Raw genomic sequence first — 56,457 nt, 5'->3', positions numbered from 1 at the left:
TCTCGCCCGGATACACGGTGGGCTACCTCGAGCAGGAACCCAAACTCGACGACTCGAAAACCGTCCGCGAGGTGGTCGAAGAGGGATGCGCCTCGACGGTCGCCCTGCTGAAGGAGTACGAGGAGATCAACATGAAGCTCTGCGAGCCGATGGACGACGATACGATGGCCCGTCTGATCGAACGTCAGGGCGAACTCTACGAGCAGATCGACCATGTCAACGGCTGGGAGTTGGACAGCGTGCTGGAGCGTGCGATGGATGCGCTGCGCTGCCCCGATCCGGATCAGTCGGTGAAGGTGCTCTCGGGTGGTGAGCGCCGCCGCGTGGCGCTGTGCCGCCTGCTGCTGCAGCAGCCCGACGTGCTGCTTCTGGACGAGCCCACGAACCACCTCGATGCCGAGTCGATCGACTGGCTGGAGCAACACCTGCGCCAGTACAAGGGTACGGTGATCGCCGTGACGCACGACCGTTACTTCCTGGACAACGTCGCCGGCTGGATCCTCGAACTGGACCGCGGCGAGGGCATTCCCTGGAAAGGCAACTACTCGGGATGGCTCGAGCAGAAGACCAAGCGCATGGCCATGGAGGAGAAGCAGGAGTCGAAGCGCCGCAAGACGCTCGAACGCGAGCTGGAGTGGGTGCGCATGTCTCCGTCGGGCCGCCACGCCAAGTCGAAGGCGCGTCTGTCGGCCTACGACAAACTGATGAACGAGGATACGAAGCAGAAGGAGGAGAAGCTCGAGATCTTCATCCCGAACGGCCCGCGTCTGGGCGACGTGGTGATCGAGGCGCACGATGTCTCGAAGGCCTTCGGCAACCGCGTGTTGTACGAGCATCTGGAGTTCTCGCTGCCGCCCGCCGGCATCGTCGGCGTCATCGGCCCCAACGGAACGGGCAAGACCACGCTCTTCCGCATGATCATGGGCCTCGAACAGCCGACGAGCGGTTCGTTCCGCGTGGGCCCCACGGTCAAACTGGCCTACGTCGATCAGCAGCACAAGTCGATCGACCCGGAGAAGACGGTCTTCGAGGTGATCTCGGGCGGTGCGGACCTCATCACGCTGGGCAACCGGCAGGTCAACGCCCGCGCCTATGTCGCGCGGTTCAACTTCTCGGGCGCCGATCAGGAGAAGAAGTGCGGCATGCTCTCGGGCGGCGAACGCAACCGTCTTCACCTGGCCCTGGCGCTCAAGGAGGAGGGCAATGTTCTGCTGCTCGACGAGCCGACGAACGACATCGACGTCAATACGCTGCGGGCGCTGGAGGAGGGTCTCGAAAACTTCGCCGGGTGTGCGGTCGTCATCTCGCACGACCGTTGGTTCCTGGACCGCATCGCCACGCACATCCTCTCGTTCGAGGGCGACTCGAAGGTGGTCTTCTACCAGGGCACCTACTCTGAATACGAGGCCTGGAAACGGGCCCAGGGCGGCGATACGGAGCCCCACCGTGTGAAGTACAAGAAACTCATGGCCTGATAAAATGCGCATCGCAGCCTTTTTCCTGCTCTGCCTGGGGCTTTTCTCATGCGGGATGCCGGCCAATCGTCCGGTCGATGTGTTTGTCTGGGACCAACTCCTTGCCCACGAAGATCCGAACCAGGTGGAACCGGTCGGAAAGTGCGATGTCGACGGATTCCTCGCCGAAATGGAACGGTTCCCCTGGCACGATCAGGCGGACGAGGCGCTGAAGATCAGAAAAAACTCCCCTACCCTGTCGGTGACGGATTTGAAGTCTGACCGTTCGTTTTTCATTTCGCCTGCCGTTGACGACAAGGGCCGGTTGGGCTATTTCGTCGGATATGTCTATCCCGGAGAGGAGGGAACGCGGGCACGGCGCTACGTGAACATGTATGAGGTGGAACAAATGGAGGCGATCCGCGAAATGGTCGTCCTGTTCTTCCGACGCGATGAGGTGGCATTGAAGCGCCTGCTCGGGAAGTTCCCCAAATACATGGATGCCCGGGATAACACCGATTGGGAAAAATACCTGAAAATGAAACAAAAATTCATATAGTATAGTATGTCACAACAGAAACCTTCCATACCCAAGGGTACGCGCGACTTCTCCCCGGCGGAGATGATGCGCCGCCAGTATATCTTCGACACCGTGAAGCGGGTCTTCCGTACCTACGGATTCGCTCCGCTGGAGACCCCGGCCATGGAGAACCTCTCGACGCTGCTGGGCAAATACGGCGACGAGGGCGACAAGCTCCTCTTCAAGATCCTCAATTCGGGCGACTACGCCGCGGGGCTGACGGACGACGAGGTGCGTCAGGCCTCGAAGATCTGCGAGAAGGGATTGCGCTACGACCTGACGGTCCCCTTCGCCCGCTACGTCGTGCAGCATCAGGGCGAGTTGACCTTCCCCTTCAAGCGTTACCAGATTCAGCCCGTCTGGCGAGCCGATCGTCCCCAGAAGGGCCGCTATCGCGAGTTCTACCAGTGCGACGTCGATGTAATCGGCACGCGTTCGCTGTTGTGCGAGGTCGAACTGGTGGAGATCGTCGAGCGGGTCTTCAAGGCGCTGGGCATCCGCGTGGCGCTGAAGATGAACAACCGCAAGATCCTCTACGGCATTGCCGAGGCCATCGGCCATGCCGACAAGATGATGGATATCACGGTAGCCATTGACAAGCTCGAAAAGATCGGGCTGGAGAACGTCAAGGCCGAACTCCTCGAACGCGGTCTGGAGCAGACGGCGGTCGACCGACTTCAGCCGATTCTCGAACTGAGCGGCGACAATCACCAGAAGCTCAGTCAGCTGCGTGAGGTGCTGGCTGCGTCGGAGACCGGTCTGAAGGGCATCGAAGAGATGGAGACCATCTTCGGACATGTCGAGCGGCTGGGGATCGACCTCCAGGTGGAGCTCGACCTTTCGCTGGCACGCGGTTTGAACTACTATACGGGAGCCATCTTCGAGGTCAAGGCGCTGGATTTTGCCATCGGTTCGATCTGCGGAGGCGGCCGCTACGACGATCTGACCGGTATTTTCGGTCTGCCCAATCTCTCGGGCGTGGGCATCTCGTTCGGCGCCGACCGCATCTACGACGTGATGACCGGGCTCGGACTCTTCCCCGAAGAGGTGAACTGCACAACCCGGGTGCTTTTCACGAATCTCGGAACGGCGGAACAGGCCGCCGTGCTGCCGCTGTTGCGCACGCTGCGCGGTGAGGGGATCTCGGCCGAAATCTATCCCGAAGCCGGAAAGATGAAGAAGCAGATGGAGTATGCCAACCGCCGCGCAATCCCCTATGTGGTGATCGTCGGATCACAGGAGATCGAGGCCGGAGCCGCTACGGTCAAGGATATGCGTTCGGGCGAGCAGCGGCAGGTGCCCTTCGCGGAACTCGTGCAAGCGTTGTCCTGACAGGCTGATTCGGGGCTCCGCATGCGGGGCCCCTTCCTTTTAGATAAGTAAGTACGGAATCATGCGAAAAATTTGGATCATTCTGCTGTGTCTTTGCGGTGTGTCGACGCTGTCGGCCCAGGAGACACTCTCGGAGCAGGAGCTGCGGCAGGAAAATCTGCAGCAGTTTCAGAAACTGGCACAGGTCTACCGCTACCTCATGGGGCTCTATGTCGATGACGTGGAGATGAAGCCCGTGGTCGAGGGGGCCATTCGGGGCATGCTCGAGGAGCTGGATCCCCACTCGGCCTATCTCGATGCGGAGGAGATGCGCGGTGTCACGGAGAGTTTCGAAGGCGAATTCAGCGGCATCGGTGTGGAGTTCAATGTCCTGCGTGACACGATCATCGTCGTGAATACGATCGCCGGAGGTCCGGCCGAGCGGGTCGGCGTGCGCGCCAACGACCGCATCGTGCGTATCGACACGTTGCAGGCCGTGGGCATGACCCGCACGGAGGTCCCCAAACACCTGCGCGGCAAGACCGGTACGAAGGTCGAAATCGATGTCGTCCGTCACGGTACGCCCGGGCAGCTCCACTTTGTAATCGTACGCGACAGGATTCCGCTCAATACCGTCGATGCCGCCTACCGCGTCGGCGACGACATCGGATACATCAAAGTCAACCGTTTCGGGCATACCACCATGGATGAATTCCGCGAGGGGTACCGGAAGATGGGCCGTCCGCAGAAGATGATCCTCGATCTGCGCGGAAACGGGGGCGGTCTGCTCGAACAGGCCATCGAAATGGCCGGATTCTTCCTGCCGCGCGGCGCCACGATCGTCTCCACCGAGGGACGGGCCATTCCCGCTTCGTCGTTCCGGGCACAGGCAAACGGCGAAGACCTGACGGGCGGTCTGGTGGTGCTGATCGACGAATCGTCGGCCTCGGCCTCGGAGATTGTCTCCGGAGCCATTCAGGACTGGGACCGCGGCGTCATCATCGGTCGCCCGAGCTTCGGAAAGGGGCTCGTGCAGCGGCAGATCGGACTCTCGGACGGCTCGGCCGTGCGCATCACCGTGGCCCGTTACCATACCCCCTCGGGTCGCGTCATCCAGCGCCCCTACGAAAACGGAAAACGCCGCGAATATTACCTCGACCATCTGCGCCGTTACGACGACGCGGTGCGGGATTCGCTCGACGCCCGGGCTCCGGAATTCCGTACGCTCCGCACCGGCCGCATCGTTTACGGCGGTGGCGGAATCCGTCCCGACATCCTCGTCGAGGCCGATACGACCGGCTATTCGGACTATTATGCCGAATTGATTCGCCGGGGTGTTGTGGCCGAATTCGTTAACGACTGGCTCGACCGTTCGCGCGATTCGCTCTCGCGTGCTTTCCCGACGTTCGAAAGTCTGGATGCCGGGTTTGAACCCTCCGGTGAGCTTCTCGGAAAACTTGCTGATTTGGGCGCCAAACGAGGCGTAAATTTCGATAAGAAGGGATTCGAAATCTCCAGCCGGTTGATGGGAGTGCAGTTGAAAGCGCTTGCCGCTCAGCGACTTTTCGGCATGGAGGCCTATTTCCGCGTGATCAATCCCCGCCTGAGCCCCGCCTATCGGCAGGCCGTAGCCCTTCTCCAGGCGTGGGATCAACGGGGCAAACCCTTGCTCGATCTCAAAAAATAGAGGCGGAAGTTTGGTGCTTTGTAAACTTTTTCGTATATTCGTATATACGAATCCGACGAGCAAGACCGTCGGAGCTAACTAAAAACAAAGTCCCATGTTAACCCCAACCCAACCGCGACGCGAAAACGAGGATTATGGAGATCAGATTCTCTCCAAGGCCGTTAAGGCCGGCCGTCGCACCTATTTCTTCGATGTCAGGGCTACACGCGGCGACGATTGGTTCCTGACCATTACCGAAAGCCGTAAGATTACGGCACCCGACGGTTCGTCCTCCTACGACCGTCACAAGATCTTCCTCTACAAGGAGGATTTTACCAAATTTTCGGAAGGTCTCGGTGAGGTCGTCGACTTCATTCGCCGTAGCAAAGGGATTCCCGAACCGGCGAAATGAGTCCCGTGGCCCCACGGAACAGAGGCTCTTCGGCCAATGGGCCGAAGAGTCTCTGTTTTTGCCGAAGCGCCGGGTGCGTATGACCCCTTCCTTTTGTTTTGTCCATATTTTTCGTATCTTTGCCTCCCGATGAATCCGGCCCCGGGCGACGTTCGCCCGCCGGAGGGTGGCCGGCATGGCACAGCCGCGTGGTCCGCTTCCGCAGGTCCGGATGATAAACGGTTAAACTGCCATTATGAAATTTTCTCGTATATGAAATTTTCTCGTAACCTCATTCTTGCCCTCAAGGGGTGTGCCATGGGAATGGCCGACGTGGTGCCCGGCGTCTCGGGCGGTACGATCGCCTTCATCTCGGGCATCTACGAAGAGCTCCTCAATTCGATCCGCAGCATCAATCTTACGGCCGTGAAGCTGCTGTTCCGGGGACGTTTCGGCGAATTCTGGCGCCACATCAACGGCGGCTTCCTGCTGTCCGTGCTGCTGGGTATCGCCGTGGCCATCTTCTCGCTGGCCCGGCTGATGATCTATCTGCTCGAATACCACCCGATCGCCATCTGGTCGTTCTTCTTCGGACTGATCATCGCCTCGGCCCTGCTCGTGGCCCGGCAGATCGGCCGCTGGAGCTGGCGGACCGTTCTTTCGTTCCTGGTCGGGGCCGCCGTGGCGTGGTGGATCACCGTCGCCTCGCCGACGCAGACCCCCGACGACTGGTGGTTCGTGATGCTCTCGGGCGCCATTGCCATCTGCGCCATGATCCTCCCGGGAATTTCCGGCGCCTTCGTCCTGCTGCTGCTGGGCAAATACCAGTTCATCATGGAGGCGGTCGCCAATCTGGATATTCCGATCATCGTGATCTTTGTGGTCGGGGCCCTGGCCGGCATTCTGGCCTTCTCGCACCTGCTCTCATGGCTGCTCAGGAACTGGCACGATCTGACGGTCGCCCTGCTGATGGGTTTCATGGTCGGATCGCTCAACAAGGTCTGGCCCTGGAAGCAGGTCGTTGAAACCTACGTCGACAGCCATGGCCAGGTGCAGCCGCTCATCGAGAGCAACATCTCGCCCGCGACCTTCGAGACCCTGTACGACAAGCCTGCCCTGCTCTCCGAAGCCATCATCCTCTGCATCGTGGGATTCCTCGTGATCTACGGCATCGAGGTACTGGCCCGCATCGTTGCCAAGAAAAACGAGAAATAATGAGACGTTTCGGACTGATCGGCCGCCCGCTGGGTCATTCGGCTTCGGCGGCCTACTTTACCGAAAAATTTGCCCGCGAGGGGCTCTCGGATCATGCGTATGCTCTGTATGAACTGCCTTCGATCGAGGCGCTGCCCGGTCTGCTGGAGCAGCATCCGGACCTTTGCGGACTCAACGTCACGATTCCCTACAAACGCGAGGTGATCCGCTATCTGAACGCCGTATCGCCCGAGGCACGGGCCATCGGGGCGGTGAACTGCATCCGCCGCACGCCGGATAAGGGCCTCGAGGGATTCAATACGGATATCATCGGGCTGCGCGAAGCGCTGAGCGAGTTGCTGGGGCTGGCCGAACCCGAGGAGGCGCTGATTCTCGGCACGGGCGGAGCGTCGCAGGCCGTGCAATATGCGTTGGCCGAGCGGGGAATCCCCTTTGCGCTGGTTTCGCGCGATGCGGCCAAGGGGAACTACACCTACGATAACCTGCCGTGTGAGGTGGTCGGGCGCAGCCGGCTGATTGTCAATGCATCGCCCGTAGGGACCTACCCCAACGTCGACGAGGCGCCGCGCATCCCCTACGCCTACATTACGCCGGAACACTACCTGCTGGATCTGGTCTACAATCCCGAGGTGACACGGTTCCTCGACTACGGACGGCAGCGCGGCGCGCACGTGCTGAACGGACGCACGATGTTCGTCGAACAGGCCGAGGCTTCGTGGCGGATCTGGAACGGACTGGAGGAGCGCTGATCAGCCCTGCTGCGACCCCGAAAGCGATTGCCGAAGGCACAAAGGCTTCATCCCGTCAGGGGTGAAGCCTTTTTTCATCACTTCGCAGTTCGCACTATCTGTGCTGCAGCAACATTTGGGCGCTCTCCAGATCCTCCTTGCGGACGACGACCTGCGCAGGCATAGTGCCGATGGGATAGATGGCCGACATGTATTCGTTGCGGATCGTCGACCAGATCCCCGCGCTGTCGAGCATCGACTTGGCAATCTCGGCTTCGGTAACGGTGTTGTATTCCGCCAATACAACCAACGAGTCGTCTTGCATAATCTTTCTTTTTTGGTTCGGTAGTTAAAGTTAAGCAATTTGTTGATAAAATACAAGAACAGCCCCGGGAATTCTCTGTAAATATCGTTATCTTTACAACGCTAAAATTTCCGGAAAATGTCCCAATTCGTACATCTTCACGTACATACGCAATACTCGATCCTCGACGGCCAGGCCAGCATCCCCAAGTTGGTCGACAAGGCCATCGCCGACGGTCAGCCCGGCATTGCCGTGACCGATCACGGCAACATGTTCGGCATCAAGGAGTTCTACAACTACGTCAAGAAGGTCAAGGGCAAATTCAAGGACAAGGCCGCGGAATGCGAAGCCCGTATCGCCGCCCTGCGCGACGGATCGGAGACGGTCGATGATCCCCAGGCCGAGATCGCCAAGTGCGAAAAACAGCTCGAGGAGCTGCACCGCAAGATGGCCTTCAAGCCCATCATCGGCTGCGAGGTCTACGTCGCCCGCCGCTCGCTCCACGACAAGGAGGGAAAGCCCGACCAGAGCGGTTATCACCTCATTCTGCTGGCCAAAAACCTCAAGGGGTATCACAACCTGATCAAGATCGTCTCGAAGGCCTGGACCGAGGGCTTCTACATGCGCCCCCGTACGGACCGCACCGAGATCGAGAAGTACCACGAGGGGCTGATCTGCTGTACGGCGTGTCTGGCCGGCGAGGTGCCGCGCGCCATCACGGCCAACGACATGGAGAAGGCCGAAGAGGCGATCCGCTGGTACAAGAACCTCTTCGGCGAGGACTACTACCTCGAGCTGCAGCTGCACAAGGCGACCGTCGAGCGGGCCAATCACGAGGCCTACCCCATGCAGTTGAATGTCAACAAACACCTGCGCGAGTTGGCCGCCAAATACAACGTGCGGATGATCTGCACGAACGATGTGCACTTCGTCGACGAGGACAACGCCGAGGCTCACGACCGGCTGATCTGCCTTTCGACGGGCAAGGACCTCGACGACCCGAAGCGCATGCTCTACTCCAAGCAGGAGTGGTTGAAGACGACGGCCGAGATGGCCTCGATCTTCGGCGAGTCGGATCCCGAGGCGATGGCCACGACGGTCGACATCTGCAACCAGGTCGAAACCTACTCGATTGACCATGCGCCGATCATGCCCAACTTCCAGATCCCGGCCGAATTCGGCACCGAGGAGGAGTATCGCAAACGCTTTACGGAGCAGGACCTCTACGACGAATTCACGCGCGACGAGAACGGCAATGTCGTCATGTCGGAGGAGGAGGGTCGCAAGAAGATCGAGAAGCTGGGCGGTTACGACAAGCTGTACCGCATCAAGTTCGAGGCCGACTACCTGACGAAACTCACCATGGAGGGTGCCCACCGCCGCTACGGCGAACATCTGACCGAGGAGCAGGAGGAGCGGCTGCGTTTCGAACTGCACGTCATGAAGACGATGGGTTTCCCGGGCTACTTCCTCATCGTGCAGGACTTCATCCGCGCCGCCCGCGAGGAGCTCGACGTCTCGGTGGGACCGGGGCGTGGCTCGGCCGCCGGTTCGGCCGTGGCCTACTGTCTGGGCATCACGCAGATCGACCCGATCGCCTATGACCTGCTGTTCGAGCGTTTCCTGAACCCGGACCGTATCTCGCTGCCCGATATCGACGTCGACTTCGATGACGACGGCCGCGGCCGCGTGTTGAACTGGGTAACCCAGAAATACGGCAAGGAGAAGGTCGCCCACATCATCACCTACGGTACGATGGCCACCAAACTCTCGATCAAGGATGTGGCCCGCGTGCAGAAACTCGTCCTCTCGGAGTCGGACCGTCTCTGCAAACTCGTCCCCGACAAAACACCCGAAGGCAAACCCGTCAAGAGCCTGGCCCAGGCCATCGAACTCGTCCCGGAGCTGAAGGCCGCCGAACAGTCGGACAACCCCGTGCTGCGCGATACGATCCGCTATGCCAAGATGCTCGAGGGGAACGTCCGCAATACGGGCGTGCACGCTTGTGGTACGATCATCTGCCGCGACGACATCACCGACTGGGTGCCCGTCTCGACGGCCGACGACAAGGAGACCGGTGAAAAGATGCTCGTCACGCAGTACGAAGGTTCGGTGATCGAGGATACGGGTCTGATCAAGATGGACTTCCTCGGTCTGAAGACCCTCTCGATCATCAAGGACGCCGTGGAGAACGTCTTCCAGACCAAAGGCAAGAAGATCGACATCGACGACTTCTCGATCATCAACGATCCGGCTACCTACAAGCTCTACTGCGAAGGCCGTACCGTTGGTACGTTCCAGTTCGAGTCCGCCGGCATGCAGAAGTACCTGCGCGAACTGCAGCCCTCGACCTTCGAGGATCTGATCGCCATGAACGCCCTCTACCGTCCCGGTCCGATGGACTATATCCCGGACTTCATCGCCCGCAAACACGGCCGGAGCCCGATCGTCTACGATATCCCGATCATGGAGAAATACCTGAAGGATACGTACGGCATCACGGTCTACCAGGAGCAGGTCATGCTGCTGTCGCGTCTGCTGGCCAACTTTACCCGCGGCGAATCCGACACGCTGCGCAAGGCCATGGGTAAGAAGCTCAAGGACAAGCTGGACCACCTAAAGCCCAAATTCATCGAAGGCGGCAAGAAGAACGGCCACGACGAGAAGGTGCTCGAAAAGATCTGGGCCGACTGGGAGAAGTTCGCCTCCTATGCCTTCAACAAGTCGCACGCCACGTGCTACTCGTGGGTGGCCTTCCAGACGGCCTATCTCAAGGCCAACTATCCGTCGGAGTACATGGCTGCGGTCCTGAGCCGAAACCTGACGAACATCGAGCAGTTGACGCTCTACATGAACGAGTGCAAGCGGATGGGAATCAGTGTGCTCGGTCCGGATATCAACGAGTCGGTGCAGGCCTTCTCGGCCAATCTGGCCGGCGACGTGCGCTTCGGTCTGGCCGCCGTGAAGGGGGTCGGCTCGGCCGCCGTGGAGAGCATCATCGTCGAACGCAAGGCCCGCGGCCCGTTCAAGGATATCTACGACTTCGTCGAGCGGGTCAACTATTCGCTCGTCAACCGCAAATGTCTCGAGAATCTGGCCTATGCCGGCGCCTTCGATTCGATCACGGACTTCGCCCGCGGCAAGTTCTTCGGCGTGGATACCCGCGATTCGAGCGGCGCCACCTTCATCGAACTGCTCATGCGTTACGGCCAGCGGTTCCAGAACGAGCAGAACAATGCTCAACAAAGCCTCTTCGGCGGTGGTGGTCATGTGGATATCCAGCGCCCGGTAACCCCGAGCTGCGCCGACTGGAGCCAGCTCGAAAAACTGGCCAAGGAGCGCGAAATGGTCGGACTCTACCTCTCGGCCCATCCGCTCGACGACTACAAGATCATTATCGACCACATGTGCAAGACCCAGCTTACGGAGCTCGAGAATCTCGATGCGCTCAAGGGGCAGGAGATTGCCGTGGCCGGCATGGTGATCAGCGTGCAGAACCTGATGACCAAGACCGGAAAGCCCTGGGGCCGCTTCAAGCTGGAGGACTACAACGGTTCACACGAATTCGCTCTCTTCGGCAAGGACTACGAGAACTTCCGCAAGTATCTCTTCCCGGATTATTTCCTCTTCATCCGCGGCAAGGTGCAGCCCCGCCCCTACAACGACAAGGAGCTGGAATTCAAGATCATCTCGATGGTTCAACTCTCGGAGGTGCGCGATACGATGATCAAGGAGATGTCGATCCAGCTGCCGATCGAGGAGGTCACCGAAACGCTGATCCGCGATCTGTCGGCCCGCATCCTCGAGGCAAAGGGCCAGACACGTCTGAAGGTGAACGTCTACGACCGGAATGCACAGGTCTCGCTGAGTCTCTTCTCGAAGAGCCACAAGGTGAGCCTCACGGCCGAACTGACCGACTATCTGGATGAAAATCAGATACATTATTCCATTGCATAACAACTTAAAAACACAAAAAAATGGCACTTGCAATCAACAAGGAGAATTTTGAAACACTCGTAGGCGGAGACAAACCCGTCGTAATCGACTTCTGGGCTGAGTGGTGCGGTCCGTGCCGCATGATCGCTCCCATCGTCGACGAACTGGCCGGCGAATACGAGGGCAAGGTCGTTATCGGCAAATGCGATGTCGAGCAGAACGACGATATTACGATGAAGTACGGCGTGCGGAACATCCCGACGATCATCTTCCTCAAGGGGGGCCAGGTCGTGGACAAACAGGTCGGCGCCTGCTCGAAGGATGCCCTCAAGGCCAAGATCGAAAAGCTGCTCTAAGCCGATGATTCACTGCGTGGATTACTGCGGCCTGCGGGCCGTGGAGTTCTCCAAGGGCGACTATGTGGCGCTGCTGATCCCCGAGATGGGAGCCAACCTCATCCGGCTGGCCGATACGCGCCGGGGCGTCGAGGTGCTGCATACTCCGACGGCGGAGGAGATCGAGACCTTCCGGCGTCGTCCGCAGGTCTACGGTTTGCCGATCCTCTTCCCGCCCAACCGCATCGCCGACGGACGGTTTACCTTCGACGGCCGCACTTACCGGCTCCCGATCACCAACGAAAAGGAGCACAACTTCCACCACGGATTTCTCAAGAGCCAACCGTTCCAGGTCTCGAAGGCCGTGGAGACCGACGATGAGGTGATGGTCGAATGCCGCTACTACTCGAATGCGGGTTGCGACGTGATTTTCCGCGATTTTCCGCATGAGTTCAAGTGCAAGATCATTTTCCACCTCTCGGCCCGCGGGTTGGAGCAGGAGGTGGTCTTCACGAACCGCAGCCGCGAGCGGATGCCCCTGGGTGTGGGATTCCACACGCCTCTGTGTATTCCGTTTGCCGGGGGCGAGAATGGCGACTACGTGATGCGGGTGGCCGTCGGCGAACAGGCTGAACTCGATGCGCGGAATCTTCCGACGGGCCGTAAACTGCCGCTCAACGCCCAGTTCGCACGGTTGCGTGAGGGCGGTCTGCGCGTGACGGGCTGCGAGCCGATTGAGGCGGGCTTCAAGCTGCGCGAGATCGAGGTCGATGGCAAACCCTACCGCGGAGCCCTGGTCGAGAATCTCCGCACGGGAGTTCGGGTCTTCTACGAGGTGGACGACCGGACGACCTACTGGACGATCTGGAACAACGGCGGGCAGGTGCCCTACTGCTGTCCCGAACCGCAGTCGTGGACGACCAACGCCCCGAATGCGGCCGATCCCGAGGCCGAAGGTTTCTGTGCGGTGGCTCCGGGCGAGTCGTGGAGCGCCAAATACCGGCTTTACGTGCGGCAGGTGGGCGAATAATTACGTTTTCAGGTGCGAAATATTCTGCCTGACAGCAGAATAAGATGCGTCATATAAAGCAAGGCGGGAGGTTGTTTTTCAACCTCCCGCGTCGCTTTAGAACGACTCCATGAATACGGTCTCGGAGAGTGGTTTGCGGAGTTTGTCGTGACGGTCGGGCGAGGCGGGTTCGCCGGCTCCGTAGCCGATGAGCAGGATATTCACCGGAACGACGTTATCCGGCAGGTGGAACTCCTCGCGCACGGCTTCGGGCTTGAACATGCAGATCCAAAGCGAGTCGAGTCCGAGCGAGGCGGCGCAAAGCATCATGTGGTCCGTGACGATCGAGGGTCGATGTCGGCGATCATCTTGCCGTCGTACTTGCGGGTCCACGCCTCGTCGGTCGCCGCACAGACGAGGATGGCCAGCGGAGCCCCGAAGTCCCGCGTGCAGCGGGCCAGGCGCTCCATCCCCTCCTTCGACTGGATGACAACGAGGCGCTGCGGCTGGCGATTGGCACCCGTCGGTGCGACGCGCCCCGCCTCGAGAATCTCCTGCAATTTTTCCGGCTCGACCTTCCGGTCCTGGTATTGACGGCAGGCATACCGTCTCTTGGCCAATGTGAGAAAATCCATCGTGTTCGGTTTTTTGTTCGAACAAAGGTACGAAAAATCACGCGGACGCGCAACAACTGCAAGTCCGGTCCGGTCGGCTGTGACGGAAGTTGTCAGTTGCGACTGACAAAGTGGCAGTCCCGCACGAGTGGCACACCCTTTGTGGATCTCCGGAGCAGAAAAAAACGAAAAAACAATACCTGTACTATGAAAAACGGAAAAATCGGAGTTACGACGGAAAACATCTTCCCCGTCATCAAGAAATTCCTCTATTCGGATCACGAGATCTTTCTGCGTGAGCTGATTTCCAACGCCGTGGATGCCACCCAGAAGCTGAAGACCCTCTCGGCCAAAGGCGAGATGAAGGGCGATCTGGGCGATCTGACGATCCACGTCTCGGTGGACCCGAAGGCCCGGACCCTTACGGTTACCGACCGCGGTATCGGCATGACGGCCGAGGAGCTGGACAAGTATATCAACCAGATTGCCTTCTCGGGTGCCGAGGAGTTTATGGCCAAATACAAGGACCAGGCCATTATCGGTCACTTCGGACTGGGCTTCTACTCGGCCTTCATGGTGGCTGACAAGGTCGAGATCTTCACCCGCTCGTGGCAGGAGGGGGCCAAGGCCGTGCACTGGAGCTGCAGCGGAACCCCCGAATTCGAGATGGAGGAGACCGACGAGGCGCGTGACCGCGGCACGACCATCGTGCTGCATCTCTCCGAGGATACGAAGGAGTATGCCGAGGAGTCGAAGGTCTCGGAACTGCTGAAGAAATACTGCCGCTTCCTGCCCGTGCCCATTGCCTTCGGCAAGGTCAAGGAGTGGAAGGAGGGCAAGTATGTCGATACGGACAAGGACAACATCATCAATGACGTCGACCCGCTCTGGACCCGCAAGCCGGCGGAGATCACCGAGGAGCAGTACAAGGAGTTTTATCGCGAGTTGTACCCGCTGAGTGACGAGCCCCTCTTCTCGATCCATCTGAACATCGACTACCCGTTCCACCTGACCGGTATTCTCTACTTCCCGAAAATCCACAACAACTTCGACATCCAGCGTAACAAGATCCAGCTGTACTGCAACCAGGTTTACGTGACGGATCAGGTCGAGGGAATCGTGCCGGAGTATCTGACGCTGCTGCACGGCGTGATCGACTCGCCGGACATTCCGCTGAACGTTTCGCGCAGCTATCTGCAGAGCGATTCGAACGTGAAGAAGATCTCGAGCTACATCACCCGCAAGGTGGCCGACCGTCTGCAGGAGCTCTTCAACACGATGCGCCCCGATTACGAGTCGAAGTGGGACGATCTGAAGATCTTCATCCAGTACGGCATTCTGACCGACGAGAAGTTTGCCGAAAAGGCCGAGAACTTCATGCTCTGGAAGAATGTCGAAGGCAAGTACTTCACGCCGAAGGAGTATCTCGAGAAGGTCAAGGAGAATCAGACCGACAAGAACAAGACAGTCGTCTTCCTGTACGTGGACGATCCCGAGGAGAAGTACACCTCGCTCGAGGCCGCCAAGGCCAAGGGCTACGACGTGCTGATCATGGACGGCCAGCTGGACAGCCACTACATCAACTGGTATGAGTCGAAGAACAAGGAGAGCCGTTTCGTACGGGTCGACAGCGACGTGATCGACAAGCTGATCCAGAAGGAGGACAGCATCAAGATGTCGCTTACGGAGGCTCAGCAGGAGTTGCTGACGCCGGTCTTCGAGAGCCAGATGCCCAAGGATGAGAAGATTCACTACAACATCTCGTTCGAGGCGATGGAGCCCGACGAGGCGCCGGTCGTCATCACACAGAACGAGTTCATGCGCCGTATGAAGGAGATGGCCCGCATGGGCGGTGGCGGCATGAGTCAGTTCTACGGCCAGATGCCCGACAACTTCACCATCGCGGTGAACGGCAACCACCCCATCGTGATCCGGATTCTCGAGGATGTCGAGAAGGCCTACGGCGACAAGCTGAAGACCACGACCAAGAAGATCGACGCTGCCATAGCCGAGGAGAAGCGTTTCGAGGAGGTCACCAAGGACAAGAAGGAGGCCGATCTGACGCCCGAGGAGAAATCCATGCGCGAGGAGCTGTCGAAGAAGGTTGTCACGCTGCGTGACGAGCGCAACCAGCGGCTGCGCGAGATCGGTGCCGGCAACAAGCTCGTCAAGCAGATCATCGACCTGGCCCTGTTGACCAACGGCATGCTGAAGGGCAAGAACCTGACCGACTTCATCCAGCGGTCGATCTCGCTCATCGAGAAGTAATCGGACGGAGTCCCCTGCGCGGGATTCGTTCCGGGAAACGGCAACGGGCCGGACTTTCCGTCGTGGAAGTCCGGCCCGTTTTTTTATATATGGAAGATGACGCGGGTCAGTTGTCCGCTTTCCCGCAGGCAAACTGTTCCAATTGTACCCAGTTCCCCGACTGGATCGCCGGGATAGCTCGGAGGATGCGTTCGTCCGACCACTCCCACCAGCGGATACGCAGCAGAAGTTCAATCACCTCGGAGGCGAAGCGTCTGCGAATGGGTCGAGCAGGGACGCCCCCGACAATCGTATATGGAGCCACGTCGCGGGTGATAACGGCTCGCGTTCCTATCACAGCTCCGTCACCGATCCGAACGCCGGCCAATATGGCAGCCTCGTAACCGATCCACACGTCGTTGCCGACGACAATATCTCCCTTGCAGTCCCAGGCTTCGGCAACCTGCGTCCGGTCGCCCTGCCACTCCTCGTAGAAGAGCGGGAAGGTGTAGGTGGAAAGCGACCGCAGCGTGTGGTTGGCACAGTTGAAAAGGAATTTTGCTCCACAGGCAATCGAACAGAAACGCCCGATGATGAGCCGCTCGTGGTGGACGGGATAATGGTAGAGAATATTGTTGGTGGCGAAAAGGCGCGGGTCGGATCTGAAATCGTTATAGATCGTATAGTCGCCGATTTCAATTTGCGGATCGTCGATGACGGCATTCAGATAGACAGTCTGCCGGTCGCCTGTCCGCGGATAGATTTTGTTCATCATGTTTTCAGTCTTTTAAAGCGTTATTCGTTCAGAATCAGATACAATCATCCGGTCGGAACCGTTGGGCAGTTCCGACACGACAGATAATCGGATTCAGATACAGCGCTTCATCGTGAAAACATCATTTTTTTCTGATCTTTACTCGGCTGGCTCCTCCGTCCAGTGCGGGCGGATCAGATCGAGGAACCACTCCGGGCAGCGGCACGGACGACGCGTATCGCTGTGGATAAAGCCCAGCTGCGTCATGCCCGTGTTGATCAGTTCGCCCTTCTCGTTGTAGATCTCGTAGAAGAAGTTGATGCGTGTCGAGGGGATCTCCCGAAGGATGATCCGCACCGTCAGCAGTTCGTCGAAATAGGCCGGTTTCCGGTACTTGGACTGCACTTCGAGGATCGGCATCATGATGCCGCGGCGCTCAACCTCGGCAAACGACATGCCCAGATGGCGCAACAGTTCGCTCCGCGCCGCCTCGTAGTAGCAGATGTAGTTCGAATGGTGGCAGATGGCCATCTGGTCGGTATGCTTGTACCAGACCCTGATTTTGCAATCGTGGCTCAGCATGATTATCGGATTTTTGGGTTTGTCACTTGTTTTCAGGAGAATCGTTCTCCGCAACAGGCCGATCCTGCCGGAGGCTCTTCGAAAGCGGATGTCCCAGCAGATGCTCGGCACCGGCAAGATCTCCCGATTCGAACCGTTGCCGGATGGCGGTCGAACTGACCCGTACGCCGTCGACCGTACACGGCCCTACGCGAATCACCCGCAGGCGTTCGCACACCTGCGGATCGTCACACGCCAGGCCGTCGTGGCCGAAGCGGTGGTTGAAGCCCGCCACAAGCGTTTCGGCGCCGAGGCGGCCGATCAGGTATCGGTCGACGAACTCCCGGCCCGTGAGGGCGCTGAACGTCCGGTCGAACGGTATGACGATCAGGTTGTCAACCCCCAACCCCTCCAGCAGGGCAATCTTTTCATCGAGGGTCGTCAGCAACCGGAGCCCTTCGGCTCGCCCCAGCGCGATGCGCGGATGCGGTTCGAAGGTCATCACGATGCTCTCACCTCCGGCAACACGGGCCTCGCCGACAAGTCGCTCGATCAGCGCCCGGTGGCCGAGATGCACACCGTCATACGACCCGACGGTGACCGCCGGATGGTCGAAATGCGGAAGATGTTCAAATCCGTAAAATACGCGCATTCTACGAATTGGCGTTGGCGTCGTTCTCCTTGACGAAGTAGGCGACCTTTTCGAGCAGCGTCGTGATGTCGTAATTCTCGACCACAATTCCTTGCGGGAAGTTCAACGGTGTGGAGGTGAAGTTCAGTACTCCCTTGATGCCGGCGTTGATGATCGGCAGAACGAGCGTCGGGGCCACCTTCGTGGGTGACGATACGATCACGATCGAGATGTCCTTGTCCTCGACCTCCTTCTCGAACGTATCCATGTGGTAACACGGAATGCCGTCGATGATCTTGCCCACCTTCTCGGGATCGACATCGAACGCCGTCGTGATCTTCAGCTTCAACCCCTTGCCGTTGAAGTACTTCGTGATGGCCTGACCCAGGTGGCCCATACCCAACACGGCGATATTCATCGGTGTGGGGCTGTCGAGGATGTTGCTGATGTATTCGATCAGCACCTGTACGTCATACCCCTTTTTCGTATCGCTCGAGAATCCGATCAGCATCAGATCGCGGCGCACCTGTACGGCCGTAATGCCGTGGATGCCCGCCAGAACATGCGAAAAGACGTGCGTGATTCCCTGTCGGTGGCACGAAAGCAGTGTCCGCCGGTACTCGCTCAACCGCTCGATGGTCTTCTCGGGAATCGTATTCGTCAGTGTTGCCATGACTATTCGATGGTTATCGTGAAATCATTGTGGTAGTTCACCCGCGTCCAGTTGTAATTGACGTGGTTGGCGCGACCGACCGGCCGGGTGAACAGATACGTGGTCTGCAGCGGCGTGTAGCGGTGATCCTCCAGGTCATACTCGATATCGCCGTACATGGCCGGCGCGAAGATCATCGCCGTGTCGTAACCGCGATAGGAGAACAGCGTCGGCAGCATGCCGAACGATCGCAGATAGGCGTCGTCGAAAGCCTTGACCACCTCCGAGTCGCGTTTGGCATGGTAGGTTGAGATGAAGACCACGCGATCCTTGAAGAAGATTGCCCGGTCGAGGTTGTTGTAACGGTTCCAGCGGGCATTGCCCAGGACGGTGAACTTCGGAGCCGTGCGTCCGCGCGAGGTGATGCTCGTGTCGGCCGAGGCCAGTCCGGCAAGAATGCGGTCCACATCCACCTCGTTGTCCGAAAGAATCACGAAGACGTTGTCCGCATCGTTCTCCAGCAGCGGAGTCAGATCGCTCGAGCCTTGGGCCCCCTGCTGATACCGATAATTATAGCGCTCGTAAGGCCGGTTGCCCAGCAGCGCAAGGATCTCGTGCTCGAACTCCCGGTCGACGGTCTGCGTATAGATCAACGTCACCCGTTTGTCGGCGGCCACCAGATCGCGCACCTTCTCGTACTTGCGGTCCGGATCGGGTGCCAGCTGGAAAAGCACGTCGCTGTTCATCCGTTCGATGTTGGCCAGCGGCGAAACGACCGGAATCTGGTGCTTCTCGGCATAACGGACCACCGGATAGAGTCCCTCTTCGTAGACGGGCCCCACAATCAGATGGGTGCGCCGGAATGCCTTGTCTTCGAGAATCGAAACGATACGGGCGCTGTCACGGGCCGTGTTGTAGAGATCAACATTGACCGAGATGCCCGACTTCTGCTTTACGCTGTCCAGACCCAGCAGAAAACCCTGGTAAAATTCTAGGTAGTTACCATTGGGCTCGCCGTTGATTGCCAACGGCAGAAGCACCGCCACATTGAGCGCTTCGCTGCGTCGCAACGCCCGGAACTCGATCGGTTCCACGTCGTCGAAGGGCGGCAGCGAATCACGACGCAGCGTATCCTCGGTTGCCGCGGGCTCTTTTTTATCCTCTCCCGGGACAACGATCATCGCTCCGGCCTTCAGATCGGCCGGCTTCAGTCCACCGTTGAGTGCACTCAACTGCTCTTCCGTGATCCCGAACCGGCGCGACAACGAATAGAAGGTCTCGCCGGCATGGACGATATGATACGACGTACCCGTTTCGGCCACGCTGTTCAACGACTTTTGGTAGGCCTCCCACTGCTGCTGGGTTCCGGCCGCCGTTTCCGAGCCGATCTGTTTGCGGCGGATCAGCACCCGTTCGCCGGGGCGCATGTGCAGCGGATCGAGGTTCGGATTGTCGGCCATCAGCGTCTTGACCGGAATCTCGTACTGACGCGACAGGACGAAGAGCGTCTCGCCCGGCGCGACCTGGTGGAAATTGAACGTCTTGCGCAGTTTGCGCTCCGACATGATCTCCGGCGCCTCGGCCACGTAGGGAATCTTGATGTTCTGATTGGTCTTCAGCCCGCGGACTATCGAGGGGTTGTTCTCCACGATCACCTGTTCGCCCACGCCGTAGGTCTTCGAGAGTCCATAGAGCGTCTCCCCGGCCTGCACCGTATGGATGTAGTATTTAGCCCCGTTGATGTAGACGATCGTCGTGGACTTCCCGCCCGCCAGGGCCGAAAGCCCCCACGCAATCATCAGCAGGGTGGCACAGAGTCGTTTCATCGTCTATTTGTTCTGCAGTTTGTCCCGCATGCGGATCTCGGTGATCACCTTTTTCGTATAGAGCGGGAAATCGCCGTTCATCATCCAGGCATAGTAGCTCGGCTCCATGCGGAAAACCTCCGCCACGGAGCGTCCCTTGTACTTGCCGAATCCGAAGATCTCCTCGCCTTTCTCGTTGTAGAGAATCCGCCCGGCATAGTCGGCCGATTCGCCCCGGCTGGAGAATTCGGCCAGTTTGTCGACGTCGTTCTCCAGATCCGGATAGCGGTCCAGCTGCGCCTTGAGCACCTCGTAGGTGGCCTTCGTGTCGGCCTCGGCCGAGTGGGCATCGTCCAGATCGCGGTCGCAGTAGAACTTGTAGGCTGCAACCAGCGTACGCTGCTCCTTCTTGTGGAAGATGTTCTGCACGTCGATGAACTTGCGGCGTTTGAAATCCACATCCACCCCGGCCCGCAGGAACTCCTCGACCAGCACCGGAAGATCGAACCGGTTCGAATTGAAACCGCCGAAATCACAGCCGCGGATGAACTGTTCGAGCGACTTGGCCACCTGGGCAAAGGTCGGACAATCCTTCACGTCGTCGTCCGTGATGCCGTGGACGGCCGTCGCCTCTTCGGGGATGTGCATCCCGGGGTTCAGCCGCCGGGTCTTCGTGATCTCCTCGCCGTCGGGCATCACCTTGATCATCGAGATCTCCACGATCCGATCCCGGGCCGTATCGACCCCGGTGGTCTCCAGATCGAAGAAAATGATCGGGCGCTTGAGATTCAACTTCATTTCGGAGGGCCTTATGCGTTGATCATCATCGGCATGAGCAGCATCAGCGTCGAGCTGGTCTGCTTGTCGTCATAGACCGGTTTGAAGACGCCGGCACGCGTCGAGTCGGCCAGTTCGATCACCACCGTCGGCGTGTCCATGTTCGAGAGGATCTCGACCAGGAACGTCGACTTGAAGCCGATCGAAATGGGCTGTCCGTCGTAGCTGCACGAAATCGTCTCGTTGGCCGATACCGAAAAGTCGATATCCTGTGCCGTGAGGTTGATCCTGTTGTCGGCGATATCCATGCGGATGAGGTTGGTCGTGGGGTTCGAGCAGACCGCAACGCGTTTGATACCGTTGACCAGCTCGATGCGGTCGACCAGCACCTTGTTGGGGTTGTTGGCCGGGATCACGGCGTTGTAGTTCGGGTAGTTGCCCTCGATCAGACGGCATACCAGCGTGTGGCTCTTGAGCGTGAACATGGCGTTCTTCGAATCGAAGGCCATATCAATGGCGTCGTCCTCCTTCAGCAACACCGACTTGAGCAGGTTGGCCGGTTTTTTGGGCAGGATGAATGAGGCCGTCACTTCGTTCTCGGTCTCCGATTCATACTTGACCAGTTTGTGGGCATCCGTTCCGACGAAGGTCAGCGTGCCGGGGGCCAGGCTGATGTAGATACCGTTCATCACGGGGCGAAGCTCATCGTCGGCCGTGGCAAAGATCGTCTTGTTGATGCCGTTGACCAGCATGTCGACATCCATGCGGAGCTCCTTGCGCTCGGCGCTCAGCTGCGGAACGGACGGGTAGCTCACGGCGCTGGCGCCCGGAATCGAGAGCGATCCGCTCTTCCAGTTGATCTTGATCTCCCAGTTCTTGTCGTTGACCTCGATCGTCAGCGGCAGTTCGGGGAACTCCTTCAGCGAATCGAGCATCAGTTTGGCCGGAGCGGCGATCGTGCCTTCGCTTTCGACGCTGTCGACCTCGATCTGGCCGACGAGCGTCGTCTCGAGATCCGACGTGGTCACCGTCAGTGTCGTACCGTTGAGCTCCATGAGGAAGTAGTCCAGAATGGGAAGCGTATTCTTGTTGCTGATCACTTTGCCGGTCGTTGCCAGAAGAGAGAGCAGCGCCGAACTTGATACGGAAAATTTCATAGTTGTATTTCTGTTATTAAAGAGATTCGTGTTGTCGTTATATTTTTATCGGGGGCGTCGGGCGTCGGTTCGTCCGGGTCAGTCCAGCGCCGCCAGTTTGTCGAGTGCCATGGCGATCATCCGTTTGACGAAGGGTTTGTAGTCGGTGTCGGCTTCGAGGGCGATGCGCTGTGCGATGATCGTGCAGATCGTGGCGGCGCGGTGACCCATCAGGGCCGAGAGTCCGGCCAGCGCCGACCCCTCCATCTCGAAATTGGTGATGCGGCGGCCCCGGAAGTCGAACGATTCGATCTTCTCGTTCAGGTGGATATCGTGGGGTTCGAGACGTACCCAGCGGCCCTGCGGGGCGTAGAAGCCCGGGGCGGCGATGGTGATCCCCTCACGCGTCGTATCGCGGAAATGCTCGAAAAGGGTCTTGTCGGCGTTGACGAAGTAGGGACGCGGCATCTTTTCGTACCAGCCCGTGTGGCGGACGAAAGCCTCCTCCAGCTCCAGATCGCAGACCGCATCGCGTCCCTTGTAGTAGCTCAGCAGGCCGTCGAAGCCGCATGACGTGCGTGAGAAGACGAACTCCCCGACGCGGATATCGGGCTGGATGGCGCCCGAGGTCCCGAGCCGCACGAGGGTCAGCTGCTGTTTTTCGGGCTTCTCCTGCCGCGTGGCGAAGTCGATGTTGGCCAGAGCATCGAGCTCCGTGACACAGATGTCGATGTTGCCGATGCCGATGCCCGTCGAAAGGACGGTCATGCGTTTTCCCCGGTAGGAACCCGTCACGGTACGGAATTCGCGGTTGGAGACTTCGCACTCCTTCGTGTCGAAATGCTCGGCCACGAGGGCCACCCGACCCGGATCACCGACCAGAATGACCGTCGGGGCCAGCTGCTCGGGACGCAGGTGGAGATGAAAAATCGAACCGTCGTCGTTGATAATCAATTCGGAAGCGGGGATAGTCCTCATATTTTGTTGGTTTTAAATTTTCATAATTGGCATAAAAGTAATATATTTACCTCGAATATCAAAACTTCACCGCGAATTTTCTTCTTGTAAAATACCTGTAAAACCATAGAAACATGACGCTCATCAAATCCATTTCGGGCATCCGCGGAACCATCGGAGGCCCTACGGGCGAGAATCTCACACCGCTCGATATCGTGAAGTTCACGACGGCCTACACTCGTCTGATCTCCCGCCGCAATCCCGGCAAACGGCTCACCATCGTCATCGGCCGCGACGCCCGTCTGTCGGGCGAACTGGTGATGGATTTGGTCGAAGGAACGCTGCTGGCCTGCGGCGCCGACGTCATCAACGTGGGGCTCTGCACCACACCCGGCACCGAAATGGCCGTCATCACGCGCAAGGCCGACGGAGGCATCATCCTCACCGCCTCGCACAACCCCCGCCAGTGGAACGCCCTCAAGCTGCTCAACGCCCACGGCGAATTCCTCTCGGCGGCCGAGGGGCAGGAGGTGCTCGAACTGGCCGAGGACGAGTCGTTCGAGTTCCCGCCGATCGACCGGATTGGACACCTCCTCGCACGCGAGGACTTCAACGACGAGCACATCCGCCAGGTGCTGGCCCTGCCGCTGGTCGATGTCGAGGCCGTGCGCAAACGCCGCTTCAAGGTGGTCATCGACGCCGTGAACTCCGTGGGCGGCATCGTCATGCCGAAGCTGCTGCGCGAATTGGGCTGCGAGGTGGTCGAGCTCAACTGCGAGCCCACGGGCGAATTTGCCCACAACCCTGAACCGCTGCCCGAGAACCTGACCGAAATTTCGAAGGTCATCGTCCGTGAGAAGGCCGATTTGGGCGTGGTGGTCGATCCCGACGTCGACCGGCTGGCCTTCGTTTCGGAGGACGGTTCGATGTTTGTCGAGGAGTATACGCTGGTGGCCGTGGCCGACTACATCCTCACGGAGCATCCGGGCGGCGTGACGGTTTCGAATCTCTCCTCGTCGCGGGCGCTGCGCGACGTGACGGAGCGTCACGGCGGCAAGTACTACGCTTCGGCCGTCGGCGAGGTCAACGTCACGACGAAGATGAAGGAGGTCGGAGCCGTCATCGGCGGCGAGGGCAACGGCGGAGTGATCTATCCCGAGCTTCACTACGGGCGTGACGCTCTGGTCGGTACGGCCCTCTTCCTCACGTGGCTCGCCAAGCGCGGAATGACCATGACCCAGCTGCGCGCCACTTACCCCTCCTACTACGCCTCGAAGAACAAGATCGAGCTGACGCCGGCCATCGACGTAGATAAAGTGCTGCGTGAGATAAAGGCCCGTTATGCCAGTGAGAAAGTGAACGATATCGACGGCGTGAAGATCGACTTCCCGAACAACTGGGTCCACCTGCGCAAGTCGAACACCGAGCCCATCATCCGTGTCTATACCGAGGCGCGGTCGATGAAGGAGGCCGACGAGCTGGCTCAGCGTTTCATCGCCGAAATCAAGCAGATCTGCAATTTACAGTAAGGAGATGGCAGGTCCGTCACGTCCGGGAAGGATGGCCGGGTCTGCCGCAAACAAGTCTGGAAGATGGATCAAGTAAAGGAGTATATCGAAGCCAACAGAGAGCGCTTCATCAATGAGTTGTTCGACCTGCTGCGCATCCCGTCGATCAGCGCCCAGTCGGAGCACAAGCCCGACATGCAGCGCTGTGCCGAGTTCCTGGCCGCGGCGCTGGTCAAGGCCGGAGCCGACCGTGCCGAGGTGATGCCCACGGCGGGCAATCCGGTCGTCTATGCCGAGAAGATCATCGACCCGAAGGCCAGGACCGTGCTGGTCTACGGCCACTACGACGTCATGCCGGTCGATCCGCGCGAGGAGTGGCACACCGACCCCTTCGAGCCGGTCATCCGCGACGGCCGCATCTGGGGTCGCGGCGCCGACGACGACAAGGGCCAGTTGTGGATGCACGCCAAGGCCTTCGAGGCGATGTGCGCCACCGGCACGCTGCCCTGCAACGTGAAGTTCATGCTCGAGGGCGAGGAGGAGATCGGTTCGGCCAGCCTCTACGACTTCTGCCGGCAGAACAAGCGGCTGCTCAAGGCCGACATCATCCTCGTCTCGGACACCTCGATGCTCTCGATGCAGACTCCGTCGATCACCTGCGGACTGCGCGGCCTGGCCTACATGGAGGTCGAGATCACGGGTCCGAACAAGGATCTGCACTCGGGGCTGTTCGGCGGTGCGGTGGCCAATCCGGCCAACGTGCTGACGCGGCTGGTAGCCAGTCTGATCGACGAACAGGGACGGGTGACGATCCCGGGCTTCTACGACGACGTGCGCGAGCTGACCCCCGCGGAGCGCCGCGCCTTCAACCGCGCGCCGTTCAACCTGGCGGCCTACAAGAAGTCGCTCGAGATCGGCGATGTCGAGGGCGAGGCCGGTTACACGACGCTCGAACGCACGGGTGTGCGTCCGTCGCTCGATGTCAACGGCATCTGGGGCGGCTACACGGGCGAGGGAACCAAGACCGTCATCCCGTCGAAGGCTTCGGCCAAGATCTCGATGCGGCTGGTCCCGAATCAGGACTACCGCAAGATCTCGAAGCTTTTCGAACGCCACTTCCGGCGGATTGCCCCCAAGAGCGTGAAGGTCGTCGTCCGGTCGCTCCACGGCGGCATGCCCTACGTCGCCCCGACCGACATGCCTGCCTACAAGGCTGCCGAGCGTGCCGTCACGGAGACCTTCGGCAAGAAGCCGCTACCCTTCTATTCCGGAGGGTCGATCCCGGTCATCAGCGGGTTCGAGTCGATTCTCGGCATCAAGTCGCTGCTCATCGGCTTCGGACTGGCCGAGGATGCCATCCACTCGCCCAACGAGAGCTACGGCCTCGAGCAGTTCGAGCGCGGCGTGGAGACCATTCCGCTCTTCTACAAGTATTTCGCCGAAAGCCGTTAGAGCGATGTACGAGGAGTATCTGGAGTTTGCCGTCGGGCTGGCCCGGCAGGCCGGAGCCATTCAGATGGAGAGTTTCCGGGGCGGCGATCTCGGGGTAGAGGCCAAGTCGAACCTCTACGACGTGGTGACGCGCGTCGACAAGGCCTGCGAGGCGCTCATCGCCCGCAGCATCACGGAGCGTTATCCCGACCACGCCCTGCTGGGCGAGGAGGGCGGTCTGCGCGGCCGGTTGGACCGACGGTTTCTGGGAGCTGGCTCTCCACGAGTGGGATGTAGCGGCCGGTGAGTTGATCGTCGCGGAGGCCGGAGGCGTGGTCGAATCGCTGCGCGACAACCGTGGCGTATCGATCGCGGCCGGCAATTCACACATGGTCGAGACCATGCGGAAATTCGTCCGATAGGCCTGCAGTCGTCGACGTGAGGATCGCCGATTCGGTCACAAACAGGGGGTGGAAAACATTTCCCGCCCCTTTTGCATATCTCTTATCTTGTGGCTTTAGAAACTGGGAAACATGTGCGGAATTGTCGGTTATGTCGGACGGCGCGAAGCCTGCCCGATTCTCCTCAAAGGTTTGCATCGCCTCGAATACCGTCTCGAAGGCGTATTACCACGAGGTGGCTTCGGCACTGCTCCGCCTGCCCGAGACGCTCGAAGAGGTGCTGAAGGTGGCGCCGCAGATTGCCGATCTCTCGAAGATCTTCACCTATGCCCGCAACTTCATCTACCTGGGGCGCGGATACAACTACCCCACGGCACTCGAAGGGGCGCTGAAGTTCAAGGAGATCTCCTACATCCACGCCGAGGGCTACCCCGCCGCCGAGATGAAGCACGGTCCCATCGCGCTGATCGACGCCGAGATGCCGACCGTGGCCATCGCAACGCCCGACCACACCTACGAGAAGACCGCTTCGAACATCGAGGAGATCAAAGCCCGCGGCGGCAAGATCATCGCCGTCTGTGCCCGTGGAGACCGGCAGGTGAGTCGTTCGTCCGACTACGTCATCGAGGTGCCGGTCATCACCGAGTGTCTCATGCCGGTGGTCGTCTCGGTACCGCTGCAGCTGCTGGCCTACTACATCGCCGTCTACAAGGGTCGCAATGTCAACCAAACCCGCAACCTGGCCAAGTCGGTGACCGTCGAGTAGGCGTTGGCGCGGGAACAAACCAAACATCGAAGCTCCCAAGAGGAAACAGTAACACGAAAGGCCGGATCATCGGGGAATGTTCTCCGCAACAGTTCAGCAAAACGGCGGATCAGGAAACTGCAAGACTTGGAACAACCAGTCAACTGATAGACTGATTACAAAAAAGGTGGAAGCGAAAACTTCCACCTTTTTTCATTGCCGGATTGCCGAATTCCGGGTTCTTGTCAGAGAGCGCCGGCTCCGGTTCCCTATTCGCCGGTCCCGTTCTCCTATTGCTGGAATCCGGCCTTCGTCAGGCTCCGGCTCCGTCCGGCTGCATTCCTCCGGGGAATCCGCCGGTCACATCTCTTCGTAGGCGTACTGGATGGCCCGGTTCAACTGCGCGATAAAGGGCTGCGTGCGGCGGAACTCCGCGACGACACGCGCCGCCAGATCCTCCGCATGCACAAACTCTTCGTCAACCTGCTTCACCAGGCAAAAGTCCTTCTGTTTGAGCAGATCCGCATGTTCCGAATCGGACGGAAAGCCCGTCGGGACCCGCTTGAGGCGGTTCGTCGGATCGAGCCGAAACCCACGGGCCGCGTGGATCGACTGCTGCATCTCGGCCCCATGGTCCAATACCTCTTCGCGGATCGACCGCAGCACAGCCGGTTCAAGGCAGACCGCACCCGACCCCAGCAGGTGGTTGCAACCCTTCCCCTCGTCCGTCACCGGTTCGAGCTGGAAGTAGTAACCCGCATAGCCAGACTTCTTGCCCTTCGGAGCGACAAAGGCGCCGATCCAGGTCTTGTAGGGACGCTTGTCGGGCGAGAAACGCGTATCGCGGGCGATGCGGTAGGTGCAGTCCTGCGGCCGCAGACCGCGCACCGAGTCGTCGAACGATGCGATGCCCTCGATGAGCTCCGCCGTGAAGTCGGCCCACAACCCCTTGACGTGCGTCCACTCCGCCCGGTGGGCATCGAACCACTCGCGGTCGTTGTTCTCATACAGCCGCCGCAGGAAATCCAGTATCTCCTCCGTCAGCATGCTACCAGGCAAAGAGCGGATAGTTGGCCATCAGCGCGTTGACCTCCTTGCGGACGGCGGCGATGTTGGCCTCGTTCTCCGGATCGTTCAGCACCCGGTCGATCAGCCCGACGATGTAGTCCATCTGATCCTCCTTCAGGCCGCGCGTGGTGATGGCCGGCGTACCGAAGCGCAATCCCGAGGTCTGGAACGGCGAGCGCGAATCGAACGGAACCATGTTCTTGTTGGTCGTGATGTCGGCCGCAACGAGGCACTTCTCGGCCAGCTTGCCCGTCAGATCGGGGAACTTCGTGCGCAGGTCGACCAGCATCAGGTGGTTGTCCGTACCGCCCGAGACGATCTTGTATCCACGCTTCATGAAGGCTTCGGCCATGGCGGCGGCATTCTTCTTGACCTGGAGCTGGTACTCCTTGTACTCGGGCTGCAGCGCTTCACCGAAAGCCACGGCCTTGGCTGCAATGACGTGCTCCAGCGGCCCGCCCTGGATGCCGGGGAAGACCGATGCATTGAGAATCTGCGACATCATCTTCACGGCGCCCTTCGGCGTGGTGAGCCCCCACGGATTCTCGAAATCCTTGCCCATGAGGATGATACCTCCGCGCGGACCGCGCAGCGTCTTGTGGGTCGTCGAGGTGACGATATGGGCGTATTTCACCGGGTTGTCCAACAGCCCGGCGGCGATCAGCCCCGCCGTGTGGGCCATGTCGACCATCAGCAGCGCGCCCACCTTGTCGGCGATCTCGCGCATGCGCTTGTAGTCCCACTCGCGCGAATAGGCCGAAGCGCCGCCCACGATCAGTTTCGGACGGCACTCCATGGCCAGCTGCTCCATGGCATCGTAGTCGATGCGGCCCGTAGCCTCGTCCAGCCGGTAGCCGACGGCCTTGAAGTACTTGCCCGACATGTTGACCGGCGAACCGTGCGAAAGGTGGCCACCGTGTGCGAGGTCCAGCCCCATAAAGGTGTCGCCCGGCTGCATGCAGGCGAAGAAGACCGCCATGTTGGCCTGGGCGCCCGAGTGCGGCTGAACGTTGGCCCACTCCGCACCGTAGAGTTCGCAAAGACGCTCGATGGCCAGCGACTCCACCTTGTCAACCACCTCGCAACCTCCGTAGTAACGTGCTCCGGGGTAACCTTCGGCATACTTGTTCGTGAGCACCGAGCCCATGGCCTCCATCACCTCATCGCTGACGAAGTTCTCCGAGGCGATCAGCTCGATGCCGTGCATCTGACGGCTCCGCTCTTCGGAAATCAGATCGAAAATCCGGGAATCTCTTTTCATGTTCTTTTATCAAGGGTTATTGAGTGATTTTTTTCAGTTCCACGACGCTGGCCACCCCTTCGCAAACGGGGATCTCCTGCCGCACGAGGCCGATGCCCGGGGCCATCCACTGAATCATGCGGCCCGCAACCTCCTGGTCACCCAGAGTCGTGAGGGTGCGGAACTCGAGGCGCACGGCGTCGAACTTTCCGGCCGGCGTGCGGATCGGTCCGCAGGAGGCAACGCGCACGCTGTCCGAACGCACGGAGAGGGTCGTGCGTTCGTCCCCGCGCGTTCCCGAGACCGAGAATCCGAAGCCCGGAAAGAGATCGCCCGGATTCATCTCGGCGGGCAAGGCCAGATTCCGGGTTCGAAAATCCACATCCCGCACCTGCAGCGTATCGAGCAGGGCCTGCATCTCTGCCGGGACTTCGATCTGCAGAACCGTCGAATCGGGATAGATCCGCCAGCGTTCGACGATCGGATTATTCTCTTTGGTGTAGGTCAGGGTAATTTCGCCGTTGTCGTCCGACGCGACAAGTTTGTCGAGCGTGCCTGTCCGTACACCGCCGATCGACTCTTCGTAGATCAGGCGCCGGCCGGCCGTGGTGCAGATCCACGGTTCAGCGGCCGACGCAACGGCGGCTGTGAGGATCATCAACGGCAGTATGAAGCGCTTCATCGGGCAGGCATGCTTTTCGGACAGTAAAGATAAGCAATTTTGACGAAATTCATCTCCCGAACGTGTCATTAAGAACGGGTTTCGGATATTTTTCCTATCTTTGCGCTGCAAAATTGGTTGATATTACCTTTAAAATAATACGATTATGAAATTGCTCGAAGGAAAAGTGGCCGTCATCACCGGTGCCGCACGCGGTATCGGCAAGGCCATCGCTCTGAAATTCGCTTCGGAAGGTGCCGACGTCGCCTTCACCGATCTGGTGATCGACGAGAACGGAAAGGCTACCGAGGCCGAAATCGCCGCCCTCGGCGTCAAGGCCAAAGGCTATGCCTCGAACGCCGCCAACTTCGAAGAGACCCATCAGGTCATCAAGCAGATCCTGGAGGACTTCGGCCGCATCGACATCCTGGTCAACAACGCCGGAATCACGAAGGACGGGCTGATGATGCGCATGTCCGAGGCGCAGTGGGATGCCGTGCTGACGGTCAACCTCAAGTCGGCATTCAACTTCATCCACGCCGTGATGCCGATCATGGCCCGTCAGAAGAGCGGCTCGATCATCAACATGTCGTCCGTCGTCGGCGTGAGCGGCAATGCCGGGCAGTGCAACTACTCCGCCTCGAAGGCCGGTATGATCGGTCTGGCCAAGTCGATCGCCAAGGAGATGGGGTCGCGCGGCATCCGTGCCAACTGCATCGCCCCGGGTTTCATCATGACCGACATGACCGACAAGCTCCCCGACTCGGTCAAGGAGGAGTGGTACAAGCAGATTCCGCTGCGTCGCGGCGGTACGCCCGAGGAGGTCGCCAAGGTGGCCCTGTTCCTCGCGTCGGATCTCTCGTCGTATGTCAGCGGCCAGGTGATCCACTGCTGCGGTGCCATGAACTGCTAAACCACCGGTGGAGGGGGGCTAACCCCTTTTTTTGGGGGCTAACCCTTTCTTACGGACTTTTTTCGGAGCGTTTCCTTGGAGGCGCTCCGTTTTTTGTGTCCGGATCCGAAGATCGGACAAATGGTTGCGTTTTTGTCCCACAGGTTGCCAATTTTACTCCAAAGGGTTGGCGCTGACAAATTTTTCGCTATATTTGGAGAATATAGGATGCGCCTCGGCAATGCAAAAAATCAGCAAGCTGTTTTTTGGCGTTGCGCTCGCCTTTCACTATATTTGTCCAATGCGGAAGCCGGCCGAGCGTCGTGCCGGGTTTCCGCCAGACCACTCAGTTGCAGTATGAAACGATTCGTGATCCTTTTGGCGGCCGTTGCGGCTCTGCATGGCGCCGTTTCGGCCCAGGAGGCCACCCTTCCGAGTCCCGATGCCAAGGCTATCGGCATGGGCGGCGTGATGATGACCACGCTCTCCAGTTCGCATGCCATCTACAACAACCCGGCGCTGGTCGCCTTCTCGATGACCTCTTCGCAGGTATCCTCTTCCTATTACGGGCAGGGGCAATTCGACTACTATGCCGTCTCGGGAAGCTGCCGCATCAACGTCTCCAATATCGTGCAGGCCGGCTGGCGGCAATATCTGCGCGAAAACGGCAACAACGACATGGCCGTCGATCTGGGATACACGCGGCGGATCAACGAACGGTGGGCCGTCGGTATCGTGGGACGCTATCTGCATCTGCGACGTCCCGACGCTTCGGCCGATGCCCTGGCCGCCGACGTGAGCGTCGCCTATCAACTGCCGCTGGAGATCGGCAGCTACTCCACGCTGCGGGCCGGCGCCAAACTGGCCAATCTCGGTGCGTATCTCTCCGATACCGACCACTCGCTGCCCGTCGATCTCACGGCCGGCGCAGCCCTCGATACGTTCCTCAGCGATGCCCACGAAATCACGGTCGGCGCCGATCTGGGCTACTATTTCTACCCGAAGGATGTCCGGGGCTACCAGATGTCACTCGGCGTGGAGTACAACCTCATGCAGCTCGTCCAGTTCCGGGGCGGCTATCACTACGGCGAACAGCGCTATTACTACCCCAGCTACTGGTCGGCCGGCGTCGGGGTGCGCATCCTGCATCTGCGTCTCGACTTCGCCTACCTTTTCGCCAAGAAGGAGACTCTGTTGCACAACACCTACAGTCTGAGTTTCGGCTTCGACTTCTGAGACGGTGCCGCCGGGCCGGTGATACAGGGAGGAGCGGATCCTGTGCCAGGATGAATGCTCAATCCTTCCGACGCCGAATATCCTCCAGCAAACCCTCGCAACCGTCCTCCAACAGGTTCAGCACCAGCTCGAACCCGTCGTGACCTTCGTAATAGGGGTCGGGAACGTAGCTCCAGTCGGGATGATGACGGCAGAAATCGGTCATGCGGTAGATCTTCTGCGCCGCGGCCCGCGACGGAGCCATCCGGTGAAGCGTTTCGTAATTCATGTCGTCCATGACGATGATCCGGTCGAAACGGTCGAAATCCTCCTCCCGAATCTGACGGGCCCGGTGGGTCAATGCATACCCCCGGCGGGCTGCGGCGCTGCGCATCCGAGGATCGGGCAGGTCACCCCGATGACCGCCGTACGTGCCGGCCGAATCCACTTCGATTGCATCCGCAAGCCCCGCCCGTTCGATCCGGTCCCGCAGAATGCCCTCGGCGGCCGGAGAGCGGCAAATGTTGCCCAAACAGACAAAAAGTACACGTGTTTTCATCGCCGCAAAGATAAAGTTTCGGCCGATGGTCTCCAAATCCGCCACCGGAATTTTCGGACAAAATTCCCGGAACGCATTTTGCAGTTGGCGTCCGGTTTGGAAAGGTGCTTTTGACCAGAAGATGGCCCGTTATGCCGGTCCGGGATCTTCCTCCTGCTGCTCCCGGCCGGCTGCAGACCCTTCGTCCGGGCCCCTTTGACAACCGATCCGACTGAAAAAATGACCATTAGAACAGTAATAGAAGCGTTGCACCCCTCGATGTTCAAGGATTTTGTCGTAACTTTGCCCCCGATTTATTGCAACGAAACCGAAAATACCCAGAACCTATGAAGATGAAAGGAATGGTGATGCTGGCAGCCGCAGTGCTGACCCTCTCGACGGTTTCCGCTCAGCAGCTGCCCCGCAAGGTGCAGAATGTCGAGATCCTCGACCTGAACGGCAAACCCGCCAAATTGCCCCACTTCGGAGAGAAAAACCTCATGATATTCTACGTCGATCCCGACCGGCACAAGCAGAACGAAGACTTTACCTATGAACTCGAACGCAACCACCGCGCCTCGGGTGACAACCTCTACGGATTCGGTATCATGAACCTCATGGATGCCCCCATGATCCCCAACGGCATGGCCCGCAGCATGGCCAAAAAACGCACCGAAAAGAACGGCGCCACGGTCCTGGCCGACGAAGGCCGCATCCTGAGCAAGGCCTGGGGCCTGGGCGACTGCAACAACCAGTTCGTACTGCTGATCGTCTCCAAGGAGGGTGAGCTGGTATTCATGCGCAAGGGCGTCCTCTCCGAAGCCGATAAAGAGGCCTTTTACCAAACCATCGAGAAGTATCGTTAACGCATGCTGCGCCGATCCGCCTTGCTGGCACTCCTGACCGTCTTCACGGGAGCCCTCAGCCCCGGGGTCGCACAGGAATCCGAATGGAGCCTCGCACAGGGAGACACCATTCGCTATACCTACACCCCGCTGCCGCAGGACACACCCCGAAAAAAGTCCTTCCTGAAACGGATCGTGGACTATTTCGGCGAATCGACCACCGACCGGACCTTCGAGAAAAAAATCGACTTCACCTTTGCCGGAGGCCCGAGCTATTCGAAAACAACCAGTCTCGGAATCGCAGCCCTCGCCGCGGGCCTCTATCGGCTGGACCGTACCGATTCGATCACTTCACCGTCGAACGTTTCCGTCTTCGCGAATGTGTCGATCACGGGGTTCTACTCCGTCGGTATGTTCGGTAACAACATCTTTTCCAAGAATAAACAGCGCCTGAGCTACAACGTTACTTTCGCTTCAGCGCCCCGCGATTTCTGGGGTATCGGATACGATAACGCGCTCCATAACGAGGTGAGCACCTACTCCGAAAAACGGATCATGATCGACGCCCGCTATCTGCACAAGGTGTTGCCGAACACCTTCGTCGGCGGACTGGTCAACTTCGACTACACGCGAGGCATCCGTTTCTCGAAACCCGAATACCTCGACGGCGAAAATTCGCAATATGTCGCTACGGGAATCGGAGCCCTAGTTGAATACGACAGCCGCGATTTCATTCCCAACCCCTTCAAAGGGGTCTATGTCAGCTTCCGGGAGACCTGTTTCCCCAAGGCGCTGGGCAATTGCGGCCGGGCACTCTGGCAGACAACCTTCACGGCCGATGCCTATCAGCGCGTGTGGAAAGACTGCATCCTGGCCGTTGATCTCTTCGCCGAATTCAACTCCGACGGCACCCCCTGGCCCATGCTCGCCCGACTGGGTGACAACCAGCGCATGCGCGGATACTACCTCGGCCGCTTCACGGACAACAACATGATTACCTTTCAGGTGGAACTCCGGCAGCGGATCTGGCGACGCATCGGAGGCGTCGTCTGGGGCGGAGCCGGCAACGTCTTCCATACGTTCCGCGATTTCCAGTGGAACCAGACGCTGCCCAACTACGGTCTCGGCCTGCGCTGGGAACTCAAAAAACGGGTCAACGTGCGACTCGACTACGGATTCGGCAAGGAGACGAACAGTTTCCTGCTGAGCATCAACGAAGCTTTTTAAGTGTAAGACGAACGGACTATGAGTGTTGAGAAGAATCGGAAAGAGGTGCATCGGATCGTCAAGACCCGCAGCCGTTTCACCACGCTGCTGACGGTCTACTTCTTCGTGGCGTTGATCATTCCCAACTGCGTGTTGATCAATACGGAAGAATACTCCATCTGGAGTGATGAAGCACTGATACTCCTGCCGCTCGGATTCTACATGATGTGGAGCGTGGCGCTCCGCCGCTCGGGAGTGATGATCTGGCTCGGATTCCCGTTCATCTTCTTCTGCGCCTTCCAGATCGTGCTGCTCTACCTGTTCGGCAACTCGATCATCGCCACGGACATGTTCACCAACGTCCTGACGACCAATCCCGGCGAGGCCAACGAGTTGCTGAGCAACATCTATCCGTCGGTCGTGCTGGTCTGCGTGATCTACATTCCGCTGCTCTGGCTGGCAGCACGCGAAATCGCCCACAAGCGCTACATCTCCCATACCTCCCGTATGAGCATCGGGTTGACCGGCGGCGCCCTCTTCTCGCTGGGTCTGCTGGCGCTCTGGCCCGCCTACCACGTCAGCGAATCGAAGCACGTCCTGCGCGACGAAATCTTCCCGCTGAATGTCATCTACAACCTCGGGTTGAGCGGCTCGGAGTTCCGCAAGTCGCACAACTTCGAAAAAAGTTCCGAGGGTTTCTCCTTCGAGGCCCGGCGTACGGCCCAGGCTCCCGGCCGCGAGGTCTACGTCTACATCATCGGGGAGGCGGCCCGCGCCATGAACTGGCAGTTGTATGGATATGAACGTGAGACTAATCCGCGCCTGTCGAAGCGCAACGACGTGGTGGTCTTCCGCGACATGCTCACCCAGAGCAACACCACCCACAAAAGCGTCCCCTTGATCCTCTCGTCGGTGGCCACCGACGAACATGAGGAGCTCTATCGCCGCAAGGGGCTTCCCGCCCTCTTCAACGAGATCGGATTCGACACCTGGTTCATCTCCAACCAGTCGCCTCAGGGTGCCATGATCGACAATCTGGCCCACGATGCCAACCATCTGATCTACATCCGCTCGCCGCGCCACGACATGCAACTGCTCGACGAGATGAGGCGGGTGCTCGAACGGACCGATGAACGGAAGATCCTCTTCATCCTCCATTGCTACGGCTCGCACTTCAGCTATCATCAGCGCTATCCGCGCGAATTCGCCCGCTTCCTGCCCGACGATGACGTCGCCATTGCTCTGAAGCACCGTCAGACGCTGGTCAATGCCTACGACAACTCGATCCTCTATACGGACTATTTCCTCGCCGAGACAATCGGATTCCTCGAATCGCTCGAAAATACCTCCTCGGCCCTGCTCTACTGTGCGGACCACGGTGAGGATCTGATCGACGATTCGCGCGAACGCTTCCTCCACGCCTCGCCCACCACCACGGCCTATCAACTCTGTGTGGCGTCGCTGGCCTGGTTCTCGGAGGAGTACTGCCGCACGTTCCCCGAAAAGGTCGAGGCGGCCCGAGCCAACGAAACCGCACCGGCCAATACCCATGCCCTCTTCCACACGATGGCCGACATGGCTTCGATCGAGGGCCGTTACCTCTCGACACAGGTTTCGCTTGTCAGTCCGGATTACGACCGGACAGCGCCACGCTTCTATCTGAACGACCACAACGAAGCGGTTCCCTATCCCAAGACGGGCCTCAAGGAGCTCGATTTCGAGGTCTTCCGTCGTTACGGCATCAAAATGTGACAGCGGGGCCCGAGGGGCACACGGACCCGGAGGGGGCGAGGGGCGATGAGAGGGCCCCAAAAGTGCCGAGAGACAAAAGCGTAATACCGGGGAGAAAGACCGTTGCCCGAGAGTCAAAGGGGCAAATGACCGGAAGACAAAAGCGGAATCAGCCGGAGGAAGAGATCGTTGCCCGAGAGTCAAAGGGGTAATGACCGGAGACCCCAAAGGCAATCGGCCTCCGAGGAGAGGGCTGCTGACGGCGGAGCAACTGACTCAAAGGAAACTCCCGAAGCGTGTCCGGAGGTACCAAAAGCGCCGGAATGTTCAAACAAAAAAGGCCGCGACTTCGAGCCGCGACCTTTTTCACAATCCGAAATGCGAATTATTTCGAAGCCTCTACGGATACCTTGCGGAACTCCTTCATCAGCTTCGAAAGCTCAAGAGCCGACTTGCGGGCACGCGTACCGGCAGCCTTGTTGTTCTTCTCAACCTGAGCGGCTGCATTGGCAGCAAATACTTCGAACTCGGCATTGATCTTTTCTACTAACTCTTTCATGGTTTTAGAATTTTAATTGTTTTAGAGTTTTTGGGTTGTTATCAACGCAAAGATATAAAAATATTCTAAACCCCAGCCTCTGAAGCCCGAAAAACGCGTTTTTTTCAAGGAAAAACAGCCTTTTGACAGGGGCCTGCCCCCGTTTTGACTCCCCGACAGCGCAAAAACGGCCGAATATTAGCCCGATCCGCCCGGAAAAACGGATCTTGTCCGGAATCTCCGGAAACGGACGCTCCGCAAAACCAGCCCTCCCCCAGGACAAAAGATACCTATAATCAGGGATTGACCGTCTCGGAATAATATCGTATTTTTGCAGCCGAAAAACTCTACGTGAAAAATGCGTCTTTCCGAATTGAAAAGCGGTGAATCCGCCACGATCGTCAAGGTCATGGGCCACGGCGGTTTCCGGCGCCGCATCATGGAGATGGGATTCGTCCGCGGCGAGCGGGTCGAGGTGATTCTCAATGCCCCGCTCAAGGATCCCATCGAATACCGGATCATGGGTTACGATATCTCGCTACGGCGCAGCGAAGCCGAAATGGTCGAAGTCCTCTCGGACAGTGAAGCCGACGAATACCTCGCCCGCCGGGCCGAGCGGATCCGCCAGGTGACCGGAGACGGCAATCCGAACGATCCCGCAACGGACAGCAATGACGACGAGTGCGCTTCGCGCGAAGAGGTGCTGGACCGCCAGAGCCGCACGATTACCGTGGCACTGGTCGGAAACCCCAACAGCGGCAAAACCTCGCTCTTCAACGCCATCTCGGGCGGTCACGAACACGTCGGAAACTACAGCGGCGTGACGGTCGGTGCCAAGATCGGACACTGCGAATACAAGGGTTACCACTTCGAGATCACCGATCTGCCCGGCACCTACGCCCTGTCGGCCTACACCCCCGAAGAGCGGTTCGTCCGTCACCACCTCGCCACGCAGACCCCCGACGTGGTGATCAACTCGGTCGTTGCCTCGAACATCGAGCGCAACCTCTACCTCACCACCGAACTGATCGACATCAACCCGCGGATGGTCGTGGCACTGAACATGTACGATGAGCTCAAAGCCAGCGGTTCGACGCTCGATTACGACAGTCTGGGCCGCATGCTGGGTGTACCGATGGTTCCGGTAGAGGCCCGCAACAACAAGGGCATCAACGATCTGCTCGATACGGTAATCAATGTTTACGAAAACCGGGACGAGCGCGTGCGCCACATTCATATCAACATGGGGCCGGTCATCGACGAGAGTCTGCGCAAGCTCAACAGCGACATGAGCCTCCACCGCGACGAACTGCCCAAGGCCTTCCCGCCCCGATACTGGGCCATGAAGATGCTCGAAAGCGACAAGCAGGCCGAGGAGTCGCTGCGCAGTTGCGAACGCTACCCGGTCTGGACCGAAATCCGTGACCGCGAGGCCAAGCGGATCTCCGAAGCGCTGGGCGAAGATGTCGAAACGGCCTTCGCCAACCAGAAATACGGCTTCATCCAGGGCGCCCTGAAGGAGACCTACACCCCCGGCAAACGCGAAGAGGTGACCGCAACGGCGCTGATCGACACCTTCGTCACCCACAAACTCTGGGGATTCCCGATCTTCTTTGCCCTGATGGGGCTGATGTTCTGGTGCACGTTCAGCATCGGAGCCTATCCCCAGTCGTGGATCGAAGCGCTGGTCGGTTGGATCGGCCGCGGCGTCAATGCACTGATGCCCGCCGGAGCGTTGCGTGACCTGATCGTCGACGGTATCATCGGCGGCGTCGGGTCGGTCATCGTCTTCCTCCCGAACATCATGATCCTCTACCTTTTCATCGCCTTCATGGAGGATTCGGGTTATCTGGCCCGCGCGGCCTTCATCATGGACCGCGTCATGCACCGCATCGGCGTTCACGGAAAATCGTTCATCCCGCTGATCATGGGATTCGGCTGCAACGTCCCCGCCATCATGGCCTGCCGGACCATCGAAAGCAAAAGCAGCCGGCTGATTACCATCCTGATAACGCCATTCATGTCCTGCAGTGCGCGAATTCCAATCTACATCCTCATGACCGGGGTCTTCTTCTCGGCCAACGCCGGCGCCGTCATGCTGGGACTCTATCTGCTGGGCATCGTCGTGGCAATCATCACCGCCCGGCTGATGCGACGCTTCCTCTTCCCCGTCGACGAGACGCCGTTCGTCATGGAGCTGCCCCCCTATCGTCTCCCGACCTGGAAGACCACCCTCTCGCACATGTGGGACAAGTGTGCGCAGTATCTCAAGAAGATGGGCGGCATGATCCTCATCGCATCGGTCATCGTCTGGGCCCTGAGCTATTACCCCCGTTCGGAAAAGGGGGGCAGCAGCGAAACCCATTACGAAAACTCCTATCTGGGACGCATCGGAAAGGGATGCGAACCGGTCTTCCGCCCGCTGGGATTCAATTGGAAGGCCAGCGTGGCGCTGCTCTCGGGACTCCCGGCCAAGGAGATCGTCGTCTCGACACTCAGCGTCCTCTATGCCGAACCGCAGACCGAGGCCGACGCTCCGTCGGCACAGACGCCCGGTGCGCAGCTTCCGCCGCAGACCATCGGCATCATCGGCGGTGCGGATGCCTCGACCCAGATCCTCGTCGAAGACGCTGCGGTCGGATCAACGGCCGGATCGACGGTCGACAATGCCGGCAAAACGGCGGATGCGTCCGACGAAGAGCAGCTGGATTCCCTTTCGCAACGGCTGCTTGAGAGCGGCGACTTCTCGACGGCGGCCGCCCTGGCCTTCCTGGTTTTCATCCTGCTCTACGTGCCGTGCATCGCCACCGTCGTGGCCATCGGCACCGAAGCCGGATGGAAATGGGCCGCCGCGTCGATCCTCTACAACACGGCCGTCGCCTGGGTGATGGCCTGGATCGTCTACCACATCGCACGGCTCTTCTGCTGACAGACCATGGAGAACGGTGTACAGGACTATATCGTCTGGGGAATTGTGGCGGCGGCCGTCGCTGCAGCGGTCGTCTGGTTCTGGCGGCTGCTGTGCGGCCGTCGAAGGGGCGGCTGCGCCTCCTGCAGCCAGACAAAATGCCCGCTCCGGGAGATCCGACGAAAATAAATTTGCGTATACACGCCTCTTGCGCTATATTTGCCGCCCGAAAACGGCGGAATCCCACAGCGAAGCCGACCTCCCGAGGAAGTCGGCTTCGCCGTTTGTCGGGTTTGCCCCCGCCGATAACCGTGTGTGAACGTAAATGTGATTTTATGACCGGACTCTTCTTCATTCTCCTCTTCTGGCTCATCGGAAATGCCCTGAGCCTCCTGACCGGCGGATACATCTCCGGAAACATCATCGGACTGATCCTCCTCTTCGTCTCGCTCTGCATGCACTGGGTCAAGGCCGAAACCATCCGCCCGGCGGCCCGCTTCCTGCTCGGAGCCATGGCCCTCTTTTTCGTCCCCTACGGCGTGGGCCTCATGGATTCGTACCGCGTCATTCTCGAAAACCTCTGGGCAATCCTCGTCTCGGGAATCATCTCGACGATCCTTGTGCTCTTCGTCACCGGAAAAACCTTCCAAAGCCTGAACCGCAGAGTCCGGCTGCGTCACATCAAACAACAACGCCACCATGCTTGATTTCCAGTTCCTCCGATCGGACCTCTTCCTGCTCACCCTCACCGTGGGTCTCTATTGCCTCGGAACGCTCATCTACCGGCGTTCGCACATGCCGCTGCTCCATCCCGTGCTGCTGACGTTCGTCTCCGTGATCGTCTTCCTGCGCTGCGCGGGCATCGACTACCCCCGGTATCAGGAGGCAACCGGCATCCTCAATTTCGCCCTCGGCCTGTCGGTCGTCGCTCTGGGCTACCTGCTCTACGAACAGCTGGAACGGCTCCGCAGCAGTCTGATGCCCGTAGCCGTGGCCACACTCGCCGGCTGTGTGGTCGGCGGGCTGAGCGTCGTCTACATCGCCGAGGCATTCGGCGTCGAACGCCAGATCCTGAACTCGCTCGCGCCCAAATCGGTCACCGTCCCCATTGCCGTATCGGTGGCCGGACCGCTGGGCGGAAACGTCTCGGTTACCTCCGTGGTGGTCTTCTGCGTCGGAATCTTCGGCAGCATCTTCGGCGAGTGGATTCTCCGCCACTGCGGCGTCCGGGATCCCGAAGCCCGCGGTTTCGCCCTTGGTGCCGCCGCACACGGAATCGGTACCGCACGGGCCATCGAAATCGGGGTCGTCGAAGGTGCCTTGAGCGGACTGGCCATGGCGCTGATGGGGCTGGCTACGGCCCTGCTCGTGCCGCTGATGGAGCGCTACCTCTATTGAAAGAGCCTCAGTTCGCAAAACAGATTCGCGTGAAACGCCTGCTGAGGTGCCTGCACGGCCCACGAAAGGCGTTTTCGCCGTTTTTGTTCCTATAATTTTTTAATATTCCCGCGAATTGCCTATCTTTGTCGACAGCATAATCCCAAATCTAACACAATATGGCAAAAGCAGTCAACATCGCCCGTTCACACCGCATGGACGGTATCGGAGAGTACTATTTCTCGCGTCGTCTGCGCGAAATAGCTGAGATTGAAGCGGCTACGGGCCGCCAGATCGTAAAACTGGCCATGGGAAGCCCCGACCTTCCGCCTCATCAGTCCGTCATCGACTGCCTGGCCAGGGAGGCCCAGCGCCCCGACGTACACAAGTACATGTCCTATCAGGGTGAACCCATTCTGCGTAAGGCTTTTGCCGACTGGTACAAGAAATGGTATCATGTCGATCTCGACTTCAAGTCGGAGGTCTACCCCCTGATCGGCTCGAAGGAGGGTATCATGCACATCTGCATGACGTTCCTCAATCCCGGCGACAAGGTCCTCGTCCCGAACCCCGGCTATCCGACCTACTCGGCCGGCGTGAAGCTCGCCGGAGGTGTCATGGTCCCCTACTCGCTCAACAAGGAGACGAACTTCTACCCCGATTTCGAGGCTATCGAAAAGGCCGGGCTCGACGGCGTGAAGATGATGCTCGTCAACTACCCCAACATGCCGACCGGACAGGTCGGTTCGATGGAACTCTTCCGCAAGATCATCGACTTCGGCGCCAAGCACAATATTCTGATCATCCACGACAACCCCTACAGCTTCATCCGCAACTCGGCCGGTCCGCTCTCGATCATGGCCGTCGAGGGGGCCAAGGAGGTTGCCCTGGAGCTCAACTCCCTGTCGAAGGGGCACTCGATGGCCGGATGGCGCGTCGGCGTGCTGGTCGGAAAGGCCGAGTGGATCAAGGATGTCATGACCTTCCGCAGCAACATGGACTCCGGTATGTTCTACCCCATTCAGGCGGCTGCCGCCACGGCGCTCGCCCTCGGTGAGGATTGGTACAAGCAGCTCAACGAGATTTACTACGGGCGTGAGCGTCAGGCCTACGAACTGCTCAACGCGCTGGGGTGCTCCTACCGCGAGCATCAGGCCGGTCTGTTCGTCTGGGCCGAACTCCCCGAGGATTACAAGGGCGACAGCTTCTCGTTCTCGGACGAGGTGATGGAGAAGACCGATGTCTTCCTCACACCGGGCGGTATCTTCGGTTCCGAAGGTCTGCGCTACATCCGCATCACGCTCTGCTGCCCCGAGGAGCTGCTCAAGAAGGCAACGGACAAGATCAAGGCCGCTTTCGGAAAATAGTCTCCGGCAAACGGACCAGGCAAAGCCGCAACTTCCTACGGGAGGCTGCGGCTTTTTTGTGGAAAAGAGCCGGGCGGCAGGGAGCGTTCGGAGGGTCGGGATCGGAGCCGGGTCCCGAACGGATGAATGGGGACTCCGCCGGAACGAGAACATGCCGGCAGCGACGCTTCGTCGGGGGACGAGCCCCGAACGGATGAATGCAGACTCTGCCGGGCATGAAAGCCACACGACGGCCGCACTCTGCCGGAGAAGAAAAACAGCCGTCTCTTTCCGGGAGACGGCTGTTGCGTGGCGGTGAACCGCAGCGTGCGGGGCGGTTTACTCGCGTACGATGCGGATCGAGAGGATGCGGTCTCCGCGGCGGATGTCGTCGATCACGTCCAGCCCCTCGACCACCTGTCCGAAGCAGGTGTGAACCCCGTCGAGGTGTTTCGTATTCTCGCGGTTCATGCAGATGAAGAACTGCGATCCGCCCGTGTCCTTCCCGGCGTGGGCCATCGACAGCACGCCCCGGTCGTGGCGCTGGCGCGGTGCCGAGGTCTCGCACTTGATCGTATAGCCCGGTCCTCCGGTTCCGTCTCCACGCGGGCAGCCGCCCTGGATCACGAAGTCCGGAATGACACGGTGGAACGTCAGTCCGTCGTAGAAGCCGTGTTCGGCCAGGTCGACGAAGTTGGCCACCGTACCCGGCGTCTCGTCGGCGTAGAGCTCGGCCTTCATCGTTCCCTTTTCGGTCTCAATAATGGCGTAGGTCTTCATGGGTATCTTCAGTTGTTCCGGTTTTTATTCGGTTACCTTGACTTTGGCGGCGGCAGCCTTCACCCGGTCGCGCAGCGCGTCAAGGTCGCTGCCAAGCGGTTCGTAGCCCACGACGACACCCATGCGGCGGTTGACACGCGCCGTCGGTTTGCCGAAAATACGGATGTCGGTACGCGGATTGTCGGCCAGTGCCTCCGCTACGCCCTCATAGTGCGGCGTCTGCGTGGCCACGGGCGAGAGGATCACGGCGCTGGCGCCCATCCGTTCGAAGGTGATCTCCGGGATCGGAAGCCCCAGCACGGCCCGCAGGTGGAGTTCGAACTCGTTGAGATTCTGCGTCCCGGCCAGCGTCACCATGCCCGTATCGTGCGGGCGCGGCGAGAGCTCCGAGAAGTAGACGCCATTCTCGTGGCTCAGGAAGAACTCCACGCCCCAAAGGCCGGCGCCGGTCAGTGCTCCCGTGACGGCGGCAGCCATACGCTGTGCTTCGGCCTGGTGTTCGGGGGCAATCTCAGGCGCCTGGAAACTCTCGCGGTAGTCGCCGCCCTTCTGCACGTGACCGATCGGCGGGCAGAAGAGCGTCGGGCCGTTCTTCTGCGTGACGGTCAGCAGCGTGATCTCGCTGTCGAAGCGGATGAACTCCTCGACGATCAGTTCGCGGATGTCGCCCCGCGAGCCCTCGCAACCGTAGTGCCAGGCAGCCTCCACCTCGTCGGCCGAACGGACCACCGACTGGCCCTTGCCCGACGACGACATCAGCGGCTTGACCACGCACGGGTAGCCGATCCGGTCGGCCGCCTCGCGAAGCTCCTGGAGCGTCCTGGCGTAGAAGTAGCGGGCCGTCTTCAGTCCCAGCTCCTTGGCAGCCAGGTCGCGGATCGCCTTGCGGTTCATCGTGAAGTTGACGGCACGGGCACTCGGGACGACCTGGATCCCCTCGCGCTCGAAGTCGTAGAGGCGTTCGGTGCGGATCGCCTCGATCTCCGGGACGATGATGTCCGGGCGGTGTTTGGCAACGGCGGCCGAAAGGGCCTCGCCATCCAGCATGTCGAAGACTTCGCAGGCATCGGCCACCTGCATGGCCGGTGCTCCGGCATACTTGTCGCACGCAACGACCGTCTGGCCCAGTCGCTGGGCCGCAATCACGAACTCCTTGCCCAGTTCGCCCGAGCCCAGAAGCAGTATCTTTTTCATCTGTGTGGTGGTTTTGGATTTTTCGACTACAAAGATAGAATTTTTTCCGTTGATACGGCACGCTGCGGGCGGCATTCGCTGAGAAAAGGCTATTCGGGTATCGGGCGCGAGCGCCGTTCAATCGTTATCACCACGTGCTGCCAGCGTTTGCGTGCGCTCTGCTGCTGGTGACACCCGTTGCACGTTCAAGTTCTTCACTCCCCTTGAGGAAGAGAACCGGAATTTCCCGATTTGGCTTGACTTTCATGGTTTTCTATGTTTTAACAGGTTGACAGTCCAGTCGTTTTGCGTCGGCTCCAACAGGATCCTCGGGGCGTGTGCAGCAGCTTGCCATGCAAAAAACAGGTGCGGAAGCGCGGTTGAGAATTGCTTTCACGTGTCGGTCGACGGCTGTCAAAAAGTGAAACGGCTGCTGAAACACAAATTGGCATCTACTTAATATTTAAGCAGATGCCAATTTCGCTTGTGGAGGTGGCGGGAGTCGAACCCGCGTCCAAACAGGGAACCCGAAAGCTTTCTACACGCTTAGTCGCCGTTTGATCCTTCTCCCCGTACCTGGCAGGCAACAACCCAGCACAGGGCCCAGTCCCTTGATCTTCGCACGCCGGTCGGGACCGCCGGTGCACTATCTCTAAATGAATGATACCCCGTATGGAAAGGCATTAAAGAGCGGAACACCTCTCCGGGATACTCGTCGCCAAGACGCCTTGGCCTCGGCGATTAAGCTAATTTTCCTTGAAAATTAGGCAGCGAGTGCGTAGCTGTTATTGCCATTTGTAGTTCGAGCGTCGGGATTTACGAGCCGCCACACAGCGCTCGGCGTGCTTACAATCAAACTCTGCCTGCTGTCAAAACCGGGCACCCCCGAATTTGTTTGCAGTCGGCTGTCGACCGTAGACGCGGCAAAGATAATACATTTTTCCCGTTTTTCACCCTCCGGCTCCCCCGTTCCGGAGATTTTTTCGTATCTTTGGCCTCGGTAAACCGAAAACTGTCATGGACAATTCCTATGTCGTTGAGCTCCGCGACGTGGCCATCTACCACGCCGACGACCCCTTCGGAAGCGTCTCCGAAAAGAAACTCCTCCGCCAGGGCGAAATGGTCCTCTCGGAGGTCAACCTCGCTATCCGTCCCGGCGAGTTCGTCTATCTGATCGGACGCGTCGGAAGCGGCAAAAGCTCGCTCCTGAAGACCCTCTATGCCGACATGCAGCTCCTTACGGGCGAAGGCCATATCGCCGGATTCGACCTGCGGAAGCTCCGCCGCCGCGACATCCCCTATCTGCGCCGCAAGATCGGAATCGTCTTCCAGGACTATCAGCTCCTTACGGACCGCAACGTCTTCATGAATCTCTACTACGTGATGAAGGCCACCGGCTGGAAGTACGAACACGAGATCCGCGAACGCATCGACAAGGTTCTCGGGCTGGTCGAGCTGGGCGCCAAAAGCTACAAGATGCCCTTCGAGCTCTCGGGCGGCGAACAGCAGCGCCTGGTCATCGCACGCGCCCTGCTGAACCGCCCGCAGGTGCTGCTGGCCGACGAACCCACCGGAAACCTTGACCCCGTGACGGCCGACGGCATCATGAAACTCTTCCGCCGGATCGCCGAGGACGGCTGCGCCGTGGTGATGTCCACCCACAACACCTCGCTGATCGAGAACTATCCCGCACGGGCCATCCTCTTCTCGCAGGGCAAGATCCGCGAGGTCGATCTCGAAGCCGAACTCGCCTGATTTTCCCGCCCGAAAGCCTCCCCGGCATATTGGATTATCCGAAAACTTTTCGTACATTTGTACGATATTTGAAAGTTTGAGATGAGTACCGAACCAGAAATCATTAAGAAACAGGAAGAAGAATATTCCGCATCCAACATTCAGGTCCTCGAAGGTCTGGAGGCCGTGCGGAAACGTCCCGCCATGTATATCGGCGATATCGGCGAAAAGGGTCTCCACCACCTCGTCTACGAGGTCGTAGACAACTCCATCGACGAGGCCCTGGCCGGCTACTGCGACAAAATCGACGTCACCATCAACGAGGACAACTCCATCACCGTCAAGGACAATGGCCGCGGTATCCCCACCGGATTCCACGAAAAGGAGGGCAAGTCCGCACTCGAAGTCGTACTGACCGTCCTGCATGCCGGAGGTAAGTTCGACAAGGGTAGCTACAAGGTCTCCGGAGGTCTGCACGGCGTCGGCGTATCCTGCGTCAATGCCCTCTCCACGCTGCTGATCGCCGAAGTCCACCGCGAAGGAAAGATCTTCCGCCAGACCTACTCCAAGGGGAAACCTACCTCCGAAGTCGAGATCATCGGCGAATGCTCCGACCGCGGAACGACCATCACCTTCAAGCCCGATGCCGAGATCTTCACCCATACCACCGAATACAAGTATGACATCCTCGCAAGCCGTCTCCGCGAGCTGGCGTTCCTGAACAAGGGAATCCATCTGAACCTCTATGACCGCCGTCCCGACGAGGAGGGTAAACTCCGTGAGGATCACTTCTATTCGGAGGAGGGTCTCAAAGAGTTCGTCAAGTACCTCGATGCCACGCGCGGCACCCCGATCATTGATCAGATCATCTATCTCGATACCGAGAAGAACGGTGTCCCGGTCGAGGTGGCCATGCAGTACAACGACTCCTTCTCGGAGAACGTCCACTCGTACGTCAACAACATCAACACCATCGAGGGCGGTACCCATCTGACCGGATTCCGCCGGGCCCTGACCCGAACGCTCAAGAAGTACGCCGAGGATTCGGGCATGCTCTCCAAGTTGAAGTTCGACATCAACGGCGACGACTTCCGCGAAGGTCTTACCGCGGTGGTTTCGGTCAAGGTGGCCGAGCCTCAGTTCGAAGGGCAGACCAAAACCAAACTCGGCAATGACGAGGTGGCTGCCGCCGTCGATCAGGCCATGGCTGCCGCTCTGGGCGATTATCTCGAAGAGAATCCCAAGGATGCCAAGGCCATCGTGCAGAAGGTGATTCTGGCCGCTACGGCCCGTCACGCCGCCCGTCACGCCCGCGAACTTGTTCAGCGCAAGACCGTCCTCTCGGGAGCGGGTCTGCCCGGAAAGCTGGCCGACTGTACGAGCCGCGACCGCTCGGAAGCCGAGATCTTCTTCGTCGAGGGTGACTCCGCAGGCGGTACCGCCAAGTCGGGCCGTGACCGTAACTTCCAGGCCATCATGCCGCTGCGAGGCAAGATCCTGAACATCGAAAAGGCCCAGGAGCACAAGATGTGGGAGAACGAGGAGATCAAGAACATGTTCCTCGCTCTGGGTGTCAAGATCGGAACCGAGGAGGACTCCAAGGCCCTGAACCTCGAAGGGCTGCGCTACAACAAGATCATCATCATGACCGATGCCGATGTCGACGGAAGCCACATCGCCACGCTGATGCTGACGTTCTTCTTCCGCAAGATGAAGGAGCTGATCGAAAACGGCCACGTATACATCGCCACCCCGCCCCTCTATCTGGTCAAGAAGGGCAAGCAGGAGCGTTACTGCTGGACCGAGAAGGAGCGCGACGAGATCACCGCCGAATTCGGCAAGGGAGCCCACGTACAGCGTTACAAAGGTCTCGGTGAGATGAACGCCCACCAGCTGTGGGAGACCACGATGAATCCCGACACACGCATCCTGCGCCAGGTCAACATCGAAAATGCCGCCGAGGCCGACCGCATCTTCTCGATGCTGATGGGTGACGACGTGCCGCCCCGCCGCGAATTCATCGAGAAGAACGCCCACTACGCCAATATCGACGCGTAAGCAAACTCCATGGAAAAGGACTGTCCGACGAGTACGGACAGCCCTTTTTCGATATAACGAAACAACAGCCAACCGATTAAAAACACCCGCGGTATGAAAGTTACGGTTATCGGTGTCGCCGGTGGTACCGGCTCGGGAAAATCAACCCTCGTCAAACGGCTTCAGGAGGCGTTCGTCGGGGACGATGTCGCCACGCTCTGCCACGACTACTACTACAAGGCCCATCCCGAACTTACCTACGAGGAGCGTACGAAGCTCAACTACGACCATCCCCAGGCCTTCGATACCGAGATGTTGGTCGAGCACATCAAGGCCCTGAAAAACAACGTTCCGATCGAACATCCCGTCTACTCGTTCGTCGAGCACGACCGCATGCCCGAAACCGTCTGCGTCAAACCCTCGAAGGTAATCATCGTCGACGGTATCTTGATCTTCGAAAACAAGGAACTGCGCGATCTGATGGACATCAAGGTCTATGTCGACACGGATGCCGACATCCGGCTGGCCCGGCGTATTCTGCGCGACGTCTGCGAACGCGGGCGTACAATGCAGTCCGTCATCACGCAATACACCTCCACGGTGAAGCCCATGCACGACGAGTTCGTCGAGCCTTCGAAGAAGTATGCCGACGTCATCATTCCCGAGGGTGGCTTCAACTCCGTGGCTGTCACCATGCTGATCCAGAGCATTCGTTCGCTCATCGAGCGCGGATAAATAGGTAACCTAAGAGCAGCCTTAAAATGATGAAGCTATGAAAAAACTTATTGTTCTTTTAATTTTCACTATTTCATTCAATTCGTTTGCTTTTGCTCAAAACAACAACGATGAAACTGAAAAAGCATTGCCAATGCAAAATGCGGAATTAATTCGTAAAGTTTGGTTTCTTGATATAGAAGGTGAAATGTATACCGATGTAGTAGTTTCAGTCAAATCCATTAGCCCAGATGGCTTTTTTAGCGACAAATACAGGGTTAAAGTAAAAGTAACAGACTCTAACGGTAAAACAGTGTGGAATAAGACTATGAAAAACGTTTATCTATATGTTTTTTCAGATGGACAAATTCAGATTGGAAGACCCAAATTCAGTCAACTTGTAATTTATTCAGGTAAGCGTGCCAACAAATATGAGAAAGGCATAATAAGAGAAAAAGAAGGCGTGTATAATTAGAATAACACCTAATCAAATAATAACACGAGCCCCGGCCCTTTTCGAGAGATCCGGGGCTCGTTGCATACCTTACCTCAAGTATTGCTTCGTTAGATGCCGGTTATCTTTTTGATCTCGTTCAGCTTGTTCAGCGCCTCCAGCGGCGTCAGCGCATTGATGTCAATCCCCTTGATCTGGTCGCGGATCTGCACCAGTACCGGATCGTCCAGCTGGAACATCGAAAGCTGCATGTTCTGCGGCACTCCACTCTCGGCTGCCTCCTTTACGGCCTGCGCCGATTTCCGCCCCCGATCCTTCAGGCTGCGGCTCGGGACAATCTCATTATTACCGTAGACCAGTTCGAGGTTGCGCAGGATCTCGTCGGCCCGCGCCACGACCGAAGCCGGCATGCCGGCCATGCGCGCCACGTGGATACCGAACGAGTGCTCCGTACCGCCGCGCTCGAGTTTGCGCAGGAAGACGATCTGGTTGCCCACCTCCTTTACGGCCACATGGTAGTTCTTCACCCGCGGGCACATCTGCTCCATTTCGTTCAGCTCGTGGTAGTGGGTCGCGAAGAGCGTCTTGGCACGGGCCGTCGGATGGTTGTGCAGGTACTCGACCATCGCCCAGGCGATCGAAATGCCGTCGTAGGTGCTCGTGCCGCGGCCGATCTCGTCCAGCAGCACGATGCTGCGGTCCGAGATGTTGTTCAGGATGCTGGCCGACTCCAACATCTCGACCATGAAGGTCGACTCGCCCTGCGAAATGTTGTCCGAGGCCCCGACACGCGTGAAGATCTTGTCCACAACGCCGATATGGGCCGATTGGGCCGGCACGAACGAGCCCATCTGCGCCATCAGGATGATCAGGGCCGTCTGGCGCAGCAGCGCCGACTTACCCGACATGTTGGGACCCGTGATCATCATGATCTGCTGCTTCTCATCGTCGAGCATCACGTCGTTGGGGATATACTCCTCTCCGACGGGCATCAGCGTCTCGATCACCGGGTGGCGGCCCTGGCGGATGTCGATCCGCTTGCCTTCGTCGAGCACCGGGCGCACGTAGCGCCGCTCGACGGCCAGCCGGGCAAACGACTGCAGGCAGTCGATCCGCGCCACGATGGCCGCATCGCGCAGCATCGGGCTCAACGAGTGGCAGATGAAGGCCATTAGCTCGGCATAGATCTGCTGTTCGAGCTGCAGCATCTTCTCCTCGGCACCGAGGATCTTCTCCTCGTACTCCTTCAGCTCCTCGGTAATGTAGCGTTCGGCGTTGGTCAGCGTCTGCTTGCGGATCCACGTCGAGGGCACCTTGTCCTTGTGGGCGTTGCGCACCTCGATGTAGTAGCCGAAGACGTTGTTGTAACTGATCTTCAGCGACGGGATTCCCGTCGCCTCGCTCTCCCGCTGCTGGATGTGGGCCAGGTAGTCCTTGCCGTGGAGGGCGATCCGGCGCAGGTCGTCCAGTTCGGGATTGACCCCGTCGGCAATGACGCCGCCCTTCTGGATCTGGTTGTTCTGCGGATCGGGATAGATCTCGTGCGCAATCCGGTCGCGGATCTCCGTCAGCAGGTCGATCTGCGAAGCCAGTGCATGGAGGCGTTCGTCGTCCGTCGATTCGAGGGCCGCCTTCAGCGTCTCGATTGCCGTGAGCGAGTTCTTCAGCTGCACCAGCTCGCGCGGCGTCACGCGCTGGGCCGAAATACGCCCCGCGATACGCTCCAGGTCGCCCACCAGCGACACCTGTTCCCGGACCGCGTCGGCCAGTTCGGTATCCTGCGTGAAGCGCTCGACCACATCCAGCCGGCGGTTGATCTGCTCGGGATCCTTGATCGGCATGGCGATCCACCGCTTCAGCAGGCGGCCGCCCATCGGCGTCAGCGTGCGGTCAATCACATCGGCAAAGCTGCACTTTTCACGCGCGCCGTTCGAGGAGAAAAGCTCCAGATTGCGGATTGTGAACTTGTCCACCCAGACGTAATCATCCTGGTCGATGCGCGAGATGGAGGTAATGTGGCTCGTCTCACGGTGTTCGGTGAAGTCCAGGTAGTAGAGAATGGCCCCGGCGGCCGAAATGCCCGCCGTGAAGTGGTCAATACCAAAGCCCTTGAGCGACGGCGTGCCGAACTGCTTGCAGAGTTTCTCGCGGTTGACCTCCTCGGAGAAAACCCATTCGTCGAGGCGGTAGGTGTAGAGCCGCGACCCGAAGCTCGACGTGAAGCGATCCTCAAAACCTCGCTGGTAGACAACCTCTTTCGGCTGAAGATTCGAGATCAGTTTGTCGACGTAACTGTCCGTACCCTCGGCCACGTAGAACTCGCCCGTCGAAATGTCAAGAAAGGCGACGCCCGTCTTCTGCCGGCCGAAATAGACCGAAGCGATGAAGTTGTTCTCCTTGTTGGCCAGAATGTTGTCGCCCATCACGACGCCCGGCGTCACCAGTTCAATCACGCCGCGTTTGACCAGTCCCTTGACCAGTTTCGGGTCCTCGAGCTGTTCGCAAATCGCCACGCGTTCGCCCGCCCGAACCAGTTTCGGCAGGTAGGTGTCGATCGCATGGTAGGGAAAGCCGGCCAGTTCGACGTACGAGGCGGCTCCGTTGGCCCTGCGCGTCAGGGTGATACCCAGAATGCCGCTCGCCTTGATTGCATCTTCCCCGAAGGTCTCGTAGAAATCCCCCACCCGGAAGAGCAGCACGGCATCGGGATGCACCGCCTTGATCGAATAATACTGCTTCATCAAGGGGGTTTCGACATATTTTTTCGTGTCGGTTTTCTTTTCGTTATTCTTTTCGGTAGCCAAGGTAAAAATCGCTAAAAAGACGAGACAAAGATAGCTTTTTTTCGGCGGTCGTGCAATGTGGCCGGTCGAATTTTTCGGTATCGGGCGGCTGGCCGGCGTGCGACAGGAAGGCGGTTGGTCGGGGTTCGGTCCGACGGGGTTCCGGAGGCGGGCGCCGGTCAGAGAAGTCCCGATTCGGCGAAGGGTTTCCGATAAAAGTCGGCCTTCCACTCCACCGGGCGCGGGAAGGCCCGCGAGGTGGAAGGCATTCGCCAGATGCGCAGATCGCGCCCGGCGTATCGGGCCGGGCTCCAGGATCCGACGGCCGGAAGTTCACACCCCGTGATGCGGCACAGCGTCTCGGCCGCCTTGCCGCCCGTGGCAAGGATCGTTTGGCACTGCGGAATACGGGTCAGAAGTGCCTCGAGATTGACTTCGCGAACTACTTGAAGTGAGGCATCCGAGGCGTTGTTATTCAGTCGGATGATCTCCTCCGACGTGTCGTACATGGCGATTCCCCGTTCGCGGCAGAAGGACTCGATCTTCGGTTGGTCGAAGCGCCGCTCACCCGGAATCTCGAAGGCGTGTCGGTCGCCCAGGGCCAGATAACCGACGATACGCCACATGTCATTCTGGAAGTTCGGGTAGTAGAACTCCATCGACCACCGCTTGCGCTGCGGCGGAAAACTCCCCAACATCAACAGCCGGGCCTGCTCCGGAAGAAAGGGCTTCAAGGGGTGTTGTTCGCTATTCATAAAACGTGGAATCGAAGTTGACCAGATAGAGTTTCTCGGTGGCACGCGTCAGGGCCGTATAGAGCCATCGCAGCAGGTCGCGCGTCATCGGCTCGTCGCCGAACAGGCACCGATCCACGAATACCGCCCGCCACTGACCACCCTGCGCCTTGTGGCACGTCACGGCGTAGGAAAACTTGACCTGAAGCGCGTTATAGTGCGGATTCTCACGGATTTCGCGGAAGCGTTTCAACTTGCTGCGGATATCCGTGTAGTCCTTCTCCACCTCGTAAAACAGGCGCGTCGACTCCTCGCGTGTCAGCGACGGCGACTCCGACGTGAGCGTATCGAGCAGAATCTTGCATTCGAGTTCCGTATCGTCGTAGTCCGGAAACGACAGCAGCGCCTCCGCAAAGCGGAATCCGTAGAAATCCTCGAACCGCCGCAGCCGTTTCAGTCGCGCAATGTCCCCGTTGGCAATGAAGTTCATCGGGCAATTCTCCGTGTGCTCCGGAAAGTAGTAGTTGTTCTTGACCACCATCAGCATGTCGTTGCTCTCGATCTCCTCCTCGGCGTAGAGCACGTTGCGGCGGATACCTTCATTATAACGGTTCGCCCGCTTGTTCGAACGCGTGATGACGATCGTCTCGTCCCGCCCGTAGCGCTCGTAGCAATCCTGAAGCTTCTCGAGAAACTCCCCGCCCTCGACCGCCTCGATATCCGGATAGTTCATCTCGAAATGCGGCGTCGTGCAGATGCCGTTCTCCAGCATGCAGCGCACAAGCGTCGCGTTGAAGAGGATCCCCGATTCGGACTCCTGGCGCACCACTTCGTCCATCGTCCCGTAGACCACCTCGCCGTAGGCCGACATCGTCGTGGGGTCCAGTGCCGGGCTGAAGTCGCTCCCCACGGGCGGCAGCTGCGCACTGTCACCCACCAGAATCAGTCGGCAGCCGCGTCCCGAACGGACGTAATCCACCAGGTCCGACAGCAGCGACCCGCTGCCGAAAAGCGCCCCAGACGAGGCCGTATCCGACAGCATCGAGGCCTCGTCAACAATAAAGACGGCCCCCTTTTCCAGGTTGGGACTCAGGGAAAATTTCGATTCGTAATCGGCATTCGTCCGCTGGCGGTAGATGCGCTTATGGATGGTAAGTGCCTTCTCCTGAGAGTATTGCGCCAGCACTTTCGCCGCCCTACCCGTCGGAGCCAGCAACACCGTCTTGATTCCCAGCTCCTTGAGCGCCCCGACCAACGCCGCAACCAGCGTCGTCTTGCCCGTTCCGGCGTAACCGTTCAGGACGAAAATCTTCGACGTATCACTCTCTGACAGGTATTCCGACAACTTTTCTATAATTTTTTTTTGCCCGGGAGTTGTTTCGAAACAAATTTTACCGTAAATTTGGGTCGCAATACGTGTGCTGAACATGTGTTGGTATTTTACTGTGCAAAATTAACAACAAATATTTTATAAAATGAAAAAACTCTTTCAAATCATTCTTGCCGTAGCCATCATCGCTCTGATCTACGTCATCTATGTTCAGATCTCCACCCCGATCAAGTTCGAGGCGGACACCAAGGCCAAAAAAGCGCAGGTTATCGACCGCCTTCAGGACATCCGTACCGCCCAGCGCGCTTTCAAAACCAAGTATCAGCGCTTTACCGCCAGCTTCGATACCCTGGAGTCTTTCGTGCTGAACGACACCCTCGAACTCGAGCGCAAAATCGTCGACGAGGATGACTCCGTCGCCATGGCCATGCTGAAGAAATCCGGCCGCAAGAATGTCGAAAAGTTCAAGATCGCCGTTATCGACACCATCTTCGCCCCCAAGAAACTCTCGCGCGAAGATGTACTCAACTTCCGCTATATCCCCGGTACCGACAACAAGGCGCAGTTCATCATGGAGGCCGGTATCATCACCACCGAGTCCAAGGTCGTAATCCCCGTCGTGGAGTGCCGCGCACCCTACAAGATGTTCCTCGATACGGTCGCCTATCGCCAGGAGGTCATCAATCTGATCGACGACGAGGAGAACAACTACAACCGTTATGCCGGACTCAAGTTCGGTTCCATGGATGCCGGTAACAATGAGGCAGGTAACTGGGAGTAAAACCCCTTCTTCAAAATTCGGAGTGTCCATTCAGCAGTCGTTGGATGGACACTCTTTTTCACTCCCCGAACTCGAACGGATACCGTCTTCCGATGAGCCGGTGGAGGTGGAGCTCCTCCTCCCGAAAACCTTGCTCGTACCGCAGGCCCTGTTCCAAAACGAACGGGCGGCAGAGTTCCTCGCCGCAAACGGAATGCCGCTTGCCGAGTCGGAGTGCACCGCAGTCTGTCCGGCCAGGAACGGGACGGTCGCCGTGGCGGCCCTGGAGAAGAAGATTCTGCAGAGGATCGCCGAAAAACTCCCGCAGGCCCGCTTCACCTCTCCGCTCGAGTATCAGCCCGACGAGACCCGCAGATGTGTATGGATCTGCCGGCGGGAAACACTCCTCTACGTCAAAGTCTATCGCGACGGAGTGCTGCAGCTGGCCGAGGTAATTCCCGGCTCGACAGAGGCCGAAATCGGCTATTTCATCCAGCGGCTCGGTGCGGAGTTCCCGCTGGCGGAATATGAACTGCGGATTGCCGGCGATGAACCGAAAAAAGTCCGGAAATGGATCGGTAAAGTTTTCGAAAAGGTATTATGCGAATAATAAGCGGTAAATACAGAGGGCGGACCATCAATCCCCCGCGCAACCTCCGGGCCCGGCCTACGACCGATTTCGCCAAGGAGAACCTCTTCAACGTGCTGAACAATCTGATTGATTTCGAAGAGTGTGACGTATTGGATCTCTTCGCCGGGACCGGCTCGATCAGTTACGAATTTGCCTCGCGGGGCGCAAAAAGCGTCACCTCCGTGGAGATCAACCCCGTCCACTACAACTTCATCCGGGAAACCGCCCGGCAGTTGGGAATCACGAATCTCCATCCCGTCAAGGCCAATGTCTTCCTCTATCTGAAGAGTTGTCCCAAAAAGTTCGACGTCATCTTTTCGGATGCACCCTACGATCTTGAGGGCAGCGAGGAGGTCATTCGCGAAGTATTTGCCCGCGATCTGCTGCAACCCGACGGTTTGCTGATCTTCGAGCACTCGAAAAAGATGGATTTTTCGCAATACGAGGGATTCTGGCAGTTAAGAAGTTACGGAAGCGTGCAATTTTCTTTTTTCAAAAAGGTCTGAAAAAATTTGTCGATTCCAAAAAAAGTGTTACCTTTGCACTCGCAATACCGAAAGGGGTGCGTTAGTTCAGCTGGTTAGAATACGTGCCTGTCACGCACGGGGTCAGGG

At 58.8% G+C, this 56,457-nt stretch carries 53 protein-coding genes, 1 other RNA gene and 1 pseudogene (1 of these 55 only partly in view); 33 read left to right on the top strand and 22 right to left on the bottom strand.

What is annotated here, in order from left to right; genetic code table 11:
* The 7 genes from ettA to PUQ42_RS03990 all read left to right on the top strand — a co-directional run.
* On the top strand, positions 1-1,475 hold the 3' portion of the coding sequence (gene ettA, locus PUQ42_RS04020; protein WP_273371205.1) for an energy-dependent translational throttle protein EttA. Its footprint begins 199 nt before the window's first position; only the last 1,475 of its 1,674 coding nucleotides appear in the window; its start codon lies off the left edge, out of view; the stop codon is at positions 1,473-1,475.
* A 4-nt stretch (positions 1,476-1,479) separates the two neighbouring features.
* On the top strand, positions 1,480-2,013 hold the full coding sequence (locus PUQ42_RS04015; protein WP_273371204.1) for a hypothetical protein: 534 nt from the start codon (positions 1,480-1,482) through the stop codon (positions 2,011-2,013).
* Between the two features lie 6 nt (positions 2,014-2,019).
* Positions 2,020-3,366 carry a histidine--tRNA ligase gene (gene hisS / locus PUQ42_RS04010; RefSeq protein WP_122120851.1) on the top strand — a complete coding sequence of 449 codons (1,347 nt, stop codon included), beginning with the start codon at positions 2,020-2,022 and terminating at the stop codon, positions 3,364-3,366.
* Between the two features lie 61 nt (positions 3,367-3,427).
* Complete coding sequence (locus tag PUQ42_RS04005; protein ID WP_273371202.1) at positions 3,428-5,032, top strand: S41 family peptidase; 1,605 nt, start codon at positions 3,428-3,430, stop codon at positions 5,030-5,032.
* Positions 5,033-5,126: 94 nt separating this feature from the next.
* On the top strand, positions 5,127-5,423 hold the full coding sequence (locus tag PUQ42_RS04000; protein WP_087310294.1) for a DUF3276 family protein: 297 nt from the start codon (positions 5,127-5,129) through the stop codon (positions 5,421-5,423).
* A 252-nt stretch (positions 5,424-5,675) separates the two neighbouring features.
* Positions 5,676-6,617, top strand: coding sequence for a polyprenyl-phosphate transporter (locus PUQ42_RS03995; RefSeq protein WP_087310296.1), 942 nt, complete (start codon positions 5,676-5,678; stop codon positions 6,615-6,617).
* Positions 6,617-7,366, top strand: coding sequence for a shikimate dehydrogenase family protein (locus tag PUQ42_RS03990; protein ID WP_273371200.1), 750 nt, complete (start codon positions 6,617-6,619; stop codon positions 7,364-7,366). Before PUQ42_RS03995 ends, PUQ42_RS03990 begins: the two co-directional genes overlap by 1 nt.
* 94 nt (positions 7,367-7,460) lie before the next feature.
* Here PUQ42_RS03990 and PUQ42_RS03985 read toward each other — a convergent pair whose 3' ends face one another.
* On the bottom strand, positions 7,461-7,670 hold the full coding sequence (locus PUQ42_RS03985; protein ID WP_087310301.1) for a putative signal transducing protein: 210 nt from the start codon (positions 7,668-7,670) through the stop codon (positions 7,461-7,463).
* 117 nt (positions 7,671-7,787) lie between these two features.
* Here PUQ42_RS03985 and dnaE point away from each other — a divergent pair, with 117 nt between their 5' ends.
* Genes dnaE through PUQ42_RS03970 form a run of 3 tightly spaced genes read left to right on the top strand, consistent with a single transcriptional unit; the run spans position 7,788 to position 12,950 of the window.
* The gene (dnaE, locus tag PUQ42_RS03980) at positions 7,788-11,606 is read left to right on the top strand and encodes a DNA polymerase III subunit alpha (RefSeq protein WP_087404684.1); all 3,819 of its coding nucleotides are present in this window, start codon (positions 7,788-7,790) and stop codon (positions 11,604-11,606) included.
* A 20-nt stretch (positions 11,607-11,626) separates the two neighbouring features.
* A complete protein-coding gene (gene trxA, locus PUQ42_RS03975; protein WP_087310305.1) occupies positions 11,627-11,941 on the top strand; it encodes a thioredoxin in 315 nt (104 codons plus the stop codon).
* Between the two features lie 4 nt (positions 11,942-11,945).
* Entirely contained in the window at positions 11,946-12,950 is a 1,005-nt protein-coding gene (locus PUQ42_RS03970) for an aldose 1-epimerase (protein WP_273371197.1), read from the top strand.
* A 96-nt stretch (positions 12,951-13,046) separates the two neighbouring features.
* Here PUQ42_RS03970 and PUQ42_RS10380 read toward each other — a convergent pair whose 3' ends face one another.
* Both PUQ42_RS10380 and PUQ42_RS10375 read right to left on the bottom strand, forming a co-directional pair.
* Complete coding sequence (locus tag PUQ42_RS10380) at positions 13,047-13,259, bottom strand: nitroreductase family protein (protein ID WP_337956023.1); 213 nt, start codon at positions 13,257-13,259, stop codon at positions 13,047-13,049.
* Positions 13,256-13,564, bottom strand: a complete 309-nt coding sequence (locus tag PUQ42_RS10375; protein ID WP_337956022.1) for a nitroreductase family protein — start codon at positions 13,562-13,564, stop codon at positions 13,256-13,258. Before PUQ42_RS10375 ends, PUQ42_RS10380 begins: the two co-directional genes overlap by 4 nt.
* 186 nt (positions 13,565-13,750) lie before the next feature.
* Between PUQ42_RS10375 and htpG the strand changes: the two genes are divergently transcribed.
* Positions 13,751-15,811, top strand: a complete 2,061-nt coding sequence (gene htpG / locus PUQ42_RS03960; protein ID WP_122120855.1) for a molecular chaperone HtpG — start codon at positions 13,751-13,753, stop codon at positions 15,809-15,811.
* Positions 15,812-15,917: 106 nt separating this feature from the next.
* Here the strand turns inward: htpG and PUQ42_RS03955 are convergent, their stop codons facing one another.
* The 8 genes from PUQ42_RS03955 to PUQ42_RS03920 form a co-directional block, all read right to left on the bottom strand.
* Entirely contained in the window at positions 15,918-16,565 is a 648-nt protein-coding gene (locus tag PUQ42_RS03955; protein WP_273371195.1) for a CatB-related O-acetyltransferase, read from the bottom strand.
* A gap of 138 nt (positions 16,566-16,703) precedes the next feature.
* Complete coding sequence (locus PUQ42_RS03950) at positions 16,704-17,126, bottom strand: acyl-CoA thioesterase (RefSeq protein ID WP_122120859.1); 423 nt, start codon at positions 17,124-17,126, stop codon at positions 16,704-16,706.
* A 22-nt stretch (positions 17,127-17,148) separates the two neighbouring features.
* Positions 17,149-17,757, bottom strand: a complete 609-nt coding sequence (locus tag PUQ42_RS03945; protein ID WP_122120860.1) for an FAD synthase — start codon at positions 17,755-17,757, stop codon at positions 17,149-17,151.
* Between the two features lies 1 nt (position 17,758).
* Positions 17,759-18,409: a redox-sensing transcriptional repressor Rex gene (locus PUQ42_RS03940; protein WP_087310319.1), complete on the bottom strand. Its 651-nt coding sequence runs from the start codon at positions 18,407-18,409 to the stop codon at positions 17,759-17,761.
* A gap of 2 nt (positions 18,410-18,411) precedes the next feature.
* The gene (locus PUQ42_RS03935; protein WP_273371192.1) at positions 18,412-20,214 is read right to left on the bottom strand and encodes an amino acid ABC transporter substrate-binding protein; all 1,803 of its coding nucleotides are present in this window, start codon (positions 20,212-20,214) and stop codon (positions 18,412-18,414) included.
* 3 nt (positions 20,215-20,217) lie between these two features.
* The gene (locus tag PUQ42_RS03930) at positions 20,218-20,991 is read right to left on the bottom strand and encodes a 3'-5' exonuclease (protein WP_273371189.1); all 774 of its coding nucleotides are present in this window, start codon (positions 20,989-20,991) and stop codon (positions 20,218-20,220) included.
* A gap of 11 nt (positions 20,992-21,002) precedes the next feature.
* Positions 21,003-22,127, bottom strand: coding sequence for a DNA polymerase III subunit beta (gene dnaN / locus PUQ42_RS03925; protein WP_273371187.1), 1,125 nt, complete (start codon positions 22,125-22,127; stop codon positions 21,003-21,005).
* A gap of 78 nt (positions 22,128-22,205) precedes the next feature.
* Positions 22,206-23,084, bottom strand: a complete 879-nt coding sequence (locus tag PUQ42_RS03920) for a nucleoside phosphorylase (RefSeq protein ID WP_087310327.1) — start codon at positions 23,082-23,084, stop codon at positions 22,206-22,208.
* Between the two features lie 113 nt (positions 23,085-23,197).
* Between PUQ42_RS03920 and glmM the strand changes: the two genes are divergently transcribed.
* The 5 genes and pseudogenes from glmM to PUQ42_RS03895 all read left to right on the top strand — a co-directional run.
* Entirely contained in the window at positions 23,198-24,592 is a 1,395-nt protein-coding gene (glmM, locus tag PUQ42_RS03915) for a phosphoglucosamine mutase (RefSeq protein WP_273371184.1), read from the top strand.
* A 63-nt stretch (positions 24,593-24,655) separates the two neighbouring features.
* Positions 24,656-26,023 carry a dipeptidase gene (locus tag PUQ42_RS03910; protein ID WP_273371181.1) on the top strand — a complete coding sequence of 456 codons (1,368 nt, stop codon included), beginning with the start codon at positions 24,656-24,658 and terminating at the stop codon, positions 26,021-26,023.
* A 4-nt stretch (positions 26,024-26,027) separates the two neighbouring features.
* Positions 26,028-26,309 carry an inositol monophosphatase family protein gene (locus PUQ42_RS03905; protein ID WP_273371178.1) on the top strand — a complete coding sequence of 94 codons (282 nt, stop codon included), beginning with the start codon at positions 26,028-26,030 and terminating at the stop codon, positions 26,307-26,309.
* Positions 26,206-26,424 carry an inositol monophosphatase family protein gene (locus tag PUQ42_RS10320; RefSeq protein WP_420534946.1) on the top strand — a complete coding sequence of 73 codons (219 nt, stop codon included), beginning with the start codon at positions 26,206-26,208 and terminating at the stop codon, positions 26,422-26,424. The genes PUQ42_RS03905 and PUQ42_RS10320 overlap by 104 nt, the downstream gene beginning before the upstream one ends.
* Positions 26,425-26,611: 187 nt before the next feature.
* A pseudogene (locus PUQ42_RS03895) lies at positions 26,612-27,169 on the top strand (SIS domain-containing protein); the annotation flags it as partial.
* Positions 27,170-27,508: 339 nt separating this feature from the next.
* Here PUQ42_RS03895 and PUQ42_RS03890 read toward each other — a convergent pair.
* The 3 genes from PUQ42_RS03890 to PUQ42_RS03880 are packed head-to-tail and all read right to left on the bottom strand — an operon-like array spanning position 27,509 to position 30,138.
* Positions 27,509-28,195: a DUF2461 domain-containing protein gene (locus PUQ42_RS03890; RefSeq protein ID WP_087310338.1), complete on the bottom strand. Its 687-nt coding sequence runs from the start codon at positions 28,193-28,195 to the stop codon at positions 27,509-27,511.
* Between the two features lies 1 nt (position 28,196).
* On the bottom strand, positions 28,197-29,477 hold the full coding sequence (gene glyA / locus PUQ42_RS03885) for a serine hydroxymethyltransferase (protein WP_087310341.1): 1,281 nt from the start codon (positions 29,475-29,477) through the stop codon (positions 28,197-28,199).
* Between the two features lie 16 nt (positions 29,478-29,493).
* Positions 29,494-30,138, bottom strand: coding sequence for a TapB family protein (locus PUQ42_RS03880; RefSeq protein WP_273371175.1), 645 nt, complete (start codon positions 30,136-30,138; stop codon positions 29,494-29,496).
* A 145-nt stretch (positions 30,139-30,283) separates the two neighbouring features.
* On the opposite strand from PUQ42_RS03880, the gene fabG reads away from it, so the two are divergent.
* Together fabG and PUQ42_RS03870 are read left to right on the top strand one after the other, a co-directional pair.
* Positions 30,284-31,030, top strand: a complete 747-nt coding sequence (gene fabG, locus PUQ42_RS03875; protein WP_087310345.1) for a 3-oxoacyl-[acyl-carrier-protein] reductase — start codon at positions 30,284-30,286, stop codon at positions 31,028-31,030.
* Positions 31,031-31,366: 336 nt separating this feature from the next.
* On the top strand, positions 31,367-32,245 hold the full coding sequence (locus tag PUQ42_RS03870) for a PorV/PorQ family protein (RefSeq protein ID WP_273371173.1): 879 nt from the start codon (positions 31,367-31,369) through the stop codon (positions 32,243-32,245).
* 58 nt (positions 32,246-32,303) lie between these two features.
* On the opposite strand, the gene PUQ42_RS03865 is transcribed toward PUQ42_RS03870, so the two are convergent.
* Entirely contained in the window at positions 32,304-32,783 is a 480-nt protein-coding gene (locus tag PUQ42_RS03865) for a low molecular weight protein-tyrosine-phosphatase (RefSeq protein WP_087310409.1), read from the bottom strand.
* A 326-nt stretch (positions 32,784-33,109) separates the two neighbouring features.
* Between PUQ42_RS03865 and PUQ42_RS03860 the strand changes: the two genes are divergently transcribed.
* From PUQ42_RS03860 to PUQ42_RS03850, 3 genes are read left to right on the top strand one after another with little or no spacing between them, the layout of a single operon-like run.
* A complete protein-coding gene (locus tag PUQ42_RS03860) occupies positions 33,110-33,628 on the top strand; it encodes a hypothetical protein (RefSeq protein ID WP_087310349.1) in 519 nt (172 codons plus the stop codon).
* Between the two features lie 3 nt (positions 33,629-33,631).
* On the top strand, positions 33,632-34,834 hold the full coding sequence (locus PUQ42_RS03855) for a BamA/TamA family outer membrane protein (protein ID WP_087310351.1): 1,203 nt from the start codon (positions 33,632-33,634) through the stop codon (positions 34,832-34,834).
* An 18-nt stretch (positions 34,835-34,852) separates the two neighbouring features.
* Positions 34,853-36,565 carry a phosphoethanolamine transferase family protein gene (locus tag PUQ42_RS03850; protein WP_273371168.1) on the top strand — a complete coding sequence of 571 codons (1,713 nt, stop codon included), beginning with the start codon at positions 34,853-34,855 and terminating at the stop codon, positions 36,563-36,565.
* A gap of 364 nt (positions 36,566-36,929) precedes the next feature.
* Here the strand turns inward: PUQ42_RS03850 and PUQ42_RS03845 are convergent, their stop codons facing one another.
* Entirely contained in the window at positions 36,930-37,103 is a 174-nt protein-coding gene (locus PUQ42_RS03845) for a histone H1 (protein WP_087310355.1), read from the bottom strand.
* Positions 37,104-37,440: 337 nt separating this feature from the next.
* Here PUQ42_RS03845 and feoB point away from each other — a divergent pair, with 337 nt between their 5' ends.
* The 5 genes from feoB to PUQ42_RS03825 all read left to right on the top strand — a co-directional run bounded on the left by feoB (position 37,441) and on the right by PUQ42_RS03825 (position 42,734).
* The gene (feoB, locus tag PUQ42_RS03840; protein ID WP_273371165.1) at positions 37,441-40,011 is read left to right on the top strand and encodes a ferrous iron transport protein B; all 2,571 of its coding nucleotides are present in this window, start codon (positions 37,441-37,443) and stop codon (positions 40,009-40,011) included.
* Between the two features lie 6 nt (positions 40,012-40,017).
* Positions 40,018-40,179: a FeoB-associated Cys-rich membrane protein gene (locus PUQ42_RS10315; protein ID WP_122120888.1), complete on the top strand. Its 162-nt coding sequence runs from the start codon at positions 40,018-40,020 to the stop codon at positions 40,177-40,179.
* A gap of 146 nt (positions 40,180-40,325) precedes the next feature.
* Positions 40,326-40,697 carry a CidA/LrgA family protein gene (locus PUQ42_RS03835; protein WP_087310359.1) on the top strand — a complete coding sequence of 124 codons (372 nt, stop codon included), beginning with the start codon at positions 40,326-40,328 and terminating at the stop codon, positions 40,695-40,697.
* Positions 40,690-41,388 carry an LrgB family protein gene (locus tag PUQ42_RS03830; RefSeq protein ID WP_087310361.1) on the top strand — a complete coding sequence of 233 codons (699 nt, stop codon included), beginning with the start codon at positions 40,690-40,692 and terminating at the stop codon, positions 41,386-41,388. Before PUQ42_RS03835 ends, PUQ42_RS03830 begins: the two co-directional genes overlap by 8 nt.
* Positions 41,389-41,546: 158 nt before the next feature.
* Positions 41,547-42,734, top strand: coding sequence for a pyridoxal phosphate-dependent aminotransferase (locus PUQ42_RS03825; protein ID WP_087310363.1), 1,188 nt, complete (start codon positions 41,547-41,549; stop codon positions 42,732-42,734).
* A 318-nt stretch (positions 42,735-43,052) separates the two neighbouring features.
* Here the strand turns inward: PUQ42_RS03825 and PUQ42_RS03820 are convergent, their stop codons facing one another.
* From PUQ42_RS03820 to ssrA, 3 genes are all read right to left on the bottom strand, one after another.
* On the bottom strand, positions 43,053-43,493 hold the full coding sequence (locus tag PUQ42_RS03820) for a peptidylprolyl isomerase (RefSeq protein ID WP_087404663.1): 441 nt from the start codon (positions 43,491-43,493) through the stop codon (positions 43,053-43,055).
* A 24-nt stretch (positions 43,494-43,517) separates the two neighbouring features.
* Positions 43,518-44,762: a formate-dependent phosphoribosylglycinamide formyltransferase gene (gene purT, locus PUQ42_RS03815; RefSeq protein WP_273371162.1), complete on the bottom strand. Its 1,245-nt coding sequence runs from the start codon at positions 44,760-44,762 to the stop codon at positions 43,518-43,520.
* A 388-nt stretch (positions 44,763-45,150) separates the two neighbouring features.
* Positions 45,151-45,553, bottom strand: a transfer-messenger RNA (tmRNA) gene (ssrA, locus tag PUQ42_RS03810).
* A gap of 130 nt (positions 45,554-45,683) precedes the next feature.
* Here ssrA and PUQ42_RS03805 point away from each other — a divergent pair.
* The 4 genes from PUQ42_RS03805 to PUQ42_RS03790 all read left to right on the top strand — a co-directional run bounded on the left by PUQ42_RS03805 (position 45,684) and on the right by PUQ42_RS03790 (position 49,626).
* A complete protein-coding gene (locus tag PUQ42_RS03805; RefSeq protein ID WP_087310372.1) occupies positions 45,684-46,421 on the top strand; it encodes a cell division ATP-binding protein FtsE in 738 nt (245 codons plus the stop codon).
* A gap of 81 nt (positions 46,422-46,502) precedes the next feature.
* Positions 46,503-48,458 carry a DNA topoisomerase (ATP-hydrolyzing) subunit B gene (gene gyrB / locus PUQ42_RS03800; protein WP_273371159.1) on the top strand — a complete coding sequence of 652 codons (1,956 nt, stop codon included), beginning with the start codon at positions 46,503-46,505 and terminating at the stop codon, positions 48,456-48,458.
* 93 nt (positions 48,459-48,551) lie between these two features.
* Complete coding sequence (gene udk / locus PUQ42_RS03795; protein ID WP_273371158.1) at positions 48,552-49,172, top strand: uridine kinase; 621 nt, start codon at positions 48,552-48,554, stop codon at positions 49,170-49,172.
* A gap of 37 nt (positions 49,173-49,209) precedes the next feature.
* Positions 49,210-49,626: a hypothetical protein gene (locus PUQ42_RS03790; protein ID WP_273371155.1), complete on the top strand. Its 417-nt coding sequence runs from the start codon at positions 49,210-49,212 to the stop codon at positions 49,624-49,626.
* Between the two features lie 89 nt (positions 49,627-49,715).
* On the opposite strand, the gene mutS is transcribed toward PUQ42_RS03790, so the two are convergent.
* The 3 genes from mutS to PUQ42_RS03775 form a co-directional block, all read right to left on the bottom strand.
* Positions 49,716-52,346 (bottom strand): DNA mismatch repair protein MutS, encoded by a 2,631-nt coding sequence (mutS, locus tag PUQ42_RS03785; RefSeq protein ID WP_273371152.1) that lies wholly within the window; start codon positions 52,344-52,346, stop codon positions 49,716-49,718.
* Positions 52,347-52,567: 221 nt separating this feature from the next.
* Positions 52,568-53,143, bottom strand: a complete 576-nt coding sequence (locus PUQ42_RS03780) for a uracil-DNA glycosylase family protein (protein WP_273371149.1) — start codon at positions 53,141-53,143, stop codon at positions 52,568-52,570.
* Positions 53,136-54,551, bottom strand: coding sequence for an ATP-dependent DNA helicase (locus PUQ42_RS03775; protein WP_087310384.1), 1,416 nt, complete (start codon positions 54,549-54,551; stop codon positions 53,136-53,138). Before PUQ42_RS03775 ends, PUQ42_RS03780 begins: the two co-directional genes overlap by 8 nt.
* A 46-nt stretch (positions 54,552-54,597) precedes the next feature.
* Between PUQ42_RS03775 and PUQ42_RS03770 the strand changes: the two genes are divergently transcribed.
* Genes PUQ42_RS03770 through PUQ42_RS03760 form a run of 3 tightly spaced genes read left to right on the top strand, consistent with a single transcriptional unit; the run spans position 54,598 to position 56,349 of the window.
* Positions 54,598-55,233 carry a hypothetical protein gene (locus PUQ42_RS03770; RefSeq protein WP_122120903.1) on the top strand — a complete coding sequence of 212 codons (636 nt, stop codon included), beginning with the start codon at positions 54,598-54,600 and terminating at the stop codon, positions 55,231-55,233.
* Positions 55,172-55,822 carry a hypothetical protein gene (locus PUQ42_RS03765; protein ID WP_273371146.1) on the top strand — a complete coding sequence of 217 codons (651 nt, stop codon included), beginning with the start codon at positions 55,172-55,174 and terminating at the stop codon, positions 55,820-55,822. The genes PUQ42_RS03770 and PUQ42_RS03765 overlap by 62 nt, the downstream gene beginning before the upstream one ends.
* Positions 55,813-56,349: an RsmD family RNA methyltransferase gene (locus PUQ42_RS03760; protein ID WP_273371145.1), complete on the top strand. Its 537-nt coding sequence runs from the start codon at positions 55,813-55,815 to the stop codon at positions 56,347-56,349. The genes PUQ42_RS03765 and PUQ42_RS03760 overlap by 10 nt, the downstream gene beginning before the upstream one ends.
* Positions 56,350-56,457 lie beyond the last annotated feature (108 nt).

The sequence above is a fragment of the Alistipes megaguti genome (assembly GCF_944320325.1).
Lineage (GTDB): Bacteria > Bacteroidota > Bacteroidia > Bacteroidales > Rikenellaceae > Alistipes > Alistipes megaguti.
Note: the sequence above shows the minus strand (reverse complement) of the source record. Positions and strands in the feature narration are given on the sequence as shown.

Coding starts and splice junctions, on each gene's coding strand:
- PUQ42_RS04015 (WP_273371204.1), top strand. CDS start 1,480: ATGCGCATCGCAGCCTTTTTCCTGCTCTGCCTGGGGCTTTTCTCATGC.
- hisS (WP_122120851.1), top strand. CDS start 2,020: ATGTCACAACAGAAACCTTCCATACCCAAGGGTACGCGCGACTTCTCC.
- PUQ42_RS04005 (WP_273371202.1), top strand. CDS start 3,428: ATGCGAAAAATTTGGATCATTCTGCTGTGTCTTTGCGGTGTGTCGACG.
- PUQ42_RS04000 (WP_087310294.1), top strand. CDS start 5,127: ATGTTAACCCCAACCCAACCGCGACGCGAAAACGAGGATTATGGAGAT.
- PUQ42_RS03995 (WP_087310296.1), top strand. CDS start 5,676: ATGAAATTTTCTCGTAACCTCATTCTTGCCCTCAAGGGGTGTGCCATG.
- PUQ42_RS03990 (WP_273371200.1), top strand. CDS start 6,617: ATGAGACGTTTCGGACTGATCGGCCGCCCGCTGGGTCATTCGGCTTCG.
- PUQ42_RS03985 (WP_087310301.1), bottom strand. CDS start 7,670: ATGCAAGACGACTCGTTGGTTGTATTGGCGGAATACAACACCGTTACC.
- dnaE (WP_087404684.1), top strand. CDS start 7,788: ATGTCCCAATTCGTACATCTTCACGTACATACGCAATACTCGATCCTC.
- trxA (WP_087310305.1), top strand. CDS start 11,627: ATGGCACTTGCAATCAACAAGGAGAATTTTGAAACACTCGTAGGCGGA.
- PUQ42_RS03970 (WP_273371197.1), top strand. CDS start 11,946: ATGATTCACTGCGTGGATTACTGCGGCCTGCGGGCCGTGGAGTTCTCC.
- PUQ42_RS10380 (WP_337956023.1), bottom strand. CDS start 13,259: ATGATGCTTTGCGCCGCCTCGCTCGGACTCGACTCGCTTTGGATCTGC.
- PUQ42_RS10375 (WP_337956022.1), bottom strand. CDS start 13,564: ATGGATTTTCTCACATTGGCCAAGAGACGGTATGCCTGCCGTCAATAC.
- htpG (WP_122120855.1), top strand. CDS start 13,751: ATGAAAAACGGAAAAATCGGAGTTACGACGGAAAACATCTTCCCCGTC.
- PUQ42_RS03955 (WP_273371195.1), bottom strand. CDS start 16,565: ATGATGAACAAAATCTATCCGCGGACAGGCGACCGGCAGACTGTCTAT.
- PUQ42_RS03950 (WP_122120859.1), bottom strand. CDS start 17,126: ATGCTGAGCCACGATTGCAAAATCAGGGTCTGGTACAAGCATACCGAC.
- PUQ42_RS03945 (WP_122120860.1), bottom strand. CDS start 17,757: ATGCGCGTATTTTACGGATTTGAACATCTTCCGCATTTCGACCATCCG.
- PUQ42_RS03940 (WP_087310319.1), bottom strand. CDS start 18,409: ATGGCAACACTGACGAATACGATTCCCGAGAAGACCATCGAGCGGTTG.
- PUQ42_RS03935 (WP_273371192.1), bottom strand. CDS start 20,214: ATGAAACGACTCTGTGCCACCCTGCTGATGATTGCGTGGGGGCTTTCG.
- PUQ42_RS03930 (WP_273371189.1), bottom strand. CDS start 20,991: ATGAAGTTGAATCTCAAGCGCCCGATCATTTTCTTCGATCTGGAGACC.
- dnaN (WP_273371187.1), bottom strand. CDS start 22,127: ATGAAATTTTCCGTATCAAGTTCGGCGCTGCTCTCTCTTCTGGCAACG.
- PUQ42_RS03920 (WP_087310327.1), bottom strand. CDS start 23,084: ATGAGGACTATCCCCGCTTCCGAATTGATTATCAACGACGACGGTTCG.
- glmM (WP_273371184.1), top strand. CDS start 23,198: ATGACGCTCATCAAATCCATTTCGGGCATCCGCGGAACCATCGGAGGC.
- PUQ42_RS03910 (WP_273371181.1), top strand. CDS start 24,656: ATGGATCAAGTAAAGGAGTATATCGAAGCCAACAGAGAGCGCTTCATC.
- PUQ42_RS03905 (WP_273371178.1), top strand. CDS start 26,028: ATGTACGAGGAGTATCTGGAGTTTGCCGTCGGGCTGGCCCGGCAGGCC.
- PUQ42_RS03890 (WP_087310338.1), bottom strand. CDS start 28,195: ATGCTGACGGAGGAGATACTGGATTTCCTGCGGCGGCTGTATGAGAAC.
- glyA (WP_087310341.1), bottom strand. CDS start 29,477: ATGAAAAGAGATTCCCGGATTTTCGATCTGATTTCCGAAGAGCGGAGC.
- PUQ42_RS03880 (WP_273371175.1), bottom strand. CDS start 30,138: ATGAAGCGCTTCATACTGCCGTTGATGATCCTCACAGCCGCCGTTGCG.
- fabG (WP_087310345.1), top strand. CDS start 30,284: ATGAAATTGCTCGAAGGAAAAGTGGCCGTCATCACCGGTGCCGCACGC.
- PUQ42_RS03870 (WP_273371173.1), top strand. CDS start 31,367: ATGAAACGATTCGTGATCCTTTTGGCGGCCGTTGCGGCTCTGCATGGC.
- PUQ42_RS03865 (WP_087310409.1), bottom strand. CDS start 32,783: ATGAAAACACGTGTACTTTTTGTCTGTTTGGGCAACATTTGCCGCTCT.
- PUQ42_RS03860 (WP_087310349.1), top strand. CDS start 33,110: ATGAAGATGAAAGGAATGGTGATGCTGGCAGCCGCAGTGCTGACCCTC.
- PUQ42_RS03855 (WP_087310351.1), top strand. CDS start 33,632: ATGCTGCGCCGATCCGCCTTGCTGGCACTCCTGACCGTCTTCACGGGA.
- PUQ42_RS03850 (WP_273371168.1), top strand. CDS start 34,853: ATGAGTGTTGAGAAGAATCGGAAAGAGGTGCATCGGATCGTCAAGACC.
- PUQ42_RS03845 (WP_087310355.1), bottom strand. CDS start 37,103: ATGAAAGAGTTAGTAGAAAAGATCAATGCCGAGTTCGAAGTATTTGCT.
- feoB (WP_273371165.1), top strand. CDS start 37,441: ATGCGTCTTTCCGAATTGAAAAGCGGTGAATCCGCCACGATCGTCAAG.
- PUQ42_RS10315 (WP_122120888.1), top strand. CDS start 40,018: ATGGAGAACGGTGTACAGGACTATATCGTCTGGGGAATTGTGGCGGCG.
- PUQ42_RS03835 (WP_087310359.1), top strand. CDS start 40,326: ATGACCGGACTCTTCTTCATTCTCCTCTTCTGGCTCATCGGAAATGCC.
- PUQ42_RS03830 (WP_087310361.1), top strand. CDS start 40,690: ATGCTTGATTTCCAGTTCCTCCGATCGGACCTCTTCCTGCTCACCCTC.
- PUQ42_RS03825 (WP_087310363.1), top strand. CDS start 41,547: ATGGCAAAAGCAGTCAACATCGCCCGTTCACACCGCATGGACGGTATC.
- PUQ42_RS03820 (WP_087404663.1), bottom strand. CDS start 43,493: ATGAAGACCTACGCCATTATTGAGACCGAAAAGGGAACGATGAAGGCC.
- purT (WP_273371162.1), bottom strand. CDS start 44,762: ATGCCGCCCGCAGCGTGCCGTATCAACGGAAAAAATTCTATCTTTGTA.
- PUQ42_RS03805 (WP_087310372.1), top strand. CDS start 45,684: ATGGACAATTCCTATGTCGTTGAGCTCCGCGACGTGGCCATCTACCAC.
- gyrB (WP_273371159.1), top strand. CDS start 46,503: ATGAGTACCGAACCAGAAATCATTAAGAAACAGGAAGAAGAATATTCC.
- udk (WP_273371158.1), top strand. CDS start 48,552: ATGAAAGTTACGGTTATCGGTGTCGCCGGTGGTACCGGCTCGGGAAAA.
- PUQ42_RS03790 (WP_273371155.1), top strand. CDS start 49,210: ATGAAAAAACTTATTGTTCTTTTAATTTTCACTATTTCATTCAATTCG.
- mutS (WP_273371152.1), bottom strand. CDS start 52,346: ATGAAGCAGTATTATTCGATCAAGGCGGTGCATCCCGATGCCGTGCTG.
- PUQ42_RS03780 (WP_273371149.1), bottom strand. CDS start 53,143: ATGAATAGCGAACAACACCCCTTGAAGCCCTTTCTTCCGGAGCAGGCC.
- PUQ42_RS03775 (WP_087310384.1), bottom strand. CDS start 54,551: ATGTTCAGCACACGTATTGCGACCCAAATTTACGGTAAAATTTGTTTC.
- PUQ42_RS03770 (WP_122120903.1), top strand. CDS start 54,598: ATGAAAAAACTCTTTCAAATCATTCTTGCCGTAGCCATCATCGCTCTG.
- PUQ42_RS03765 (WP_273371146.1), top strand. CDS start 55,172: ATGCCGGACTCAAGTTCGGTTCCATGGATGCCGGTAACAATGAGGCAG.
- PUQ42_RS03760 (WP_273371145.1), top strand. CDS start 55,813: ATGCGAATAATAAGCGGTAAATACAGAGGGCGGACCATCAATCCCCCG.